Here is a 54,465-nt window from a genome sequence, read left to right as displayed (position 1 = left end):
AAGGTCGAGCTGGTCTCGATCACGACGCCCGAGACCAGCAAGGACGAGCTGGAGCGGATGCTGTCCTGCGCCGAGCAGGTGTTGCAGAAACTCGACCTGCATTATCGCGTGATGACGCTCTGCGCAGGAGATATGGGTTTCTCGTCGCAGAAAACCTATGACATCGAGGTCTGGATGCCCGGGCAGGGCGACGGCGGCATGTTCCGCGAGATCTCGAGCTGCTCGGTGTGCGGCGACTTCCAGGCACGCCGCATGGATGCGCGCTCGCGCGGGCCGGATGGCAAGCCGCGCTTCGTGCACACGCTGAACGGCTCCGGCACTGCGGTCGGCCGCGCGTTGATCGCCGTGATGGAGACCTATCAGCAGGAGGACGGCTCGATCGCGGTCCCCAGCGTGCTCCAGCCCTATATGGGCGGGCTGAAGGTGATTGCGCGCGACTAAAACGTTTTCCCGCGAAGTGGGCACCGGTTCGCGTCCGAAAACGCGGCATGACGAGAATCGCGTTGCGAAGATCGGACGGCCGGCTATCCTGCCGGCCCCTCAACGCGACCCCATCCTTCATGCCCTTGCACCGCGACATCTTCTGGATCGGCAGACAATGGGCTGTGACAGGTGCCGGGATCCAGGCCATCGATCAGCGTCTCCGCGGCGTCCTGGACATCGAGATCGCGCGGCTTTGGGACGACGATCTCGTGCAGAGCCGACGGGCCAAGCCCGGAGTCAATGCTGCGGATTTTGACAAGGCGCTGACGGTGGCACGCGAACGGTTTCCGCAGGCGCCGACACCTGACCCGTTCGTCGCGCAGCTGGAGGCGCTCGGGGTGATCGAGGCTCCCGTCGTGAATCCGGTCGTGCCGGCGATGCAACTGCGTGCGGAGGGCCGGCTCGCGCGATTCCTGCCGCAATGGCGCATTCGCCGCTAGCGGGACCAGGCCGGGAACCTGCTGCCGGGCCCTGATCTGCCGGTTTGCCTGATGGGCCACGGCCGGATATGACAGATCAAACGGTTTTCGGAATCGACCTATCGCATGCGCATTCTCTGCACCAATGACGACGGCATCCATGCTCCCGGCCTCAAGGTCGTGGAGGAGATCGCGCGCGCCTTGTCGGACGACGTCTGGGTGGTGGCGCCCGAGCTCGACCAGTCCGGCGTGTCGCATTCGCTGTCGCTGAACGATCCCTTGCGCCTGCGCGAGGTCGGCCCGCGGCACTTTGCCGTGCGCGGCACGCCGACGGACTGCGTCATCATGGGGGCCCGCCATATCCTGGGTGCCAAGCTGCCTGATATCGTGCTGTCCGGCGTCAACAAGGGCCGCAACGTCGCCGAGGACGTGGTCTATTCCGGCACCATTGCCGGCGCGTTGGAGGGCACCATCCTGGGGCTGCCGTCATTCGCACTGTCGCAGGAATTCAGTGTCGAGACCCGTGAACGGCCGCCGTGGGACACCGCGCGCAAATTCGGGCCCGACATCCTGCGCAAGGTGATCGCTGCCGGCGTTCCCAAAGACACCGTCATCAACGTCAACTTCCCGTCCTGTGCGCCCGAGGATGTGCTGGGCGTCCGCGTCACGCGCCAGGGCAAGCGCAATCTCGGCTTCCTCAAGATCGACGAGCGCAGGGATGGCCGCGGCAATCCCTATTTCTGGATCGGCTTCGAGCGCACCGCGATGATGGATACGCCCGCCGACGGCACCGATCTCGCGGCGCTGCGCGAGCGCTACGTTTCCGTCACGCCGCTCAGGCTCGATCGCACCAACGAGGCGTTTTCGGAAGAGCTGAGCCTCACGCTGAAATAGGGCTCGATCCTTTGCCGTTCCGATGGAATCGGAACGGGGCTCTAGATTCTTGTTCTTGACGCGTTTTCTAAGACGCGAACCGGTGTCCACTTCGCTCGAAAACGCTCTAGCCGCCGCGAAGCGCGGCTTCGATGGTTCTGCCGAGCGCATCGAGCTGAAACGGCTTTTGCAGCGACGGCCGATCGCGGTATTGTTCGGGCAGGCCGGAAGAGCCGTAACCGGTGGCGAAGATGAACGGGCAGCCCTTCGCCATGATGACGTCGGCCACCGGCGAGATGACCTTGCCGTTGACGTTGACGTCCAGGATGGCGAGGTCGAACTCGGTGGATTGCGCAAGCCGCATGGCCTCGGTGATGTCGCCCGCTTCGGCGGCAACCTTGTAGCCGAGCTCCTCCAGCATGTCCGCGACCATCATTCTGATCATGACCTCGTCCTCGACGAGGAAAACAGAGCGGCCCGAAAGCCCTGTCGCAGTCATAGGTGAGTCCTTGCCCATTCTCATGAACGTTCGCAGATAACGATAGGGGACGCAATGCGCGTTTCGGCGAACGCAAACCCGCAAACGGCTTAGCGCTTTGAAAGCCCGGTTGTGGTCAAATGCTGCGCCGAAAGGCTATCATGAGTTCCTGAGCCGGAACAAGATTCTCGTCTCGGGTTCTTGCGGTGCAGTACGCAATGCGCCAGACGAGATGAGCAACAGCAGCTATGACGTCCCATCAGCACCCACCGGAAAAGATGATGTTTCAGCTGACGCTGAGGCGTCGGGGCATTAGCGATCAGGCCGTGCTGAGGACCATGGAGGAGGTGCCGCGCGAGCTTTTCGTCGAGGACGCCGATCGCGACGGCGCCTATCGTGACAGCGCGCTGCCGATCGCCTGCGGGCAGACCATCAGCCAGCCCTTCGTCGTCGCCTACATGACCGAGCAGCTCCAGCTCAAAAAGCAGCACCGGGTGCTCGAAATCGGCACCGGGTCTGGCTACCAGGCTGCCGTGCTGTCGCGGCTCGCTGGCCAGGTGCTGACCGTCGAGCGCTATCGCAAGCTCGCCGACACGGCACGCGCCCGACTCGAAAAGCTCGATTGTCACAATGTCGAGGTGATGCTCGGCGACGGTCTCAATCTGCCTCCCAATATCGGTCCGTTCGACCGCATCATCGTCACCGCCGCGCTGGAGCAGATTCCGGACAACCTGATCGAGCGGCTGGAGGTCGGGGGCATCCTGATCGCCCCGGTTGGCCCGCATCAGGGCGTGCAGACGCTGACCCGCCTGACCCGCAGCGAGACCGGAATCGAGCGGAGGGAACTCGTCGAGGTCCGCTTCGTACCGGCACTGCCCGGGGTGGCGCGGGAACTGTAGAACCCCGGATCGGCTGTGCCGCCAACACCTTATTGGGAGGGTTAAGCCGTTATTTACTCGGCAGGTGTTTACTTAAAACACCAGTTCTGTTGCGTACGAGTGAGTAACCATGTCCGCTGTCGCCGAGTTGCTTTACTCGCGCCGCGTGCCGCAGGTCGCGGCGCTGGCGCTGATCTCCTTCAGCTTTGCAGGGTGCAGCGCCGACATGTCGTCGCGTCTGTCCCAGACGAATTTCTCCAATCCCTTCGCCTCGGAATCCACGGGATCGGTGCAGCAGGCGCCGCCGCCGCAGCGTGAGCTGCCGCAATATACGCGGCCGCAGACGCAGCCCGGCTATTATCAGTCGCAGCCCCTGCCGGCGCCGGCAGTGTCCGCGCCGCAATCCTATCCCGTCGCGTCGGGTGGGGGAGTGTCCGGTGGCGGACGCGGCGTCGGCTCCTATGCGCCTCCGGCGCAGCCGCATCTCGAGACCACGGCCACCGTGCCGCCGCGCTCGGTTGCGGCCGCCCAGCCGGCCGGCGGGACCAAGATCATCGTCGGTACCAGCGATACGCTGGACGTGCTGGCCAAGCGCTATCGCGTCACGCCGCAGGCGATCCTTGCCGCCAACGGCTACAAGGGGCCGCGCGCGCTCTCGCCCGGCCAGCAGCTGATCATCCCGCATCCGGCGACGGCCGCTGCGCCGGTGCCCGCGCCGGCGATGGCGCCCGTTGCGGCAGCGCCCGCGGCCAAGCCGGTCGCGGCCATGGCTGCGCCGCCGAGCACCCATTTCGTCAATCGTGGCGACACGCTCGCCAGCATTGCCCGGAAGAACCACGTCTCGGCGGCTGAACTCGCCCGTGCCAATGGCCTCGATCCGTCTGCAAAACTCAAGCTCGGCACCAGGCTGACCGTGCCCGGTGCCAAGATTGCCGCCGTCGCGGCGCCTGCAGCACCGGCCACAGCTGCGCCCGTTGCGGGAACGCTCCAGCCCGTCGCGGCTGCTCCCGCGCCTGCCACCAAGATGGCGGCGGCCGCGCCGGTGCAGAGCGCGCGCCTGGCCCAGGCGACGGCCAATGTCGAAGAGAAACCCGCCGAGACGCCGGCGAAGGCCGCGGAGGCCACCGGCGCGCTGCCGACCTTCCGCTGGCCGGTCCGCGGCAAGGTGGTCACGAGCTACGGCGCCAAGACCAATGGCAAGGCCAATGACGGCATCAATCTCGCGGTGCCCGAAGGGACGCCGGTCAAGGCAGCTGAAGACGGCGTCGTCGCCTATTCCGGCAACGAGCTGAAAGGTTACGGCAATCTGGTCCTGGTTCGGCACTCCAACGGCTACGTCACCGCATATGCCCATGCGAGTGAGCTGTTGGTGAAGCGCGGCGACACCATCAAGCGCGGCCAGGTCATTGCCAAGTCGGGTCAATCCGGGGAGGTGGCGTCGCCGCAGCTCCACTTCGAGATCCGCAAGGGATCGAGCCCGGTTGATCCGCTTCAATTCCTGAACGGGGCGTGAGGCTTCGCCAGGCTCTCACTATACGAACGGTGTCATCGCCCGCCCTGTGCGCAATTGCGCACTGGAGCGGGCGATCCAGTATTCCAGAGACAGTTGTGCTCTTGCCGGGAAGCGCGGCATCCCCGCTTTCGCGGGGAATGACCGTGGCTTGTGTGGTGGCAGTTTCGACTACTTCGCCGTCAGCTTCACGCCGAGCCGTCCCGCCAGTTCCTGCACGAACTGCCAGGCGACGCGGCCCGAGCGCGAGCCGCGCGTGGTCGACCATTCCAGCGCCTCGCGCTCCAGCGTCTCGTCGTCGATCCTGACGCCGAAATGGCCGCAATAGCCGCGCACCATGGCGAGATATTCGTCCTGGCTGCAGCGGTGAAAGCCGAGCCAGAGGCCGAAGCGATCCGACAGCGACACCTTCTCCTCGACCGCCTCGCCCGGATTGATCGCGGTCGAGCGCTCGTTCTCGATCATCTCGCGCGCCAGCAGGTGGCGGCGGTTCGAGGTGGCGTAGAGAATGACGTTCTCGGGCCGGCCTTCGATGCCGCCTTCGAGCACGGCCTTGAGCGACTTGTAGGAGGCATCGTTGCCGTCGAAGGAGAGGTCGTCGCAGAACACGATGAAGCGGAAGGACGAGGCCCGCAGTTGATCCATCAGCGCGGGCAGGCTCTCGATGTCCTCGCGGTGGATCTCGATCAGCTTCAGCCTGTCGGCCGGTTTGCGCTCCGCGTTGATGCTGGCATGCGCTGCCTTCACCAGCGACGACTTGCCCATGCCGCGCGCACCCCAGAGCAGGGCGTTATTGGCCGGCAGGCCATTGGCGAAGCGCTCGGTGTTCTCCATCAGGATGTCGCGCATCCGGTCGACGCCCTTCAGCAGGAACAGCTCGACGCGGCTGACCCGCGGCACGGCCGCAAGGCGGCCGTCGGGATGCCAGACATAGGCATCCGCCCGTTCGAACGACTCGCGCTCGGCGGCCGGCATGCCCTGGGCGGAGAGGTGCGCCGCGATCGTCTCCAGCGCGCGGACGATGCGCTCCTGCGAGAGGTCTGGGGCTGCCTTGGCGATGGCTTTGGAGGTTGCCGTGGGGCGTTTTGCCGCGACGCGGGCGCGCTTCTTGGCAGGGGTGCGGGGGCCTTTGCCGGCCGGGCTTTTGCTTGGTTTTTTGGGCATGTCCGAAGTTCCTGAGAACGCAGCCTTATCGGGCCTCACGGCGCGCCGCAAGGTGGCCCAAAAGGGCGGTCTGGCAGCGTTGCAATTGGGGCAATGGCCGCTATAGTCCGCGCGAATTTGACCGAACCGGTCGCCCTCGAGGGCCTGACCGGCTTTCCCCCGTTCTCACGAGGATCGTCCGAATGCTGATTACCCCTGCGTATGCCCAGGCCGCGGGCGCCGGCGACACCAACAGCATGTTGATGTCGCTGCTGCCGTTCGCCCTGATCTTCGTGATCATGTACTTCCTGATTCTGCGTCCCCAGCAGAAGAAGGTCCGCGACCACGCCGAGCTCGTGAAGAACATCCGCCGCGGCGACACCGTCGTGACCTCGGGAGGCCTCGTCGGCAAGGTCACCAAGGTCGTCGACGACGACCAGATCGAGTTCGAGATTTCCGACGGCGTGCGCGTGCGGCAGATGCGCCAGATGATCTCCGGCGTGCGAGCCAAGGGCGAGCCGGCGAAAGAAAGCTCGAAGGATAGCGCCAAGGACGACACCGCGGCGAAGTGAGCGCTCGCGCGAGTCTCTCAAGTCTCCTGATCTGACAGGTCCAGTCGATGTTGTATTTCACGCGGTGGAAGGCGCTGGGGATTATCCTGACGGCGCTGATCGTGTGCCTCTGCGCGATCCCCAACTTCTTCCCCGAGGCGGAGGTCAAGACCTGGCCCGCCTGGGCGCAGCGCAGGCTCGTGCTCGGCCTCGACCTCCAGGGCGGCTCCTACCTGCTGCTCGAGGTCGATTCCAACTACGTGAAGAAGGAGCGGCTCGACCAGGTCCGCGACGACGTTCGCCGGACGCTGCGCGATGCCAAGATCGGCTTCACCGGCGGCGTCACCGTGCGCAACGACGCGGTCGAGGTTCGGATCACCAAGGAATCCGATGCGCAGGCTGCACTCGCCAAGCTGCGGGAGCTGTCCCAGCCGTTGGGCGGCCTCATGGGATCCAGCGGTCAGCGCGACCTCGAGGTGGCTGATGCCGGCGGCGGTGTGATCCGCCTGAGCATCCCGCAGGCCGCGATGCTCGACCGCATGCGCAAGACCATCGAGCAGTCGATCCAGATCGTCGAACGCCGCGTCAACGAGCTCGGCACCGTCGAGCCCGTGATCCAGCGCCAGGGCAATGACCGCATCCTGGTGCAGGTCCCGGGTCTTCAGGACCCGACGCGCCTGAAGGAACTGCTGGGCAAGACCGCGAAGATGGAATTCCGCATGGTCGACACCTCCGTGCCGCCGGACCAGGCGCAGCAGGGGCGGTTGCCGGCGGAATCCGAGCTGCTGATGAGCGCATCGCCGCCGCCCACGCCCTACGTGGTCAAGAAGCAGGTGCTCGTCGCCGGCGGCGACCTGACCGACGCCCAGGCGAGTTTCGACCAGCGCACGGGCGAGCCGGTCGTCAGCTTCAAGTTCAACACCTCGGGCGCGCGCAAGTTCTCGCAGGCCACGACGGAGAACGTCGGACTGCCCTTCGCGATCGTGCTCGACAACAAGGTGATCTCGGCGCCCGTGATCCGCGAGCCGATCACCGGCGGCCAGGGTCAGATCTCCGGCAATTTCACGGTGCAATCGGCCAACGATCTCGCGATTCTCCTGCGCGCCGGCGCGCTGCCGGCGCCGCTCACGGTGGTCGAGGAACGCACCGTCGGTCCGGGCCTCGGCCAGGATTCGATCGAGAAGGGCGAGCTTGCGGCCTATGTCGGCTCGATCCTCGTCATCGTCTTCATGCTGCTGACCTACCGTCTGTTCGGCGTGTTCGCCAACATCGCGGTGGCGATCAACGTCGCGATGATCTTCGGCCTGCTGTCGCTGCTCAATGCCACGCTGACCTTGCCCGGCATCGCCGGCATCGTGCTCACCGTCGGCATCGCGGTGGACTCCAACGTGCTGATCTACGAGCGTATCCGCGAGGAGCTGCGCGGCGGCCGCAACGCGATCTCGGCCATCGACGCCGGCTTCAAGCGGGCGCTCGCGACCATCCTCGATTCCAACATCACCACCTTCATTGCCGCCGCGGTGCTGTTCTACATCGGCACCGGTCCGGTGCGCGGCTTTGCCGTGACGCTCGGCATCGGCATCATCACCACGGTGTTCACCGCCTTCACCATGACCCGGCTGATCGTCGCTTGGTGGGTGCGGTGGAAGCGGCCGCAGAGCGTGCCGATCTAGGAGCCTGATCGTGACTCACACCGTTCTCATCGGGCTCGGCGTCCTCATTGCCATCCTCACCGTGGTCTCGGTGTTCGGCTGGCTGCCGTCGCTGCGCATCGTCCCTGACGATACGCATTTCGACTTCACGCGCTTCCGCCGCATCAGCTTCCCGATCTCGGCGCTGCTGTCGATCGTCGCGATCACGCTGTTCTTCACCCATGGCTTGAATTTCGGCATCGATTTCAAGGGAGGCACGCTGCTCGAAGTGCGGGCCAAGTCCGGCGCCGCCGACATCGCGGCGATGCGCACGACGCTGGATGGCTTGCGTCTTGGCGAAGTCCAGCTGCAGCAGTTTGGCGGACCCGAGAACGTCCTGATCCGCGTCGCGGAGCAGCCGGGCGGCGACGCTGCCCAGCAGGAGGCCGTGCAGAAGGTTCGCGCCGCGCTTGGCGATTCCGTCGAATATCGCCGCGTCGAGGTGGTCGGCCCGCGCGTCTCAGGCGAACTGCTGGCCTATGGCATGCTCGGTCTGATGCTCGCGATCCTAGGCATCTTGGTCTATCTCTGGTTCCGCTTCGAATGGCAGTTCGCGCTCGGCGCCATGATCGCGAACGTGCATGACATCGTGCTGACCATCGGCTTCATGTCGATCAGCCAGGTCGATTTCGACCTGACCAGCATCGCCGCACTGCTGACGATCCTGGGCTATTCGCTCAACGACACCGTCGTCATCTACGATCGTATCCGTGAAATGCTGCGGCGTTACAAGAAGATGCCGATGCCGCAGCTTCTCAACGAGTCCATCAACTCGACGCTCTCGCGCTCGATCATCACTCACTTCACGGTGACGCTGGCGCTGCTCGCGCTGCTGTTGTTCGGCGGGCACGCGATCCACAGCTTTACCGCAGTGATGATGTTCGGCGTGGTGCTGGTCGGTACCTACACCTCGATCTTCATTGCGGCCCCGATCCTGATCTACCTCGGCGTCGGCGAGCATCGCGAAGATGCGGTGGAAGCGACTACGCCGGCGAAGAAAAACAAGGCATGATCCGAACCTCGTGCCCTCGCAGGAGTTTGCGGGGGCAGTAAGCCCATTCGGACGAAGCTCATGGCCGGCGATCCCAATGCTCCGCATTTCCCGCGCTCGGCGCCGATCGATGCCTATGGCAAGGGCGGCTTCGCCTTTGCCGGCATGTCGCATCGGGGCTCGCTGCTCTGCCTGCCGGACGCGGTCTGGGCCTGGGACGTGACGGACCCCGCGAAGATCGACCGCTATTCGCTGGATCGGGTCTTCACGGCGGCCAACAGCATCGACACGCTCCTGGTCGGCACCGGAACCGGGTTGTGGCTGCCGCCGCCGGAGCTGCGTCAGGCGCTCAAGGCGGTGAGGGTGGTGCTGGACACGATGCAGACCGGACCCGCCGTACGCACCTACAACATCATGATCGGCGAACGGCGGCGGGTTGCCGCTGCGCTGATCGCCGTGCCATGAGCAGCCCTGCGCCGCCGCCCGATTCCGTTGCCTTCTGCGCCGATCTGGTGCGCAGCCATGACTTTCCGCGTTACGCCGCGACCCTGTTCGCGCCGGTCGCCGAGCGCCGTGCGTTGCTGGCCCTGTATGCCTTCAACGTCGAGATCGTCCGCGTCCGCGACCAGGTGAGCCAGCCCTTGCCCGGCGAGATCCGCCTGCAATGGTGGACCGACATGCTGTCGGGCCATGTCCATGGCAGCGCCGAGGGCAATCCGGTGGCAGCCGAGCTGCTCCGCGCGATCCGTGATTTCAACCTGCCGGTCGAGCCGCTGTCGCTGCTTGCCGACGAGCACCAGTTCGATCTCTACAACGACCCGATGCCGACCATGGCCGCGCTGGAAGGCTATCTGGCCGCGACCTCATCGGCGCTGTTCGGTCTGGCGGCGCAGGTTTTGGGACCGCCGTCCGAGGCGGTCGAGCATCTCGCCCGCCATGCCGGGCTGGCGCAGGGCATCGTGCAGGTCATCGCCAACTTGCCACGCGATGCCGCGCATCGGCAGTTGTTCCTGCCGCAGCAGCTGATGGAGAGGCACAATTGCAGCATCGAGGATGTCTTCGCCGGCACGGATACACCCAATCTCCATGCGGTGCTGGAGCAGCTTGCGGGTGAAGCCCGGCAGCATCTGACGACGGCTTCGTCGCTGCTGGCGCAGGTGGCACCGTCCATGCGGCCGGCGTTTCTGCCGCTGAGCCAGGCGCAGGCCGATCTCGAGCGCCTGTCGCGTCCGGAACGCAACCCGTTTACGCTGCAGCCGTCGTCGCGGCTGCGCACGCTCTGGACATTGTGGCGCGCCTCGCGATCGCGTGAATTTACCAAATAGCGGCTGGCTTATCGCCTGAGCCGGCCAAATGCTCTATGCTGTCCTATGGCTGACTTGTCCCGAAGCACGTCCGATCTCAGCGGCTTTCCGGTCGCACCAAGCGACATTCTTGCCGCCGCCGAGACCATCCGCGGCGCCGTCGTCGAGACGCCCTGCAGCCATAGCCGAACACTGAGCAGTATCTGCGGCTGCGACATCTGGCTGAAATTCGAGAACCTCCAGTTCACCTCCTCGTTCAAGGAGCGCGGCGCGCTCAACCGGCTCACCGCGCTGACGCCGGAAGAGCGCGTGCGGGGCGTGATCGCAATGTCCGCGGGCAACCACGCGCAAGGCGTCGCCTACCACGCCAAGCGGCTCGGCATTCCCGCCACCATCGTGATGCCGATCGGCACGCCCATGGTGAAGATCGAGAACACCAGGCATCACGGCGCCGAGGTGGTGGTCACGGGCGCGACGCTGGAAGAGGCGGCCGCCTTCGCGCGCAGCCACGGTGAAGCGCGCGGCATGATCTTCGTCCACCCATATGACGATCCGCTTGTCATCGCGGGGCAGGGCACGATCGGGCTGGAAATGCTGAAGGCGGTACCGGATCTCGACACGCTGGTCGTTCCGATCGGCGGCGGCGGGTTGATCAGCGGTATCGCCATTGCCGCGAAATCGATCAAGCCGTCGCTGCGGATATTGGGCGTCGAGGCCTGGCTGTATCCATCGATGTACAACGCGATCCATGACGGCAATCTGCCGGCGCGCGGCGATACGCTGGCCGAAGGCATCGCGGTGAAATCGCCGGGGAAGATCACCACTGAAATCGTCCGTCGTCTCGTCGACGACATCGCGCTGGTCAACGAAGCCGAGCTCGAGCGTGCGGTCGCAACCCTGATCTCGATCGAGAAGACGGTGGTCGAGGGTGCCGGCGCCGCCTGCCTCGCCGCGCTGATGTCCGATCCGTCCCGCTTTGCCGGCCAAAAGGTCGGCCTGGTGCTGAGCGGAGGCAATATCGACACGCGGCTGATTGCCTCCGTCCTCACCCGAGAGCTGGCGCGCGAGGGGCGGCTGACGCAATTGTCGCTCGATATTCCTGATCGCCCCGGGCAGCTTGCCGCCGTGGCCGCGCTGCTGGCCGAAGCCGGCGCCAACATCATCGAGGTCTCGCATCAGCGGACGTTCTCGGATCTTCCGGCCAAGGCGACGCTGCTGCAGCTGGTCATCGAGACCCGCGACAGCGCGCATCTCGACGAGGTGATGGCGAGACTGAGCGCATCCGGACTGAGCGCGCGCTGCACCTGAGCGGTGCGCGGGCATGCCGCTACCGCGACGCCAGAGCCGCGAGGTGACCGATCAGCCGATCGATCTCGGCTTCGGTGTTGTAATAGTGCGGCGATGCCCGCACGAGCGGCGGCAGCGAGCGGAGCTCGGCATCGATGCGGGTACTTGCTGGATCCGACGCGCCGATCGTGATGCCGGCGGCAGCGGCGCTGCCCACGATGGCGTCCGCCTCATACCCGTCCATCGTGAAACTGACGATGGCGCCCGGCGCGCGGCCGAGGTCGCGAATGGCGAGGCCGCGGACGGACGCAAGGCCGCCCCGAAGGCGGTCCGCCAGCAGACGGCAGCGCTGCCCGATGGAACCCATGCCGATATCGAGTGCGTAATCGACGGCAGCGCCGAGCCCGAGCCGGGCCGCATAATTGTTCTCCCAGGTCTCGAAACGGCGTGCATCGTCCCGCAGCCGATATTCATCCCGCGAAACCCAGGGCGCGGCGAAATGGTCGATCATCGGTGGTTCGAGCTGTTGCAGTAGAGCCCGGCGGACGTAGAGAAAGCCCGTGCCGCGCGGGCCGCGCAGGAACTTTCGCCCCGTGGCCGACAGCATGTCGCAGCCGATGGCATCGACGTCGACGGCCATCTGGCCGACCGCCTGACAGGCGTCGAGCAGATAGGGAATACCATGTGCCCGCGCGATCTTGCCGATCGCCGCGGCGGGATTGACCAGCCCGCCATTGGTCGGAACCCAGGTGATGGCGATCAGCTTTGTGCGCTCATCGATCATGCGTTCGAGCGCGTGCACGTCGAGTTCGCCGCTGGCATCGCTCGGCACGACATCGATCGTCGCGCCGGTTCGCTTCGCGACCTGAAGAAAGGCGACATAATTGGCGGCGTATTCGGCCTCGGCCGTCAGGATGCGGTCGCCCTTGCGGAAGGGAAGCGCGTAGAACGCCATCTGCCAGGCAACCGTCGCGTTCTCCACCAGGGCGATCTCGTCGGGTGCGGCATTGAGCAGGCGCGCCACCGAGTCATACACCGCGTCGAGCCGATCGGACTCACGGTCGGCGGCGGCATAGCCTCCGATCTCGCTTTCCAGATCGATGTGTCCCTTGATCGCCGCGACGACCGGCGCCGGCATCAGAGCCGCACCCGCATTGTGCAGGTATGCGAGCCGGGAGGCGGCAGGCGTGTCGGCGCGTATCCGGTCGATGTCGATCACCTCCGCCTCCGCTTCTCGCGATCTTCGTGCATGAATTAGACGCGTCGAGGACTGCGAGCAAGACGGCGCAGTCTGGCTCAGATGCAGAGGCTGAGCAGCTTGATGGTACAGGTGCTGGATTTGGGCTTGGTTGCGGGCGCCGCCTCGCGCTTCACGACAACCAGCGGCTCCTTGTCCTTCTTGCCCTTACCCTTGCCCTTCGGCTCGTAATCGCCGGCGATCACCATGGCCCAATAGGTGCGCTTGCCGTTGGCATTCTTGGCGCTGGCGATGCCGACGCGGGAGGCGTTGTGCAGCAGGAGGTTCTTGCGGTGCCCGGACGAGTCGATCCACTGTCCCAGCGTCTTCTCGAAATTGTCGTAGCCGTAGGCGATGTTCTCGGCGGCGCGGCCTGCGCCCGCCGGCGCGACGCGGCGGTTGAAGGGGCCGAGCGCGTCGTGACTGAGGTCGTCCTTCGCCGCCATCGCGCGGGCCTGATCCATGGCGATGCGGTCGAGGGTGGCATCGCGAACGACGCGGGCCTCACCATGCTTGAGACGGAAGCTGGAGATCAGCTCGGCCGACGAGTCAGCCATCGCGGGCGCGCCTGCCAGCAGCAGAAGGCCGGCGATCATCCCGCCAATCACACGATGCATCATCGTCCCCCGAGTGCCCATGATCTTTGCCAGCCCTGCGCTATCCAAGCATTTCTCTATCGCCAATGTGGACGCTTCAAGGCACGCCGCAACGCTAGCTCGCCGGCAGCTTCGCCTCGAAATTGAAGCGGTCGCGCAGGTTCTTGCGCTGCTCCAGGATGTCCTTGAGGAAGGCACGGTCCTGCTCGTTCTTCATCATCGGCTCGATCAGGTCGAGCTGGTTCATGGCGACCAGTTGCAGGACCTCGGTGCGCGGCGCGCCGCTCGCGTTGCGCGGCAAGGCGTGCACGATCTGGATGTGCTCGGGCGGCTTCGGTCCCTTGGCGGCGGCAAGCTCGCTGCGGAGCTGGCCTTCGAGCGCGGCCTGATCGGCTTCGACGAAGGCATAGAGCCCGACGCCGGAGCGGCGGTCGGCAAAGGCGACGATGGCGGTGTCGCGCACGGCAGGATTCCGGCGGATCAGCTCGGCGAGCACCGGCGCGTCGTTGACGAGCCGGCGGCCGCCGCCCTCGCGGTCGGTGAAGTTGAAGAGGCCGCGGGTGATGGCGCGATAGACCTTCTTGCCGGTGGCGAGCCACAGGCGCGCGGCGAACGACTTCTTCGCCAGGATCTTCCGCTCCCGCGGCGTCAGCGCCTCCGGCGCGTAGGAGCGCTTGTGCTTCAGCAGATGCCGCAGGTCTTCATAGGCGAGGATGCGATAGAGCCGGCCGCGACGGTTGAAGCACGCGGCAAGCTGAAAATCGGTCACGTAGGCGCGGCCGTCGCGGCCGACCAGCCAGTTCTGCTCCTTGGCGAGATCGTTGTGGCAGATACCGGCGCGGCGCAGCCGGCGCAGCGCGGCCTTGGCCGAGCGGAAATAGGCGAGATCGCCATGCGGTTTTGCCAGATGCAGCGCGACGCCGTCGACGAAGCCGCGCACCAGCGCGCGGCGTCCGGCCCACAGCAGCTCGGGACCGACGTTGAGGCCTTTGGCGCGCACCAGCGCATGCTTCTCGCGGGCGAACAGATGGCGTGCCAGCAGAAACGACCACCAAGGCACCTCGTCGAGCCGGCGCAGCACCGCATCGGTCTCGCCGCTCTCGGCGCGGAAGCGGCCGCGCTCGACGGTCGAAAACACGTCGCGCTTGAGCAGCACGCCTTCGATCCAGCGCGCCGACAGCTCTGCGGCGTCGTCTTTGGGGAGGCTCATCGAAGACTCATGCGGCGGCGGCAATGCGAAGGTGATCGGCGATCCAGCGATCGAGATCGGCGAGCGCCCGTGCGCTCAGCGCCTGCTTCTTGGCCACCGTCTTCTCGTTGCCGCGCAATCGCGTGCCATCGGGCTTCTTCGTCGGCACCGTCGCGAGCGGCGGGAACAGGCCGAAATTGACGTTCATCGGCTGGAACGACCGTGTGCCCGGCTCGATGGTCTCGATATGGCCGCCGGTGATGTGGCCGAGCAGCGATCCGAGCGCAGTCGTGCCCGGCGGACTGACAAGCGTCTCGCCGCGTGCCTCCGCTGCCGCATAGAGACCGGCAATCAAGCCGACGCTGGCGGATTCCACATAGCCCTCGCAGCCCGTCATCTGGCCGGCAAAGCGCAACCGCTTCTGTGCCCGCAACCGCAACTGGGTGTCGAGCAGCTTCGGCGAATTCAGGAAGGTGTTGCGATGCAGGCCGCCGAGTCGGGCGAACTCGGCCTTCTCCAGACCGGGAATGGTGCGGAAGATGCGCTGCTGCTCGCCGTACTTCAATTTCGTCTGGAAGCCGACGATGTTGTAGAGCGTGCCGAGCTTGTTGTCCTGACGGAGCTGCACGATCGCATAAGCCTTCGTGGCGGGATCGTGCGGATTGGTGAGGCCGACGGGCTTCATCGGACCATGGCGCAGCGTCTCGGGGCCGCGCTCCGCCATCACTTCGATCGGCAGGCAGCCGTCGAAATAGGGCGTATTGGTCTCCCATTCCTTGAATTCGGTCTTCTCGCCGGTCATCAGCGCAGCGACGAAGCTGTCATACTGCTCCTTTGTCATCGGGCAGTTGATGTAGTCGGCGCCATTGCCGCCGGGGCCGACCTTGTCGTAGCGCGACTGGAACCAGGCCACCGACATGTCGACGGACTCGCGGTGCACGATCGGCGCGATGGCGTCGAAGAAGGCGAGCGCGTTCTCGTCGGTCAGCTCGCGGATGGCGTCGGCCAGCGGCGCTGAGGTGAGGGGGCCGGTGGCAACGATGACGTTGCTCCAGTCGGCAGGCGGCAGGCCCGTGACCTCGCCACGGGCGATCTCGATCAGCGGATGATCTTTCAGCGCCTTGGTGACGGCCGCCGAGAAGCCGTCGCGGTCGACCGCGAGTGCGCCGCCGGCGGGCACCTGGTTGGCATCGGCCGCGCGCATGATCAGCGAGTCGAGCCGGCGCATCTCCGCGTGCAGGAGGCCGACGGCGTTGTTGGCGGCGTCGTCCGAGCGGAACGAATTGGAGCAGACGAGCTCAGCAAGCCCATCAGTGCGGTGCGCCTCGGTCATGCGGGTCGGTCGCATCTCGTGCAGCACCACCGGCACGCCGGATTTCGCCACTTGCCAGGCAGCTTCAGAACCGGCGAGGCCGGCGCCGATCACGTGGACGATGTTGGATTGGGGTCCTGTCATGGGGCGGACAGGTAGCGCTTTTCGGCGGAGAGTGGAATCGCCGAGATCGAGTTTTCTGCCACCAGATACGACAACGCCCGCACAAGGCGGGCGCTATCGGGTCGTCCGGTCGGGGCTGAAATGATCAGCCCTGATACTGACCGGCGGCAACGCGCGGGATGTCCGAGCGATCGAGGCCGATATCGGCCAGTTCGCGATCGCTGAGCTGGGACAACTCGGCAACATTGCGCTGATAGTCCCGGAAGGCCTGGATCATGCGGATGAGCGAGAGCAGCATTGGTAGTCTCCTGTAGTTCGATTCAGCTCTTGCCCGAGCCTCATCGTTGAAGTGAATATAGATGGGAGTAGTGCAGTGCGAAAGTTCCTATGTTGCGATGCAGCTAAGCGCAGAGTGCATAGCGTCTGTAACGGACGATTAACCTGAGGGCGCTCCCGCCCAAGCAACGGGCACAGTCTCGTGCAAGGCGTAACAAATGTCCGTGAATTCACGGACTTATCGTGTCAGAGTGAGCTGTAATGCGTCAGGGAAATATGTTGCGTTTCCTCGGCCCGCCAGGACCCGAACTAGCTACTGAACCCAAGTCACACATGCGCGATTCGCATGAGTCGGGAATAAAAGATATGAATATAAATTCATTCATATCTGCTACGGATCGCTCTGATGTCTGTCGCTTTTTCGACCGCTGAACGCCCCTGCACGCTGAGTGCACGCTTTGCGTGCAGCATTCGTTACGGGGCTGTCATGAAAGACAGCATTTCTGCATGCCGCTCTGCGCCATGTGCAGCATCACGCAATTCTCGCGGAGAATTTATTGCGACAAGTTGACGCGCACAGATGAAAGTCGTGCCGCAGAATCCGGCAATGTCGCTGGTCTGTGCAAGGACAAGAAGGAAGGTAACGTCATGTCGAAGTTACTCGGGGTTATCGCAATCGCTGCCGTTGTGTTCGCCGTCGCGCCGGCTGAGGCCGCCAAGCACGCCGCAGGCGGCTGCAGCGGGGCCAATCTGGAGAAGACGGAGACCGCGATCGAGAACATGGCCGACGGCGACAGCAAGTTTGTCGCGCAGAAAGAAATCGCGTCGGCACAGGACGCGCTGCTCAACGGCAAGATGGGCGTGTGCGGCGCGCATCTGAACAAGGCGATGCAGGCCACCATGGCCAAATAGAACCAAATAAAAACTGAGAAGTCAGCGCATCAAAGAGAGGGCCGATCGCCGCGCGATCGGCCCTTGCTCGCTTGTCCGGGGGCTTAAGGGGCGCGCGCCAGCTGGGTGGCGAAATAGGCAATGGTCTTGGAATAGACCTCGCTCTTGTTCCATTGCTGAAGCACCGCAAAATTCGGACTGCCCGGCTGCCAATCCTTGCCTCGTTGCCAGCCATAGCCGGCGAGATAGTTGGCGGTGGAGGCGAGCACGTCGGGCGCGTTATGCAGGAGATCGCGCTTGCCATTGCCGTCGAAATCGACGGCATATTTCATCCAGGATGACGGCATGAACTGGGTCTGGCCGAGCTCACCGGCCCAGGCGCCCTTCATATCGGCTGGGGCGAGATCGCCGCGCTGGACGATGCGCAGCGCATCCAACAGCTCGGCGCGAAACTGCTCGGAGCGACGGCAGTCATAGGCAAGCGTTGCCAGCGAACGGATCGTCGCGAACTTGCCGGTGTTGACGCCGAAATCGGTCTCCAAACCCCAGATCGCAACCAAGATCTCGCCGGGCACTCCATAGGCCTGCTCGATGCGCGATAGCACCGAGCCATATTGCTTCATCATGTTGGAGCCGCGCTGCATGCGTGGCGGCACCATGCGGCCGGAAAATTCCTCGAAGGACTGGGTGAAGACCTTTTGCGAGCGGTCGCGGTTGAGCACGCTCTGATCGAGCGTCACGCCGGCAAGCCCGGCGGCGATGGCCTGCTGCGAGATGCCTTTCGCCGCAGCGTCGGTTTTGAAATCCGCAAGCCAGGCGTCGAAATTGCCCGAGCCGCAGGCAACAGCAGCGAGCGCTGGCTGGGCTGACAGGATTGAAGCGGAGAGGGCGAAGGCTGCGAGAGCAAGACGAGAAATCGTCGGGGTCATTCGAGTAAATGAATTCCGTGAAGCGATCTGACCGGTGGGCGCAATCTCGGTTGGAACCGCGGCCAAAGCAAGGCGCACAGCAGCGTGCGATCCTGCCCGAGCCAGGGCAAGGCAGGATCGCATGTCACGATATCGTCAGGCGTCGGTCCGATTACGCCAGGGGAAGAGGTTGGCCGGGAAGTCGGCGGCCGGCTTGCGCGGCCGATGCGGCGGGGGCGGCACCGGGCGCGCCCCGGGCTCCGAGACGATCACCTTGCGGTAGAGGTGCCACGTGGCATGGCCAAGCAGCGGGATCACCACGGCAAGGCCGAGGAAGGCCGGTATTGTGCCGAGCGCGAGCAGCACCGCCACAATGAAGCCCCACGCCGCCATCGGCACGGGGTTTCTTGCGACGACCCGCAGCGACGTCACCATCGACTCGAATGCGCCGGCATGACGGTCGAGCATCAAGGGGAACGACACGACGCTGATACAGAGCGCGGCGAGCGCGAACAGGAAGCCGGTGCCGCAGCCAACCGCGATCAGCCACCAGCCTTGCTGAGTCGTCAGCACACGCGTCACGAAGTCCGAGAGTCCGGTCACGCCCTCGTAGCCGAACGCTGCGATGTAGATCGCCTGCGCGGTCGCGACCCAAGTGACGAGCAGGGCGAGCAGCAATGTGCCGAGGCCCAGCATCGCACCGAACGAAGGCGAGCGCAGCACCTCCATGGCATCCCAGGCGCTGGCCGGTTCATAGCGCTCGCGCCGGCTGGAGAGCTCGTAAAGTCCGAGCGCCGCGAAGGGCCCGATCAGCGCGAAACCGGCAGCCAGTGGAAACAGCAGGGGTAGCACCGAATAGCCCATCACCACGCGGGCGAGGACGAGGCCGAGCACCGGGTAGATCACGCACAGGATGATGGCGTGGCTCGGAACGGCCTTGAAGTCTTCCCAGCCGCGCCTGAGCGCGTCCCGCAGATCGGACAGTCGGATGGTTCTGATCACCGGTCCAGCCGCATCCGCGGGCTGGGCCATCGTGGGGACATTGCCCTGGTAGAGTGTGGCCATGGTCGCTAGCTCCCTTGCCAGGCAGCCAAGACCGGCGCCGGCAAACGGCGCAAGCGGCCGCCATTCTCTGAAATCTCGCGATCCCGACCACACGCGAATTCCGGCTGGCATCGCGAGCTGAATGCCAACCATACTCCCAAGTCCAAGCCCTGTCCCTCATGCTCGGGTGAAATTCGATGCCGCGGCGCAACCACAACGACGTCATTCTGTCGTCATTTCGCCGCAGATAAGCTGATGCTGCTGTTAGCCCGCGGAAGTTGCGGGCGCGGCGCGGCAACTTCGTCTATAAGTGCCACTCAAGGCCCTTCCAACGGATTCCTTTTCGGGGAGCAGACATGAGCATTTTCGGGAAAATCATGAGCGCGATCTTCGGCAGCCAGCCGGCCTCCGCCGCGCCTGCCGGTGGCACAGCTTCGCCCGGCGCGCCCGCAAGCGCGCCAGGCGCTTCGGCGCCGGCCGCCGCGCCCATGGCTGCCGTCGACGTGGCGGCGATCGTCGACAAGGCGGCGGCCGCACACAAGGGCGAGAAGCTGGAATGGCGCACCTCGATCGTCGACCTCATGAAGGCGCTCGACATCGATTCCAGCCTCGCTGCGCGCAAGGATCTCGCCAAGGAACTCGGCTACGGCGGCGACATGAACGACTCGGCCAGCATGAACGTCTGGCTGCACAAGCAGGTGATGTCCAAGCTCGCAGCAAACGGCGGCAAGCTGCCGCCGGAGATCAAGCACTGACCCGCCCCGGGTCGTGCCGGAGGGGCCCGCGATCTCGCGGGCCCCTTTGCTTTCAGGCGACCAGATCCGCATCCTCCGGATGCCTGCCGAGATAGTCGACGACGAAGCTGCAGCCGGCGATCACCTTCCTGCCGTCGCGCCGGATCAGGTCCAGTGCGCCCTTGACCAGTTCGGAGCCGATGCCGCGGCCGCGCAGCGCGCGTGGCGTCTCGGTGTGGGTGATGATGACGGCGGACGGCGTCAGCCGGTAATTGGCGAAGGCGATGTCGCTGCCGACATCGAGCTCGAAGCGGCTCCTGTCCTTGTTGTCGCGTACCGATGCCGCCATGAGGGATCCTTCTGAAATGCAGATTGCCTCCTGATCTAGGAGGCTGACTCCGCCCTTGCCAAGGTGAGACCAAGGCAGGTTGGTGCAGAGGAGATATCCGCAAATGCGCGCCGCTGTGACCGCAGTGCAGTATGGACATCGCGCTCTGCGAGCATGGCCCGGCGACCGCAAATATTCCTCGATACAGCTCTTGCAAGCCGAAGTTCGGTTCCCACGTCCTGGAAAGGACATACGCCCGAATGCGGCCGGCAGGGTCGCCAGATATTCGGAGTGTCGTGATCGCCAGCCGCAGACGTATGCCTCTTTTGCAGGAGGGTACGATGTCGGACTCTGGTTTCTTGAAGACTCATCGAACATGGGAAGATTGGTGCGGGATGCTGCTTGGCGCGGCGATCGTCGCTTCGCCGTGGTTCCCCGTCCAGGATCAGGCGGTCACCGGACACCAGACGGCCATCCTGAATACCGTCGCGATCGGTCTGATCGTGTTTGGCATCAGCCAGCTCGAATACGTGGCCTTGCAGCGGTGGCAAGAGGTGACCACGATCCTGGTCGGGCTGTGGCTCATCGCCTCGCCTTACGTGATCGGTTATTCCGCCGACGGCTTCCTCCGCGTCTACCACACGGCGCTCGGTGCGGTGGTGGTGCTGCTCGGCATACTCCAGCTGTGGCAGGACTGGGGTCAGACTGACCAGGACATGCTCAAGCATGGGCAATAGGCCGTAGATGCCGGCAGGCCCGCCGGCCTTGGGCGGCGGGCCTGTGCACTCATCTTGTTACGAGATCTGCATAGTCCGGGTGCTTGTCGATCCACGCCTTCACGAACGGGCATTGTGGGATCAGCTTCAATCCGGCGGCGCGGACGTGGTCGAGTGCGCCTTGTACCAGCTTCGAGCCAATGCCCTTGCCACCAAGTTCCTTCGGCACGTCCGTATGCTCGAATGTGATCACGTTGCCATCGAGCTTGTAGTGCTCGGTCGCAAGATGGCCTTCCACCGCAAGCTCGTAGCGGTGTTGCGCCTTGTTGTTGATGACGTCGCTCATGTCGTGGCCCCTCCAGCTGCCAGCCTCGCGCACGAGGCCGTAACGCGCGGTCGGGTCGGCAGGTTTCCGATGTTGCGGTCGTTCGGTTCAATCGGTCGCTTTGGCCAGCCTGGAATCCTCGGGCTGCGGCGGCTGGCGAAGGCAACCCTGGCAGATGACCAGGGAGCGGTTGACCCTGGCGTCCTGCTCGGCCTCGATGCCGTCCTGCGCCTGCCACCATTCCTTCGAATAGGGCTGAACGCCGGCTTGCGACCTGTTGCGCTCGGCGTGGGCAGCGGTGCGCGTCGGTTGTGAAGCAGCGCGCGGCCGGTTGGGGTCCTCGCCGGCGCCATCCCAGGCATAACGCGCAGGCTTGAAGGCGGGATCGGAAGCCAGATGCGCCTGTGGCGCAACGGCACATCCGGCGAGCGCCAGCGTGAGCAGGATGACGGCGGGCGCTTTGATCATGGAATGCACTCTGTACGCGGAGACGGATGAAGGGTGCGCCGATCATGTTTAAAATTCACTGAACAATTGCGATTGTGGCTGCGACCAACGCCAATGCGATATCTGGTCCTCCTGCTCACCTTGCTCGTGACAAGCGCGCGCGCCGACGACGCAAAGCCGTTCAAGCCGGCCGACTATCCACCGGGCGTGCAGACGGCGCTGCACTACGCCAATGAGGAATGCGACGCCCAGGAGGGCGGCGAGGTGACCTTCGCGCCAAACACCGTACGCAAGATCGATCTCACCGGCGATGGCCGCGAGGACTACATCGTCGATTTCCAGGACACCAGATGCGGCGATCGCGAGACGACCTATTGCGGAACCGGCGGCTGCGTCATGAAGATCCTGGTGAAGCTGCCGGACGGCAGCGTGCGCGAGGTGTTCGGCGGCCATGTCCTCCGCTACAAGATCATGGCGCCGCCGTCGAAGCGCGGCGCCGCCCGCACCATCCGCTTCGATCTGCATGGCAGCTTCTGCGGCGGCTTCGGTCCGCAGACCTGCATCAAGCAGAAGGCCATCACGGCGACGCCGTTTGCGTTCAAGCAGCCGTAGAGCTGGTCCGCAGCCGCCGGCCTTGCAGGGGCGCTGGCGATGGCGATAAATGGGCGGCAATGAGCGGGCAGCTTGTGCGCCGCCCGTCGTCGAAGAGGAAGCCCGATGCAGCCCCTGCGCATGTCCCGCCGCGTCATGAATCTTGCCTACATGCTGACCCAGAATGCGCGGCGGCATGGATCGCGCCCCGGCTTCGTCTGGGGTGACAAGTCCTGGACCTGGCGCGAGATCGATGCACAGGTCTCGGCGTTGGCTGCGGCGCTCGCCGCACGCGGCATCGCCAGGGGTGATCGCATTCTCGTCCATTCCAAGAATGGCGATGAGATGTTCGTCTCGATGTTCGCCGCGTTCCGGCTCGGCGCGGTCTGGGTGCCCACCAATTTCCGCCTGATGCCGGACGAGGTCAGCTATCTCGCGCAGGCCTCCGGCGCCAAGGCGTTTCTGTGCCATGTCGATTTCCCCGAGCACGCTGCGGCCGTGCGCGGCGGCGCGCTGGAGTTCACCTGGAGCATCGACGGCAAGGCACCATTCGCGGATATGTCGGTTGCCGAGGCCATGGCCTCGCGGGCAGGAACGGCAGTCGAGAACGTCGCTGTCGAACACGACGATCCCTGCTGGTTTTTCTTCACCTCCGGCACCACCGGCCGTTCCAAGGCGGCCGTGCTCACCCACGGCCAGATGGGGTTCGTCGTCACCAATCATCTTGCCGATCTGACGCCAGGCGTGACGGAGCAGGATGCCTCGCTGGTGGTGGCGCCGCTGTCGCACGGCGCCGGCGTGCATCAGCTGATGCAGACCGCACGCGGCGCATGCACGGTGCTGCTGCCGACCGAAAAATTCGACATCAACGAGGCGTTCCGCCTGATCGAGGCGCATCGCGTCAGCAATCTCTTCACGGTGCCGACGATCCTCAAGATGATGGTCGAGCATCCCGCCGCCGACAAATACGATCATTCCTCGCTGCGTCAGGTGATCTATGCCGGCGCGCCAATGTATCGCGAGGACCAGAAGGCCGCGCTGAAGAAGCTCGGCAAGGTCATCGTGCAGTATTTCGGCCTTGGCGAGGTCACCGGTAACATCACCGTGCTGCCGGCCGCGCTGCACGATCCCGAGGACGGCCCGCACGCGAAGATCGGCACCTGCGGCTTCGAGCGCACCGGCATGCAGGTCTCGATCCAGGACGACGAGGGACGGGAGCTCGAAGCCAACCAGAGCGGCGAGATCTGCGTGATCGGGCCTGCCGTGTTCGCCGGCTATTACGACAATCCCGAAGCGAATGCGAAGGCATTTCGCAATGGTTGGTTCCGCACCGGCGATCTCGGCCACATGGACGAGGAGGGATTCGTCTACATCACGGGACGTGCCTCCGACATGTACATCTCCGGCGGCTCCAACATCTATCCGCGCGAGATCGAGGAGAAGATCCTGACGCATCCTGCGATCGGCGAGGTCGCCGTGCTCGGCGTGCCCGATGCGACCTGGGGCGAGGTCGGAATAGCTGTCTGCGTTGCGCGCGAAGGCGCGAAGCCAGTGAGCGAAGCGGAGATGGCGGCGTACCTCTCGCCGAAAGTGCCGCGCTACAAGATGCCGAAGCGGTTCTTCTTCTGGGAGGCGCTGCCGAAGTCCGGCTACGGCAAGGTGCCGAAGCGGATGGTGCGCGACGAGCTCGAGGCGCGCGGGCTGCTCGATCTCGACAAGACCAAGGCAGGCTGAGCAGGCGTCATGCGCAGCATCAAGCAGCCGGGCCCGCCCGCCGCCGAACGCATTCAATGGGTGGAGGCGAGGGGACGTGCCCTTTCCTTCACGCTTCAGGCAGGCCTGCCGCTGCTGGAAGCTGCACGTCGCGGCTTTGCGGCAGAGGGATTTACCTGCGGCGTGCTCAATTTCGGCCGCGGTGCGCTCGAACCGTTCGCCTATGTCATGCCGGCGCTGTCGAAGACCGGCGAGAACGCGGCATTCTACAGCGAGACATATCGGCCCGAAGGCGTGACGCGCACGAAGCTTGGCAGCATGACGCTGGGCGTGCGGGACGGCGCGGCGTTCTTTCATTGCCATGGGCTCTGGACCGAGGCCGACGGCAAGGCAGGCGGCGGCCACATGCTGCCGGACGAGACCGTTGTGGCCGAGCCCTTCGAGGTCGAGGCGTTCGGCATCGATGGCGCGATGTTCACCGCCGAACCCGATCCGGAGACCAATTTCAAGCTGTTCGGGCCCGTCGCGGTCGCGAGCACCGGCGCCCGCACGACGAGCCGAAGCTTCGCATTGCGGCTGCGGCCCAATCAGGATTTCGCCGGCGGCCTCGAGGACTTCTGCCGTGCACATGGCATTGCGCGTGCGAAAATCCACGGCGGCGTCGGCTCGACCATCGGCGCGCGTTTCACCCATGGCGGCGTCACCGAGCCGTTCGCGACCGAGCTGGCGATCACGGCCGGTGCGATCGCGCCGGGCGCTTCCGGTGAACTGCAGGCCGCGCTCGATGTTGCGCTGATCGATTACACCGGCGGCATCGCCGAGGGCCGCCTGATCCGCGGCGACAATCCCGTGCTGATGACCATGGAGCTGGTGCTGGAGGCGCTGGCGTAGCTGGTCAGGCCTGCGCGGGCGGGGTACGGCCTTTACAGCTCTCTTGTTCCTGTTATGTTCTGGTGATGGTCTCAGGGGCGGGCAATGGCACGAAAAGGCAATCGGACGATCAACCTGCCTGCGCCGTATCTGAAGCGGGTCTGGCTCGATCCCTCGCAAGTTCATGATCGCGAGGTCTATCCGTTTTGCCTCCCCATCTTTCCCGATGATTTCGAACTCAACTTCGACGCGGCCATCACCATCATCGTAGGAGAGAACGGGACCGGGAAATCGACGATCCTCGAGGGCATCGCGGCGCTCGCCGGCTATGACGATGCCGGTGGCGGCAAGGGCTACAGGCCGGTCGATCATTCCGAAGCGCGCGAGAAGATGGGCGGCCAACTCTCGAAGGCGCTGCGCGCAAGCTGGCTGCCGAAGATCACCAATGGCTGGTTCTTCCGTGCCGAGAGTTTTTTCTCCGTCGCGCGATATCTGGACAAGGCCGCACGGGACGCCGGCCAGGCCGGTCCCGATTTCCTCTCGCACTCCCACGGTGAAGGCTTCCTGCGCTTCTTCGAAGAACGCTGCCAACGCCAGGGCATTTTCATCTTCGACGAGCCGGAATCGGCGCTGTCGCCGGCGCGCCAGATCGAATTCCTGAAGCTGCTGCGCCGCATGGAAGAGTCCCGCATCTGCCAGGTGATCATGGCGACGCATTCGCCGATGCTGATGGCCTATCCCGACGCGCGGCTGCTGCGGCTCGGGAAATACGGCCTGGAGCCGACGACGGTCGAACAGACCGATCATTACCGGGTGATGCGGGAATTTTGTGCCGATCCACGCGGGTTTGTGGAGGCGACGCTGGCGGAGTAGGAGTGCGAAGTGGCACCATTTTCCGCGCTCGTGTCCCGGACAAGCCGCAACGCGTAGCGGTGTGGCGCAGAGCCGGGACCCAGGAGCCCGCGCGTCGTGCTGCTGCATGGGCCCCGGCTCTGCAGCGCATCGCCAAAGGGGCGCTGCGCTGCGTCCGGGGCACGAAACCGGTATCATCTGCGTACTCAAATCTGAATGTCACGCGCGGTTTCCCGTTCTCGCGGCACATCGTGTCCGAGCTTTATGTTGATCGCCGCCCTCAAGAGTGCCGAGGGCGCAGGGAAGGCCGGGCGCCGGCTGGCACCCGCGGTCCGCTGTGCGCGAATTGCGCTGGAAGTGTTGCACAGCGGCATACAGGTGAAGCCAAACGTCCGGCCTTCCCTGCGCAGTGGTTTTACGGCTTATGTCGTGATCTCCTCGGGGAGCGATGCACTATTGCCCCCGTCGCCTTGCGGATGAGCGACGGTGCGAACCCGGTCGGGCCGCAACGTCACCACAAGCCTTGGCGCACAGACCCCGGGCGCCGGGACCACACGATTTTGCCGTACGCTGGCTGCGCCCGTCGTGTGCGCGCTTCGTCTGCTCACGGAGTAACCCGCCCTGCAAACCGCCTGCGCGCGACGCTGCCTGCGTCCACCACATTCCCATCCCGCGTTCGTGACGATCGCGATCCGCCCCTCGGCCCGGGCTGGGGTGGCCAAAACATGCGACAATTCCGAATTCGAGTAAAGCGAATTATTTCCGCCGCAGGAGTTGACCGTGGTCTGGCGTGTTTTGCCGTCAGGCACCACGACGGATGGTGTGATAGTGGGGAGCACGCCGCCACAGCCGCGCCACGAACCGGTCTCCCCACCGTCCAAAAATGCGCTACGATGCTTCCAGCGCGCTTCAAGTCGCGCAGGATCAAGTGAGGAAACGACATGAGGATGACGATGGGACCGGCGATCGCCGGGGTCGCGGCGCTGGCGGTGGCGGGGATGGCACTGACGACGGCGTTCGAGCCGGTCTGGGCGCACGGGCCGACGCGGCAGAAGGTGAGGGAATCCATCGAGATCAACGCTGCCCCGGCCAAGGTGTGGGCGGTGATCGGCAATTTTCAGGACATGAGCTGGCTCCAGCCCGTCACCAAGACCACGGGCGAGAAAGGCAACGAGATCGGCGCGACTCGGACGCTGACGCTGACTGGCGGCGCAACGGTCGAGGAGGAGCTCTACAAATACGAGCCCGACATGCTCAGCTATTCGTACCGGATCACCAACGTCGACGTGAAGGTGCTGCCGGTGACCAACTATTCCTCGACCCTGACGGTGTCGCCGGCGCCGGACGGCAAGGCGAAGCTGGAATGGGCCGGCGCGTTCTATCGCGGCTATCCCAACAACGATCCGCCGCCGGAGCTGAGCGACGAGGCCGCCAGGACCGCCGTGAGCGGGCTGTACAAGGCCGGGCTCGAGGCGCTCAAGAAGAAGATCGAGAGCGGAAGCTGATAGTGCGGGCGCTGGTCCTGGCGGCACTCGCCGCCAGCCTTTGCCTCGTCGGTCCTGGCGGCGCGTTCGCCGAGGAGGCGTTCGTCACCAACCAGCTCAGCGAAGACTTGATGGTCGTGGACCTCGCGACGTCGCGCAGCGTTGCGACCATTCCGATCGGCGGCAAGCCGGCCGGTGTCGCCGTCAGCGCCGACGGGCGCTTTGCCTATGTGACGAGTCCCGATGCCAAGGCGGTCACGGTGGTGGACGCGGCCGCGCGGCAAGTCGCGGGGCGGATCGAGGTCGGCGGCGGGCCGCTCGGCATTGCCGTCGCGCCCGATGGCCGCACCGTCTATGTCGCCGACTGGTATGCCGCTGCGGTGCGGGTGATCGATACGGCTTCGCGCAGCGTCACGGCCAGCATCGCGGTCGGCGACTCGCCATCGGGCCTCGCCGTGACGCCGGATGGCAGGCTGCTGCTCTCGGCCGACCGCGACGACGACAGCGTCTCGGTGGTGGACACCGCGACGCGCCAGCGCAGGGCCATGATCAAGGTCGGCACCCGCCCGTTCGGCGTTACCATCGATGCCGACGGAAAGCGCGCCTACACCGCCAATGTCGGCTCCGACGATGTCTCCGTGATCGACATCGCCGCCGGCCGCGAGATCGGTCGCGTGCCGGTGGGGATGCGGCCCTATGCGGTGGCGCTGACGCCGGGCCGCGGCTTCGTCACCGACCAATATGGCGGCACCGTCAGCGTGTTCGACCTCGCGAGCCTGAATCCGATCAAGCGCATCACGGTCGGCGACTATCCCGAAGGCATTGCCGCAACCGCCGACGGTAAGCGCATCATCGTCGCCTGCTGGGAGAGCAACACGCTCAGCATCATCGATGTTGCCGAGTTGAAGGTGATCGGCGAGGTCAAGGTTGGCGACGGCCCGCGCGCGTTCGGGATGTTCTTGCGCAGGACGGAGTAGTTCGCCAAGACCCGCGGCCGCTTCGCAAGCGACGACGCTGCATGAAGCTGCTGCCGATCGCTCATTCATAGTACCCGTCAGCGCTGATCAGTTGGCGGGGGTTCCAGCCTGATCGGTAGCCGCCGCTTCCGGGACTGCGCTGGCCGGCGCACCCCGGTCGGTCCAATCCGGCGGCAGCCCAATCCTCTCTCCGGCCATTCCAATCAGTCCCGGCGCTCGCCCGAATGTTTCACAGATCGCCTCCTTGGGCGCGCCGCCGAGAGAGGCCTGCAGACGGCTGATGGATGGCGGCGCCGAGACCTTCCCGAACGGACTCTCGCCGGTCACAAGCATCTTCCCGAAATCGTCTCCGAACGCGCCGGCGAGATCATAGGCATCCCCGTCGCTCGATGCACGCGGAGCGCTGGTGAAGGAATTCGCGCCGCGCGCCCAGATCATGGCAGCTTTTTGGTTGCCGCTGCGGTCACGGGCTTCGGCCTCTACCGACAGGCTCCCAAGTCCGATCGGAAGCCGCGGTACAGGGATGGGCACACCGGGAGCAACGATGGACGGTACAACGCTCGCGACCTTGGAGACGCCGGCTGCCGTCGCATCGGTCGGCGCAATGTGGGTAACGACCGCCCGAACATTCAAGTCGGCGGCTTCCGTCGGCGCTACGATCCGGAAACGCTCGCTCAGCGCAAGGCACATCGCTCTGTTCATCGCATTCTTGATCAGGCTGCGCTGCCGGTCGGAGAACGGTTGGCTTGCGGCGGTTGCCGCGAACGCAGCTGGCTCAATACGCGCAGTCTTCGCGGCGAGAACATCAGCCTTGCTGATCCGAACCTGCGACTTGGTCAGAACACCATCGGACGGCGTCAGATCGTCGTAAGAGGCCAGGGACCCGGACCGCTCCAGCGGAGCGGTCGCGCAACCTGCAGCCATCAAGCTCAAGGTCGCTGCGACACACCATCTCATGGCGTGGGAGCAAGACCGATCTCCGCCCTCTGGACCATGCGCCGGGAACGCGCGGCCGGAACGGGAGAGGGCGCGGCGCCGGGCGCCGATGCCAGGATTGGCTGCCAGGTCGCATTCCAACGCGCCAGCGTCGTCTCGTTGCCGTCGAAGGCCAGGTCGAGGAAAGCCAGAGTGAGCTCGGCCGTCGCAGCCTTCACTTTCGGATTGAGAGCCGGACCACCCGTGAACGAACGATCGGTAAAGATGCTGTGCGAGCCGCCCTCGAACACGGCAAGCAGCTTGCGCGGTTCGGCAATGGCGTTGAAGACAGCCAATCGATCGGCCGCGGGCGAGTGGTATCCGGGGATTTCGATGACGTCGTTTGTCGCCGTCACGTGCAGGTTCGGAACGGCGATCTTGCCCAGGACCGAGGCAAGATCGGACTCGCCGTAGAACGGCGGTGCAGAGATGACGATGGCCGCCGAAAAGCGCGGGTCGCGGGCCTCGACCCACCGCCCTTCACGCATCACGCGGGCGCCAACCGCAAGCAGGGCCGTGTTCGCGCCATATGAATGTCCGGCTGCTACGATGCGCCGGCGGTCGACCTGGGCGCCGTAGGGGCTCGACAGCATAAGGTTCAGGGCGAAGTGCAGATCCCTGGCCCGCGCCAGCGCCTCGCTCTCATGAGCCGCTCGCTGCAAACGGTCCACGACGGTGAGAGGATTGCCTTGCCAGAGCGACGAATCGCTGCCCGCATGCTGAACATGCAGACTCGCAATGCCACGGGCCGCCCAATATCGCCCGAGATAGCTGTAGCCCCGGCGGGAGCCACCCAGGCCATGGGAGAACACGATGAGCGGTACGCGCGATCCTGGCGTGACACTCGTCGGCCAATGCAGGCGCGCCGGAACGGCTCGCGAACGTGCGGGATCGACCCAGTCGAAGTCGACGAAGGCGGGCGGGGCGGACTGCGCTTGCGCTGGAGGCGCCGGAACGGCGGCCGTGACCGCGACGGCGAGCAGCATGGCACCGAGGCGCCGTCGTGTCATGTTGGGGGGCGCGATTGCGTTGCCCCCGCCACGTGCGGGCGCGGATGAAACATGCCACGAGGGAGTGTCGCCGCCAACCCTGTTCGCCATGAACACACCTTGAACACAATTCGCACTGGGTGTAATTTTGTATTGCACTTAGTGCAATTTTGCAAGCGGATTCATTTCGTGCCAGAACATGCCATGAAAAGCTCGTCTCGAAAGGAGGAAGGCCTGCGCGAACGGAAGCGGCGCGAAACGCTGCATCGCATCACCGAGCAAGGCCTGAAACTGTTTCTGACCCACGGCTACGAGGCCACCACGCTCGACGCGATCGCGGAGGCCGCCGGGATCTCGCGGCGGACGTTCTTCTATTACTTCAAGTCCAAGGAAGAGATTCTGCTGGCGTGGCAGGACGGCGGTTTCAGCGAGACCCTGCGAGCCGCCGTGCTGGAGCAATCGACCAAACAGTCACCCCTCGCTGCCGTGAAGAACGCCTTGTTGGAGCTGACGGCCCGCTTTCCCGCCGATTACAAGCAGATCAAGGTGATCGAGCGCCTGATGTGCGCGAACGAGTCGCTTCGCCTACGACAGCAGGCGAAATATGTAGAGAAGGAACAAGCGGTCTTCGACGCGCTCTGCCAGATGTGGCCGCAGCCCAGACGGCAACCTGCGCTCCGCATGGTCGCCATGATGTCGGTCGGCGCATTCCGTCTTGCCATCGAAAACTGGAACCGCGACCAGGGGAAGCGATCTCTCGCCATTTGCCTGAGAGAGGCGTTTGCGTGCCTGGACCAGGAAATTGGAAGGGGCGTGCTTGCACAAGACTGACTCGTGCGGGACGGACGGCCGATCCTGCGACGTGCGTCAGCGTGTGTATCCGGGCTACCGCGCCGGGCACAACGCCCGTACGATCTCGTCCAAATGCTCGAACGTGTGATCCGGCGCATGCGCCCGCAGCGCTGCGGGTGCCGCATAGCCCCAGCATACGGCGCCGCAGGCGATGCCCACGGCGCGAGCGGCCTCGATGTCGCGAACCTCGTCGCCGATCGCAATCACTCGCTCAGGGCTTACGCCCGCACGCCGGATGACCCGGCGGAATTTCGCAGGCTTGCCGAACAGCGATGCCGCGCAGTCGAAATGCGCAAACAGCGACGCGGCTTCGCCGAGCTTCTCGCGCGCATTGGCTTCGCTGTCGGATGTCACCAGCGCGAGCTGCACGCCGTTTCCGGCCAGCGTCCGCAGCATCGCCTCGACACCGTCGAACAGCGCGATCTCCGCGGCGGCCTCAGCCTTCAGCCGACGCGCATGCCGCGCGATCGCCGGCAGCTTCCACAAGGGCACTTCGAGCCGGGCGAGGATCTCGCGGCTCGACGCATGCCGCAGCTCTTCGATGTCCTCATCCTTCACCCGGCGAAAATTGAAGTGATCTGCGACGTCGTTGATGGTGCGCAGGAACCACGGAAAGCTGTCGGCGAGGGTGCCGTCGAGGTCGAAGATGGCGAGGGAGTAGGGCATGGAGGAAGGGAGTGCTGGACAGGGGCGAGCATCAGACTCGCTGGCGACGCGCTGACAGATGCTATCGGAGATGCTATATTTGAGGTCCAGAGGTGACAGATGTCGGAGTTACTGGCAAGGATTACGGTCGATCCGCAGCGCATGCACGGGCGCCCCTGCATTCGCGATCTGCGCATCACGGTCGCCGACGTCCTGGGACTGCTGTCCGCCGGACAGTCGCGCGAGAGCATTCTCGAAGATTACCCATATCTGGAAGCGGCCGACATCGACGCGGTGCTCGTCTATGCCGCCCGTCAGGTCGATCACCCGATCATAGCGGCCAAGTAGCTTGCTTTACCTGATTGACGCTCAGCTTCCTCCAGCACTCGCAGAAGCTATGCGTGGCGCTGGGTACGACGCGGCTCATGTGGCCGAGTTCGGGATGGCAAACGCGACCGACGCGGCAATCTGGAGCGCAGCCATTTCTCGATCGGCCGTTCTCGTTACCAAGGACCGCGATTTCTCTCTCCTTCGAGCCGCAAAGAAACAGGGGCCGATCGTGCTGTGGGTCCGGGTTGGCAATATCGACAATCGTGCCCTGGTCCGTCAGATCTTGAGCGCCATGCCGCAAATTGGCGAAGCCGTTGCGCGAGGGGAGGCCGTCATCGAATTTGTCGGTGGTTAGCGTGGCAAGCGAGCTCGAACCACCCTTCCAATTTCGTCGGGAGAATCTATCGACCAACGCCGTTGTCCGCGTCTGCCTTCCGGCAGACATCTCTAACGAGATGATCCTTATTGGCTTGCTTGCAAAGCAGCTCAGTTTTCCCGACTATTTCGGCGAGAATTGGGATGCGCTTGAGGAGTGTCTGCGCGATCTGTCTTGGTTACCTGCGGGGCCAATCGTTCTGGAGCACGTAGACGTGCCACTCGTTCGAGACGTCGCGAATGCGAGGATCTATATAGCGATGCTCGCTGACGCGACCCGCGAAACGTCGAGGTCGGATCGTCCACTCCGCGTGGTATTCCCACCTGATTTTCGCGACCAGATATCGTGGCTTCTTCGACTGTAGCAACGAGGCGCCTCTACTCCGCCGCCTCGCTCGTGCTCCTCCGCTTCGGCTTCCGTGCCTTCTTCAGCACCGGCTCCAAGAACTTCCCCGTGTAGCTCCGCGGCGCCTTCGCGATGTCCTCAGGCGGTCCCCAGGCGACGATCTCGCCGCCGCCGTCGCCGCCTTCGGGGCCGAGGTCGATGACCCAGTCGGCGGTCTTGATGACTTCGAGATTGTGCTCGATGACGACGACCGTGTTGCCCTGCGCGACCAGCTCGTGCAGCACCTCCAGCAGCTTCTTGACGTCGTGGAAGTGCAGGCCGGTGGTGGGCTCGTCGAGAATGTAGAGCGTGCGGCCGGTGGCGCGCTTGGACAGCTCCTTGGCGAGCTTGACGCGCTGGGCTTCGCCGCCCGAGAGCGTGGTGGCCTGCTGGCCGACATGGATGTAGTCGAGGCCGACGCGGTGCAGGGTCTGGAAGGTCTCGCGCACGCGCGGCACGGCCTTGAAGAACTCGGCGGCTTCCTCGACGGTCATGTCGAGCACGTCGGCGATGCTCTTGCCCTTGAACAGGACTTCGAGCGTCTCGCGGTTGTAGCGCTTGCCCTTGCAGACGTCGCAGGTGACGTAGACGTCGGGCAGGAAGTGCATCTCGATCTTGATGACGCCGTCCCCCTGGCAGGCCTCGCAGCGGCCGCCCTTGACGTTGAACGAGAAGCGGCCGGGCTCGTAGCCGCGCGCCTTGGACTCGGGCAGGCCGGCGAACCATTCGCGGATTGGGGTGAAGGCGCCGGTATAGGTCGCCGGATTCGAGCGCGGGGTGCGGCCGATCGGCGACTGGTCGATGTCGATGATCTTGTCGATGTGCTCGAGGCCCTCGATGCGGTCGTGGGGCGCGGCGCCCTCGCTGGCGTTGTTCAGTTTGCGGGCGATGGCGCGGTAGAGCGTGTCGATCAGCAGCGTCGACTTGCCGCCGCCGGAGACGCCGGTGACGCAGGTAAACAGGCCGAGCGGAATCTCCGCGGTGACGTTCTTGAGGTTATTGCCGCGCGCGTTGACCACCTTGATGGTGCGGCGATGGTTGGGCGGGCGCCGCTCCGGCACCTCGACCTCGAGCTCGCCGGTCAGATACTTGCCGGTCAGCGATTTCGGGTTGCGCATGATCTCGGCGGGCGTGCCTTCGGCGACGATGTGGCCGCCATGCATGCCGGCGCCGGGGCCGATGTCGAGGACGTAGTCGGCGAGGCGGATGGCGTCCTCGTCATGCTCGACCACGACCACGGTGTTGCCGAGGTCGCGCAGCCGCTTCAGCGTGTCGAGCAGGCGGGCGTTGTCGCGTTGGTGCAGGCCGATCGAGGGCTCGTCCAGCACGTAGAGCACGCCCGTCAGGCCCGAGCCGATCTGCGAGGCCAGGCGGATGCGCTGGCTCTCGCCGCCGGACAGCGTGCCGGAGGAGCGGGACAGCGTGAGATAGTTGAGGCCGACATCGAGCAGGAAGGTCAGGCGCTCGCGGATCTCTTTCAGGATGCGGCCGGCGATCTCGTTCTGCTGCGCGTTGAGCGCGCCGGGCACGGTCTCGAACCACTCGCCAGCCTTCCTGACCGACAGCTCCGAGATCTCGCCGATATGCTTGCCGCCGACCTTGACGCAGAGCGCCTCGGGCTTGAGGCGAAAACCCTTGCAGCCCTCGCAGGGGACGTCGTGGAAATATTTCGCCAGCTCCTCGCGCGCCCACTCGCTCTCGGTCTCGCGATAGCGGCGGTTGATGTTGGTGATGACGCCCTCGAACGGCTTCTTGGTGTCGTAGGAGCGGACACCATCCTCGTAGGAGAACTTGATCTCATCGTCGCCGGAGCCGTAGAGGATCGCGTCTCGCGTCTTCTTCGGCAGATCCTTCCACTTGGTATCGAGCGTGAACTTGTAGTGCTTGCCGAGCGCGGTCAGCGTCTGCACGTAATAGGGCGATGAGGATTTGGCCCAGGGCGCGATCGCGCCCTTGCGCAGCGTCAGGTCCTTTTCGGGGATGACGAGGTCCTCGTCGACATGCTGCTCGACGCCGAGGCCGCCGCAGGCCGGGCAGGCACCATAGGGATTGTTGAACGAGAACAAGCGCGGCTCGATCTCGGGGATGGTGAAGCCGGAAACCGGGCAGGCGAACTTTTCCGAGAACAGGATGCGTTCGGGGCCGCTCTTGTCGTGGATCTTCGCGGTCTTCTTTTTCTCTTTCTCTTCGGCAGGCGCGGACGTCGGCGCGTCGGCGAACTCGACCACGGCGAGGCCCTCGGCGAGCTTCAGCGCGGTCTCGAAGCTTTCGGCGAGGCGCTGGCCGATGTCGGCGCGCACCACGATGCGGTCGACGACGACGTCGATGTCGTGCGGGAATTTCTTGTCCAGCGTCGGCGCTTCCGCGAGCTCATGGAAGGTGCCGTCGATCTTGACGCGCTGGAAGCCCTTCTTGAGCCATTCGGCAAGCTCCTTCCTGTACTCGCCCTTGCGGCCGCGCACGACCGGCGCGAGCAGATAGAGGCGGGTGCCTTCGGGCAGCGCCAGCACGCGGTCGACCATCTGCGAGACGGTCTGGCTCTCGATCGGCAGGCCCGTGGCCGGCGAATAGGGCACGCCGACGCGGGCCCAGAGCAGGCGCATGTAGTCGTAGATCTCGGTCACCGTGCCCACCGTGGAGCGCGGGTTCTTCGACGTCGTCTTCTGCTCGATCGAGATCGCCGGCGACAGGCCGTCGATCTGGTCGACGTCGGGCTTCTGCATCATCTCGAGGAACTGGCGGGCATAGGCCGACAACGATTCGACGTAGCGGCGCTGGCCCTCGGCGTAGATGGTGTCGAAGGCGAGCGAGGATTTGCCGGAACCGGAGAGGCCGGTGAACACCACCAGCTTGTCGCGGGGGATCTCGACGTCGATGTTCTTGAGGTTGTGCTCGCGCGCGCCACGGATCGTAATTGCGCGCAGGCTGGAGCCCGCGTTCTGTTGTTGGCGCTTCGCCTTGATCACTTCGTCCATCCCGCTGGTCCTTAAGGAATCCAAAGACGCGCGATCGCGCCAATGTTGAAGGCGCGCTTCGCCCGGAACCGGGAACGGCGCCGATGGGTATGGCAGCGAACGTAGGAAGAACGGCGGCGGATTTCCAGTGCGACTTGCGAATCGTCAACGGATTGTTGGCGCGCTGGCGGCATCTGGCAGCAGGAGCGGACACTTCGAGCGAAGTGTCCGGCAAAACAAAAAGGCCGGCGCTGGCGCCGGCCTTTCGTGACGATATGACGTCGGTCGCGATCCGTACTTAAGATCAGTACTTGGCGACGACCGGGGCGCCGAAGTGATAGTTCACGCCGACCTGCACGGTGTGCATCTCAAGCGTGTTGGTGGCGAGGGCGCCGGAGAAGTAGTCCTCGCCGCCGAGGCTGCGATAGAGGTACTCGCCCTTGACCGACCACTGCGGTGCGAAGAACGCCTCGACGCCAGCGCCGACCGTCCAGCCAGAGTGGAACTTGCTCTCCGACGCGCTGAGGCCGAGTGCGGAGACGGTGATCTTGTTGTCGACCCAGGCGTAGCCGCCGGTGCCGTACAACAGGACGTTGTTGACAGCCCAGCCGATACGGCCGCGCACGGTGCCCATCGCGTCAATCTTGGAGTTCAGCGTAGCAGTCGCAACACCGAAGCCGGGAACGACGGTTGCGCCCGTGATCGAGTCGCTGACATCAGCCCAGGCGCCATCCGCCTCAATGCCGAACACGACGTTGCCGGTCTGCCAATTGTAGCCGGCGGTGCCGCCGACGAAGCCGCCCTTCATCTTGATGTCGGAAGCGTCCTGCCAGGCGCCGCCGCCGACGATACCGAGGTAGAAGCCGGTCCAGTTGTAGACTGAGGCAACGGCCACAGGAGCCTTGGTGTAGGGGCGGGCTGCGAGATCAGCAGCCGAAGCGGGGGCCGCAAGAGCGAACAAACAGGCCGAAGCCAACAAAACTTTCTTCATCTTTAACTAAATCCCAGTCCCAGTTTCTGTTATTGCCTTCCGTGACCGGAAGGGCAGCGGACTCAACGGCCCAACTGAGGTTGTGCTTACACCACCAAAGCCGCAAGTTGTGTCTCCGAAAAGCCACAACGACGCAAAAGGTAATGGTTACTGACTCGTTTTCCCGGCAACCAATACGCGCCCAAAGAAGAAAGGCCGGCGCAAGGCCGGCCTTTGTTCTCCAACAATATCAGCGAGATATCAGTACCTTGCGATCATCGGGCCGCCCCAGCGATAGTTCAACCGGATGAGACCGATATCGACGTCCTGGCCGATGCGATTGGAGGCAGTGAAAACACCGAGCGGAGCCGTGACAAAATTGCCGGATCCGGTGAAGTCGATCGTGCGGTGGCCCAGGAAGATGTGATCGTACTCGAAGCCGACCGACCAGTTCGGCGCAAATCCGAACTCGACGCCCACGCCCACTGTACCGCCCCAACGGGTCTCGTTGGCCCGGTCGAACTCGAGGCCGGTCGCCACATCGTAGGTCCGATAGCGATCGCCGACGACGGCGGCGCCGCCCTTCACGTAGAGCAACACGTTGTTCCAGGCATAGCCGATCTGCCCGGTGATCAAACCGAAAGAGTCGATCGTGGACTGGTTGCGAAGGCCGGACACCGCGCTGATGTTGTCGCCGGAAAAATCGGCCCAGTTGCCCTGGCCCTCGAAGCCGAACACCCAGTTCGTCGACTGCCAGCGGTAGCCGACCTGGCCACCGACGGTGCCGCCCGTCGCATTGTGACAGCCCTCGCCGACCAGAACGCCGGTCGCCGGGGTCACGAAGTCCCAGCACTTGCGGCTTGTGCCGCCGCCGCCGTTGATACCGATGTAGAAGCCGCTCCAGTCGTAGATGGCGGCAACCGGCGCTGGAGCCTTGGTGTAGGGACGGGCGGCAAGATCGGCCGCGCTTGCGGGGGCCGCCAGCCCCAACGCCATTGCACTGATTGCACCAAAAAGAATCTTATTCATTGCAGTCTCCCCAGTTTCGCCCGCTTCTCGAAGTCCCCGAAGCGGGCTGATCAGGCGCGACGCCCATATGAACTAATTCCAAGGCAACGATAGCCCAAGGAAAGGGCAAAATCCGTCTCCGAAATGCCACACTCGCCTACTGATTGAAGTGGCTCCAACTTGATGAATGTTAAGCGGTTTTTGCCCTCCGCGGGAACCCGGAAAAGTTCCATCCGGGGTCCGCGCCATCGGCGTGTGACCAGTATCTGTTCAGTGCTTTTGGCGCGAAGAACAAATCTGGAACATAGCCGGGCGGGATGCTATATGTGGGGATAACCTTGGGGGTGGCGGGCTGATCGGTGTCCGCAAGCGTATAGGGTCGCGTCAACGGGGCGCAGAGGAACGCGGGCAGCGGGATTCGCCCTTTTGAAATTCAGTGGCATTCGGAGTGGAGACAGGCGATGGCGGGAAGCGTCAACAAGGTCATTCTGGTTGGAAATCTCGGCAAGGATCCTGAAATCCGCCGCACCCAGGACGGGCGGCCGATCGCGAATTTGAGCATCGCGACCTCCGAGACATGGCGTGACAAGGCGACCGGCGAGCGCAAGGAGAAGACCGAGTGGCATCGCGTGGTGATCTTCAATGAAGGGCTCTGCAAGGTCGCCGAGCAATACCTGAAGAAGGGCGCCAAGGTTTACATCGAGGGCGCGCTGCAGACCCGCAAATGGACCGACCAGAGCGGCGTCGAGAAGTATTCGACCGAGGTCGTGCTCCAGGGCTTCAACTCGACGCTGACGATGCTCGATGGCCGCGGTGGCGGCGGAGGAGGCGGCAGCTTCGGCGACGAGCCGGGCGGCGATTTCGGCTCCTCCGGTCCCGTCAGCAGCGCACCGCGCCGTCCCGTCGCCGCCGGCGGCGGCCGCAACAGCGACATGGACGACGATATCCCGTTCTGAGGACGAGGATCGAGAGACGCCGAGCGGACGGAGCTTGGCGTTTCGTATCAGTAATTCCGCCTAATCGATGGAGCGGGCTCGGGTTTTCCGGGCCCGCTTCATGTTCGGCTTGAACTCAAATCGTCCGACATCGGGGAGATGGACCGTCGCGGCCCCCCGGCTGCTGCGAACGGGGCTCGCGGGGCCTCCCTGGCTGCGCGGATTCTGGGGCATGGCGGCGGTTCCGCGGAGCCATTTCCGGGGCTGTCCGAGATATCCTGCTCTAAGCCGTAAGCCATTGGAAAAATAAGCGGAAAAAGCGCTTCTCGGCCCTCCGCGAGGGTGGTTATCCGCCCCCCGATGCGCTATATGATTCCCAGACAAAATCTCACCGGATTCCCCCTTGGCTGACGACGACAACAAGCCCGGCGACCAGCCGGCGCAACCCTCGGACATTCGCCCCGTCTCCATCTTCGAGGAGATGAAGAAGTCGTACCTCGACTACGCCATGAGCGTGATCGTGGCACGTGCGCTGCCCGATGCGCGCGACGGACTGAAGCCGGTACACCGCCGCATCCTGTTCTCGATGAACGAGCAGGGGCACACGCCCGACAAGAAGTACGTCAAGTCCGCCCGCGTGGTCGGCGACGTCATCGGTAAGTATCACCCGCACGGCGACCAGTCGATCTACGACGCCATGGTCCGCATGGCGCAGGACTTCTCGATGCGCGTGCCGCTGATCGACGGTCAGGGCAATTTCGGTTCGGTCGACGGCGATCCCCCGGCCGCCTATCGTTACACCGAAGCGCGCCTGACGAAGGCGGCGCTGGCTCTGCTGGCCGACATCGACAAGGACACCGTCGACTTCCAGCCGAACTACGACAACAACGAGACCGAGCCATCGGTCTTGCCGGCCAAGTTCCCGAACCTTCTCGTCAACGGCGCGGGCGGCATCGCGGTCGGCATGGCGACCAACATCCCGCCGCACAATCTCGGCGAGGTCATCGACGCCTGCGTCGCTCTGATCGACAACCCTGCGCTCACTATTGACGAGCTCATCAACATCGTGCCGGGACCTGACTTCCCGACCGGCGGCGTCATTCTCGGACGTGCGGGCATCCGCGCCGCCTATCACCTCGGCCGCGGCTCGATCGTCATGCGCGGCAAGGTCGCGATCGAGACCATCCGCAAGGAGCGCGAGGCGCTCATCATCACCGAGATTCCGTACCAGGTGAACAAGGCGACGATGGTCGAGCGCATCGCCGAGCTGGTGAAGGAAAAGAAGATCGAGGGCATCGGCGACCTGCGCGATGAATCCGACCGCGAAGGTTACCGCGTCGTCATCGAGTTGAAGCGCGACGCCGTGCCGGATGTGGTGCTGAACCAGCTGTATAGATTCACGCCGCTGCAGACGAGCTTCGGCGTCAACATGGTGGCGCTCGACAGCGGCCGTCCGCGGATCATGCATCTGAAGGAGCTGCTGGCGATCTTTGTCGACTTCCGTGAGCGGGTTGTCACGCGGCGCACCAAGTACCTGCTCGCCAAGGCGCGCGATCGGGCGCATATCCTGGTCGGTCTCGCGATCGCAGTCGCCAATATCGACGAGATGATCCGCGTTATCCGGAGTTCGCCCGACCCGACTACCGCCCGCGACACCCTGATGTCGCGCGACTGGCCGGCCCGGGACGTCGAGGACATGCTGACGCTGATCGACGATCCGCGTCATCGCATGAGTGCGGATGGCACGATCCGGCTGTCGATGGAACAAGCGAGAGCTATTCTCGATCTGCGCCTTCAGCGCCTTACCGCACTCGGCCGTGACGAAATCCGCGACGAGCTCGACAAGCTCGCCAGCGAGATCGCCGATTATCTCGACATCCTGCGCTCGCGCGAGCGCGTGCTGGGCATCATCAAGACTGAGCTCGCCGAGGTGAAGGCGGAGTTCGCCACGCCACGCCGCACCGTGATCATGGAGCAGGAAGGCGAGGTCGAGGACGAGGACCTGATCCAGCGCGAGGACATGGTCGTCACCGTCTCCCACGCCGGCTACGTCAAGCGCGTGCCGCTGTCGGCCTACCGCGCGCAGCGCCGCGGCGGCAAGGGCCGCTCCGGCATGCAGACCCGCGACGAGGATTTCGTCAGCCGCCTGTTCGTCGCCTCCACGCACACGCCGGTGCTGTTCTTCTCCTCGCGCGGCCAAGTCTACAAGGAAAAGGTCTGGCGGCTGCCTATGGCTGCGCCGAACGCGCGCGGCAAGGCGATGATCAACATCCTGCCGCTGGAGCAGGGCGAGCGCATCACCACCATCATGCCGTTGCCGGAGGATGAATCGACCTGGGGCAATCTCGACGTGATGTTCGCCACCACCGGCGGCAACGTCCGCCGCAACAAGCTGTCCGACTTCGTCGACGTCCGCCGCTCCGGCATCATCGCGATGAAGCTCGACGACAACGAGGCGATCGTCGACGTGCAGATCTGCACCGAGCGCGACGACGTGCTCCTGACGGCTGCGGGCGGCCAGTGCATCCGCTTCCCCGTCACCGACGTGCGCGTGTTCACCGGACGGACCTCGATGGGCGTGCGTGGCATCGCGCTTGCCGAGGGTGACAAGGTGATCTCGCTGGCGATCCTGCGCCATGTCGAGACCATGTCCGACGAGCGCTCGGCGTACCTGAAGATGCGCCGAGCGGTGGCCGGCGAAGCCGCGGCGGAAGAGGTTCCGGCCGATGCCGAGGCCGAGGAGACCTCCGGCAGCTTCCAGCTGTCGCAGGAGCGTTATGCCGAGATGTCGGCGCAGGAGCAGGTCGTGCTGACCGTCTCCGTCAACGGCTACGGCAAGCGGACCTCGTCCTACGAGTACCGCACCACGGGCCGCGGCGGCAAAGGCATCGTCGCCATGAGCGTCAACAACCGCAACGGCAATCTGGTGGCTTCCTTCCCGGTGGAGGATGCCGACCAGATCATGCTGGTCACCGACAAGGGCCAGCTGATCCGCTGCCCGGTCGAAGGCATCCGCATCGCCGGCCGCTCGACCCAAGGCGTGATCGTGTTCGACACCGCCGAGGACGAGCATGTGGTGTCGGTCGAGCACATCACGGAAGAGGCGGAGAGCAACGGCGCGAACGGAGAGTAACGTTCAGCCCGGTAGCCCGGACTGCGCGGCGCTGGATCCGGGCTGCGAACCGCTCGGCTGACACGAAATCGTCAGGCCCCGACTACGGGGTCCGATCGGCAGTCACGAGGCGCGCCTCGCGGACATTGGTCTTCGTACCGGCGCTGCGCAGGCAGGAGGCCTCGAAGTTCGGCCAGGCCTGCTGCGAGCAGTCCTTTCCGACGCTGCGGATGTCGAGCCGGTCGCTCTTGGCCAGCGGCTGCGGCACGCTGGCTTCGACGGTGGGGGCAAAGCCCGGCAGGAGGGTGAGGGCTGCGGCAACACATGCAGAGAGTGCGATCGCTGAAAGGGTCTTGATCATTGACGGTCCCCTGTGATGCGGCCGCTCACGCCCGGTGTGCGGCCCGTCATTCGTTGACCGGATTAGTAACCATGGCCAGTTTCCGGACGTCTTCGCCGATGCGGGAAATGGTTTCGTTCTCGCTCCGTTTTGTTTCGTGGCTGCCCGGGGACGAAACAAACCAGCATGCCGACACGTCCGGCGAGGCGTTTCCGGGCGACGTGCCAGGAAGCGGGCAAGAAGCGGGCAGGGAACCTGCCCGGCTTGCCGGGCCGGGCCGGGCGCGGTAGGAGGGAGCCATGCCGCGCATTGCCTTCTATCCCGGTTCCTTCGATCCCATCACCAACGGCCACCTGGACGTGGTCCGGCACAGCGCTTCGCTGTGCGACAGGCTCGTGGTCGCGATCGGGGTGCACCCGGGCAAGAAGCCGCTGTTCTCGACCGAGGAGCGGTTGAAGATGCTCCGTGACGTCTGCGGGCCGGTGGCAGCCCAGGCTGGCTGCGTGCTCGAGGCTGTGACCTTCGACGATCTGTCGGTCACCTCGGCGCGCAAGCACGGCGCGACGATCATGATCCGGGGCCTGCGCGACGGCACCGACCTCGATTACGAGATGCAGCTCGCCGGCATGAACGAGGCGATGGCGCCCGAGGTGCATACGGTCTTCCTCCCGGCCTCTCCCATGGTCCGCCCGATCACCGCCACTTTGGTGCGCCAGATCGCCGGCATGGGCGGGGATGTCTCGGCCTTCGTCCCGCCGCAGGTCGCGGCACAGCTCAAGGCCAAATTCGCCGGATAGCGGCCCGCTTCCTTTCTCATCCTGACCGGAGTTGTCATGATCCGAATTCTCGCAGTTCTTGCCGCGCTTCTGTTCGCGGTGCCGGCGGTGGCGCAGCAATTGCCGGCGAACCTCGACAAGGCCAACGCCATCGTCATCGACAGCACCAAGGGTCGCATCGTCATCAAGCTCAGGACCGACATCGCGCCGCAGCATGCCGAGCGCATCAAGCAGCTCGCGCGGGAGGGCTTCTACAACAACGTGCCGTTTCATCGCGTGATGGACGGCTTCATGGCGCAGACGGGCGACGGCCAGAATTTCAACGGCACCGGCGGCTCGAAATACCCGAACCTGAAGCAGGAATTCTCCAAGGTGCATTTCGCCCGCGGCATCGTCGGCATGGCCCGCCGCGGCGACAGCGTCGACAGCGCCAACTCCCAGTTCTTCATCATGTTCGCCGATGGCGGCAGCCTCGATGGCCAGTACACGGTGATCGGCGAGGTCGTGCAGGGCATGGACGTCGTCGACAAGCTGAAGAAGGCGCCCCCGGGCTCGCCAGGCGGCGCGGTGACCGATCCCGACAAGATGGTGAAGGTTCAGGTCGCCTCCGACGTCAAATAGGAGCGGTCATGGCGCGCCGCGGTGGCAAGCTCCTGCTGGCGGCCGCGATGCTGCTGCTCGGCGTCTCAAATGCGGCCGCCGAGGACGCGCAGGTCAACACGATCCAGGACATCTTCCGGCACCTGCGCACCTGCTGGAGGCCGCCGTCGCTGGCCAAGGCGCGCCCACTCGACATCACTGTCGTGGTGAGCTTTAACCGGGCCGGAAACATTCTGGGCCATCCGAGGATTACCTATGAATCCGCGGAGGCCTCCGACAGTGACCGGCTGCAATACCGGATCGCGGTGATGGAGGCGTTGCAACGCTGCACGCCGATGCCATTTACCGATGCAATGGGCGGCGCCGCCGCAGGACGTCCATTCGCGATCCAGTTCCGCAGCCGGAAGACTTCACCCCCAACACAAGAGAGACGAGCATGAGCGCCACCGAAAACACCCTGATCCTCGAGACCACGCAGGGCCCCGTCACCATCGAGATGCGGCCCGACCTTGCGCCGAACCACGTCGCGCGCATCAAGGAGCTCGTGCGCGAGGGCTTCTACGACGGCATCGTGTTCCACCGCGTGATCGAGGGCTTCATGGCGCAGACGGGCTGTCCGCACGGCACCGGCACCGGCGGCTCCGGCAAGAAGCTGAAGGCCGAGTTCAACAAGGAGCCGCATGTGCGCGGCACCACCTCGATGGCCCGCGCCGCCAACCCCGATTCCGGCGACAGCCAGTTCTTCATCTGCTTCGACGACGCCCGCTTCCTCGACAACCAGTACACGGTCTGGGGCAAGGTCACCGACGGCATGGAGAACGTCGACAAGATCAAGCGCGGCGAGCCCGTGATGAATCCGGACAAGATCGTCAAGGCGCGGATGGCGGCCGACAAGGAATAGTCACTCATTCCGGGGCGCACCTTGGCATGAACCATGGTGCGCAATTGGGCTCCCGAGAATCTCGCGCCACAATCTCGGGATTCCGGATCGCCGCGCTCGAGGCGCGGCGTCCGGAATGACGGCGCCAGTGACACATGCGCACCGAGCTTTTCGACTTTGACCTGCCGCCCGAGCGCATCGCCTTGCGTCCGGCGAGCCCGCGCGACTCCGCGAAAATGCTGGTGGTGGAGAACGGCGCGTTGCGGGACCAGACCGTCGCCGACCTGCCGCAATGGCTGGAGCCGGGCGACCAGCTCGTCGTCAACGACACCAAGGTGATCGCGGCGCAATTGAAGGGCCGCCGCATCGGCCGCGAGACCGAGCCGAAGATCGAGGCGACCCTGATCAAGCGGCTCGACGCCTCGCGCTGGCAGGCACTGGTGAAGCCCGCCAAGAAGCTCGTCGCCGGCGACCGCATCCGCTTCGGCAACGAGGGCAAGGTGTGCCTGCTCGGCCATCTCGATGCCGAGGTCGAGGCCAAGGGCGGCGAGGGCGAGGTGACGCTGTCGTTCTCGTTCCATGGTCCAGCGCTCGACCAGGCGATCGCCGATCTCGGCAGCCCGCCGCTGCCGCCCTACATCGCCTCCAAGCGCACGCCTGACGACCAGGATCTCGCCGACTACCAGACCATGTTCGCGGCCAACGAAGGCGCGGTGGCGGCGCCGACCGCGGGTCTACATTTCACGCCGGCACTGGAGCAGGCGCTGCACGCGCGCGGCGTCGGCATCAACCGTGTAACGCTGCATGTGGGGGCAGGGACGTTCCTGCCGGTCAAGGTGGACGACACCGAAGGCCACAAGATGCACGCCGAGTGGGGCACGATCTCGGCCGAGACCGCGGAGCGCCTCAACACGGCGCGAAAGAACGGCGGCCGCATCGTTGCGGTCGGCACGACGTCATTGCGCCTCTTGGAAAGCGCGGCGGGCGAGGACGGTACGATCCAGCCGTTCGCGGCCGAGACCGCGATCTTCATCACGCCCGGCTATCGCTTCCGCGCCGTCGATGTCCTGATGACCAATTTTCATCTGCCGAAGTCGACGCTGTTCATGCTGGTCTCGGCCTTCTCCGGGCTCGAGACGATGAAGCAGGCCTATGCGCATGCCATCGCGAGCGGCTACCGGTTCTATTCGTATGGCGATGCGTGTTTGCTGTTTCGGGCGGTGCCGTAGCCAGGGTGAACGAAGCGAATCCGGGTTTCTCCTTCGCGGCTTCCCGCATGTCGCTGCGCTCATGCGGGCTACAGCACTGCCGGACGGTGGGCAAAAGCGCCAAGCGCCGCCCCCACCATCCATCTGCGTAGTTGAGGTCGATAGACCTCTACGCCATCACGCGCTGCGGCAGCAGCTCCGCGATCTGCACCGCGTTCAGCGCTGCGCCCTTGAGCAGCTGATCGGCCGCCACGAACATCGAGATCGAATGCCCGCTGGCGTCGCTGAGGTCCTTGCGGATGCGGCCGACCAGGACGTCGTCCTGGCCCGAGGCGTCGATCGGCATCGGGAAGTAGTTCCTGGCGCGGTCGTCGACGACCTTCACACCCGGCGCCTGCGCCATGATGGCGCGGACCTGATCCTCGGTGATCGGCCTCTCGCATTCGAAGGTGATGGCCTCGCAATGGGCGCGCAGCACCGGCACGCGGACGCAGGTGACGCCGACCGCGATGGTGTCGTCCTCGAAGATCTTGCGGGTCTCCTTGATGACCTTGGTCTCTTCGTCGTTGTAGCCGGTGTCGGGATCGACGGCGGTGTTGTGGTTGAAGAGATTGAAGGCGTAGGGGTGCGGCATCACCCTGGGCGTATAGACCTGCCCGTTGAGGTTGGCGCGGGTGGATTCGACGAGTTCCTCCATGGCGGCGGCACCTGCGCCGGAGGCTGCCTGGTAGGTCGAGATGATGACGCGCTTGATGCGGTTCTGCCGGTGGATCGGCCACAGCGGCACCAGCGCGGTGATCGCCGCGCAGTTGGGGTTGGCGATGATGCCCTTGTGGTCGCGGATGCGGCTGGCGTTGATCTCGGGTATCACCAGCGGCACGTTCGGGTCCATGCGGAAGGCAGAGGAGTTGTCGACCACCACCGCGCCGGCCTTGACCGCGATCGGCGCGAACTTCCTGGAGATGCCGCCGCCGGCCGAGAACAGGGCGATGTCGACACCTTCGAAAGACCGCTCGGTCAGCTCCTCGATGACGACGTCCTTGCCGCGGAACGACACCGTCTTGCCGGCCGAGCGGGCACTGGCGAGCGCCTTGAGCCTGCCGACGCGAAAGCCGCGCTTGTCCATGGTGGCGATGAATTCGGCGCCCACCGCACCGGTGACGCCGACAATCGCGACGACGGGATCGTTACTCACTTTGTCCTCCATTGCTTTTGAAATCCAGACAACAAAAAAGCCCCGGACCATCGAGGGCGGGGCTTCGGTAGAGCTGATGCGTTTTCGTCGACGACTACGCGCGCACGCCTCCCCGGGCCCCTGAGGCCGTGGTGGTTTTGGTCGTGCGTTTGGTGGTCGTGAACATGGCGGCGACTTATGGGGGAGAGTCTTGCGGCCGTCAATGGCTTTTCGCCCCGGTTGGTACCGGGGAAATCCGTCGCTATCGGGCCCGGGCGCCCGGCGGCTCCAGGATGACCTCCTTGAGGTCGTCGCCGCTGATCACCACGATCGCAAAATTGAGCCGGCCGCGTTCGCGCACGAGGCCGCCGCTGATGGCCTTGCCCGAGGCTGCGCGCTCGGCGACGCGCACGGCATCGGCAAGGCGGTGCCTGATCGCACCGAGCGCTGCGAGGTTGCTGCGGTCCTCGTTGTCGAGCTCGGTGAGGGGCAGGGCGGCCTCGCCACCGACGAGCTCGCCGGTCGCGGCATTGATGGTGTGGCGCCAAATCCGGTCGTTGTGCAGGGTCTTCACCCGGTAGACCGGGACGCCTGAAGCGCCGTCGAAACTCACGTCGGCGGTGGTGGCACCGGCATGGCGCGCTTCCGCGATCGCCATGGCCTGGCTGATCGTGATCGACGAGCTGCGGAAGCGTTCGATCTCGCGGGTGACTGCCTGGCGGTCTGCTTCGGCATCACCATCTGTGTCGTTGTGGAGCGCGGTCGGCGTGTCCGCGGTCACGATCGCCTGCGACGGCGCGGCGAGGAGCAGCGCGGGCAAGGTGATCGCAAGCAGCTGCAAGGTCCGTCGTCTGGCTGTCGTCATGCTCGAAACCTTCGGCCTGCGAGTGTGCCGGATGAACGTAAAGAATTCGCGGCCGGCCCTGGGCAAGGCCGGCCGCGGAACGCCGCGGCGGGCTGTACCTGCCGTGACGATCGAAGCGGTCCGGACCTCTTTGGGGCTGGTGAAAAAGCGGCCCGTACCAACTTAGAACTAAACCATACCGTATCGTTTTGTTTTGGTCAATGCTGTTGCGTCGGCCCCTGTGGGGAAAGAGCGTCAGTTCACGGAATCGTCAGCGGGAGGAGCGGCGGCGCGCCGGGCCCTTTGCGGCGTCCCGGACCCGGTCGGCAGGACCCAGGGCACCGGCAAGGAACAGTTTGATCGCGATGCGCATGCGCTTCTCGGCCGATTTCGGCTCGAGCGCCGTTCCGAACGTCGCCATGCGGTGGGTGTGTCCGACGACGACGTCGAGGAACACCTCGGCTGCGATGGTGGTGTCTTCGACATCGAGCGCCCCTTGCGCCACCAGATGGTCGAAGAAGCGCGCGGTGGTGGCGACGGCCTTGAGCCAGCCTTCCTCCTTGCCGAGCTTCGCGACGTCGGGGAAGTTGATGGCCTGTGACGTCATCATGCGGCTGAAGGCGACGGCGTCGGGACCGCAGGTGAATGAGAGCATCTCGCGCCCGATCTCGACCAGCCGCTGCTCGACCGAGATGTCGGCGGCGCTGCTCAGCTGGGTCTCTGCCGCGGCCGACAGCGGCGCGAGCCAGCGCGCGATCTCCCGCCTCAGCACGGCCGCGAACAGCCCGCGCTTGTCGCCATAGCGCGAATAGACCGTGGGCTTGCTCACCCGGGCCGCTTCCGCGACCGCATCGAGCGAGGTCGCCTCGAAGCCGCGATCCAGGAAAAGGCGGGTGGCGACCTCGATCAGCCGCTGGTCGCGCTCGATCGCGGCGGTTTTCGTCGGCCGGCCGCCGCGGGATTTCGGCATCTCGCGCCGTGGTGCTGCCGGTTTTGTCCTGGTCGCAGTCAATCCCATGCCCAATGATTCCTGCGCGTTTCTGACAGTCGTCTTTGCTCTATAACGCGCAGCAGCCGGGGCGTCATCGCGAATCTGGCCGAAATGGCCGCATCGTCAACGGTCTCGACACGGCCTCGTTCCGTCACGCGGACTCACGGAAGCGTCGAGGTCCAGGCCTGGCCGGATGCGGCCTTCTCGTATCCGTACTGATACAGCGCCCGCATATAGGTGGTATCGAACCCTTCGGACGGCGGGGCGGGGTAGTCGCGCGCGATGTAGGAGAGATGGAAACCCAGTCGGTTGCGCTTGGCGAAATCGTAAGTCGACAAGATGATCGAGCGCGTCTGCGATTGGGTGATTGCCGACAGGCTGCGTGAGGCAACGTCGATGGTGCCGTTGGAGACGAGCTCGAAGTTGCGCTCGATCTTCTTGTTGACGAGGATGTAGATGTCGATCTTCGCACTGCCGGGCATGCGGCCGCTCTGGAACAGCAGGGCTTCCGGCAATGTCAGCACCGGGGCCGTCACGCCGCCGTCGACATGCATCTCCTGAAACTTGCGGCCCTGACCTTCGGCGTCGATCATGATCGGCGGAAACACCAGGGGAATGCTGGCCGAGGCCGCCATCACGTCGCGAAACAGCTTCAGGGCCTCGGGCGTTCCGACCGCGGCGATCTTGCCCATGTCCCAGATCGCAGTGCGCTGGGTGTCGAGGTCGGTCGTCACCACCAGCAGCTTCCGACCCTTCGCATGCTCGCGCGCGACCTGCGCCATGATCTCCGGACCGACATAGCGCGCGACCAGCTCGCGCAGCCGCGTGTTGCCGAACAGGCCGGATCCGAACAGCACGCGCATGATGCTGGGATCGTTCAGGAGGCTCTCCGCGATGCCGCTGGTGTAGACCTCCTTCAGCGTGTCGTCATATTGCGGGCCGAGGAACGCAAACGGCGCGATCAGGCCGCCGGTGCTGACGCCCGAGACGACGGTGAAGGTGGGGCGGGTTCTGGCCGCGGTCCAGCCGTTGAGCACGCCGACGCCATAGGCGCCGTCAGCACCGCCGCCGGACAGCGCCAGATAGGATCTCGTCGCGGTGCTGTTGTCCTTCTCGAAGCTGAATTTCGTGACGGGATCGTCGGCGTAGCGCCGGAGGCCGTCGATATCGAGCACGCGCGACGTGCTGGCTTCGGCGGCCGTATAGGGCGTGCGGGGCAGGGAGGTGCAGGCGCCGAGTGCCAGGCTGCACGCCAGGACCAGCGATCCGGTCAGGCGGACAATTGTCTGCCTGATCCGGTCACACGAGGAGACGGATGCGTCGGTCGAATATGAGGGGGTGGGCATTGTCGGTGGCTGGCGATCACGCATGTACGACCGCCGGCAAATTTGCCCGCGGCATCCCGTCCAGTCCCCATGACAAAACTACACGGTATCGTTTTGTTTGGCAAGAGCGGAGGGCGCTGGTCCCTGGCGCGAATTGATGTCCCGGTCTGGAGCACAAATCGGCGGGAGCGCGGTCTGGCGGGTTGATCGGCCTGCCCCGACACGCAATAAGCACCGCCATGAATCCGGACAATGATCTCCCCAATCACTTTGAAGTGCTCGCCGCCGATGGGGCCGCGCGCACAGGGCGGCTGACCACGCCGCATGGCGTGGTGCGGACGCCGGCCTTCATGCCGGTCGGCACCGCCGGTGCCATGAAGGGGATGCATTGGCGCGAGGTGCGCGATGCCGGCGCCGACATCGTGCTGGGCAACACCTACCACCTGATGCTGCGTCCGAGCGCGGAGCGGATCGCCGCGCTCGGCGGATTGCAGCGGTTCACCGGCTGGAACGGACCGATGCTGACGGATTCCGGCGGCTTCCAGGTGATGTCGCTGGCGGATTTGCGCAAGGTCAGCGAGAACGCCGTCACCTTCCGCTCGCATATCGACGGTGCCAAGGTCGAGCTGTCGCCGGAGCGCTCGATCGAGGTGCAGCGTTTGCTCGGCTCCGACATCGCCATGCAGATGGACGAATGCGTGCGGCTTCCGGCCGAGCGTGCCGACATCGAGCGCGCGATGCAATTGTCGCTGCGCTGGGCCGAGAGAAGCAAGCGCGCCTTCGAGAACGCCCCCGACGGCTACATGCTGTTCGGTATCGTGCAGGGCGGCGACATCCCCCAACTGCGGCATGCGAGCGCCGAAGGTCTCGTTGCGATCGGCTTCCATGGCTATGCGATCGGCGGCCTTGCGGTTGGCGAACCGCAGGCAGTGATGCTGGCGATGATCGACGAGACCGCACCATTGCTGCCGAGAGAGCGCCCACGCTACCTGATGGGCGTCGGCACGCCCGACGACATCCTCGAAGCCGTGAAGCGCGGCATCGACATGTTCGATTGCGTGATGCCGACGCGCAATGGCCGGCACGGCGTTGCCTTCACGCGCTTCGGCCAGGTGAATCTGCGCAATGCGCGCCACGCCGACGATCCGCGCCCGCTCGACGACGAGAGCTCATGGCCTGCGGGGCGCAACTACGCGCGTGCCTATCTGCACCATCTGGTCAAGGCGGGCGAGACGCTGGGCGCGATGCTGCTGTCCGAGATCAATATCGCTTACTACCAGTTCCTGATGCAGGGCATCAGAGGTGCGATCGCGCAGGGAAAATTCGAGGAGTTCTATCAGCGCACGCGCGAGGACTGGGCGAGGGGCGATATCGCCCCGCGCTAGATCAGTTGCAAGTGAAGCGTTGCTTCAGGGCGTGCTTGGTCACGAAGCCATAGCCGCAATTGTCGCAGGTCCAGAGATAGCTGATCATGTGGTCCGAGACGTAGGCAGATGCTTCGGCGGCGACCATGGAGTCGGCGCAGACGGGACAGGTCGGCAGCTCGCTGCAACGAGGATCGCGGCTCGACGCGACGGTCGGCAACACTTCAGCAATTGCTGACATCGTGGTGACCTCCCTGCTTGAGATATGAGCCTAACATAAGCAGAAGCGGTTGACGAGGTCGCAACACAAATGCGTAGGTTTTCTGATTTTACCGCTCACGTGATTTTGCGATGCAGCGTATTTAACATGTGCCGCATTGTCGCTTGCGTGTCGCCGCAGGCTGTCTGTAACTGCACAATGGTCGCGACGGAAGTGCAGATCGTTGCCACAGGGAGTTCATCATGGACGCATCTTCCGCTACGGGTGCAGCGCACCAAGCCGGCCGCGGCCGGATCTATGACTCGATCGTCGACGCCTTCGGCAACACGCCCATCGTGCGCTTGCGCCGGCTGCCCGGCATGCACGGCGTAAACGCGACCATTTTGGCAAAACTTGAATATTTCAATCCTGCAGCAAGTGTGAAGGACCGCATCGGCGCGGCCATGATCATCGCGATGGAGAAGGCGGGCATCGTCAAGCCCGACACCGTGCTGATCGAGCCGACCTCCGGCAATACCGGTATTGCGCTCGCGTACGTAGCGGCTTCGCGCGGTTACCGGCTCAAGCTGGTGATGCCGGAGTCGATGTCGATCGAGCGGCGCAAGATGCTGGCTTTCCTCGGCGCCGAACTGGTGCTGACGCCGGCAGCGCAAGGCATGAAGGGTGCGATCGCGGCCGCCGAGGAACTGGTGAAGACGACGCCGAACTCGGTGATGCCGCAGCAATTCAAGAACCTCGCCAATCCCGAGGTGCACCGCCGCACTACCGCGGAGGAAATCTGGAACGACACCGGCGGCAACATCGATTTCTTCGTGGCCGGCGTCGGCACCGGCGGAACGATCACCGGCGTCGGCCAGGTGCTCAAGCCACGCAAGGCCTCGCTGCGTGTTGTGGCGGTCGAGCCGGAGGAGAGCCCGGTGCTGTCGGGAGGACAGCATACCCCGCACAAGATCCAGGGGATCGGCGCCGGCTTCATCCCTGACATCCTCGACCGCGCCGTGATCGACGAGATCGTGAAGATCAACTCGACGACGGCGATCGAGACCTCGCGCGCGCTGGCACGGCATGAAGGCATTCCGGGCGGCATCTCCTCGGGTGCGGCGATCGCGGCCGCGCTGCAGATCGGCAAGCGTCCGGAAGCGGCGGGAAAAACCATCCTGGCGATCGTGCCGTCTTTCTCCGAGCGCTATCTCTCGACGGCTTTGTTTGAAGGAATCTAGGACATGGCGGAGCAACCACCGAGGCGGCCGCGTACACTAGGCGATGCCAGGACGGAAGCAGAGGCAGCGTTCAAGAAGGTGACGGCCAAGGTCGCCGCGGCGCCGCCTAAACAAACTGCTGTTCCCGGCATCAAGGAGCAGGTCACGCTGCGCATCGATCAGGACGTGCTGGAGTTCTTCCAGGAGGGCGGCCCCGGCTGGCAGGACCGGATCAACGAGGCTCTGCGCAAGGCGGCCGGGAAGTAGGCACCAGCTCGTCACCACTGCGAGGACGACCAAAGAAAAAGCCCGGCGTGAGCCGGGCTTTTTGCTTGAAAGTTGGAGTCAGGCCTCGCCTCAGCGGCGGAACATGCCGCCCATCATGCCGCCGACGACACCGCCGACGAAGGCCGCACCGGCTGCATCGCCGGGATTGCTGCGCTGAGGAGCCGGCGCCGGTGCACTGCTCGGAGGGGGGGCGCTGGCGCGCCGCGCCGCCTTCTGGCTGTTGTCGCTCGCGGTCGCCGGGGCAGCCACGATCTCCGAGAGCAGAGCCTTGTGCTGAAGCTTGTTGAGGTAGCCAGATGAGGGATAGCCGCGCGCCGTCTGCCAGCGCTTGAGCACCGATCGCGTCTCGTCGTCGAACGCGCCGCTCTGCTTGGTGTCGAAGCCCAGCGCCGTCAGGCGACGCTGCACGTCGCGACGCTTGTTCTTGTCGAGGCCGATCTGGTCCTCGGTGACTTGAGTGGCCTCGTCGGTGAAGGTTGCGGGATCGACGCCGGCGTTGAGGGTACGGGTCGCGGTCGAGGGGCCGCTCTTGATCGCGGCGAGGCGTGCCAGCGCCAGCGCCTTGAACTGACCGTTCGGGTAGGCGGTGAGATAGGCGTTGAGCTCTTCCGGCTTGTTGGACTCCTTCACCGAGCGCCAATATTCGAGCTCGACGCCGTCCGAGCCGCCGGTCGCAGCGGGCACGATACCGGCCGCGGTCGGCGCCGCATTGGCGACCTGGGTCGTCGGAGCCTGGTTGAGATAGACGGAGCCGGTCAGGTTGGTGTGGCCCCAGGGCAGCTGGCCCTTGCGGGTCTCTTCATTGACCTGGGCGCGCACCGACGTCATGGCCTGCTGGATCTCGACGCCGGGCCTGGTGATGTTGTCGATCAGCGCACGCGTGAACGGGCTGTTGTTGCCCTCCTGTCCATCGAGCGCGGTCTGGCCGGGACCGGTGGCGAACGCGATGAGGGTGCCTTCACCGGATTTCATCTCGGCGAGACCGCTTTGCACGTTGACGCTGCGGGTCGCGGAGTTCGACTTGATCTTGGCGGCGAACGGATTGTCGCGGCAGGCATCGAGGAAGACGAGCTTGACCTTGGCATCGCCCATGGTCTGCTCGAGCGTCAGGTCGATGTTGATGGCAGCCCCTAACTTGACGTCCATCTCCGACTTGATGTCGGCGTCGACGGGCAGCAAATAGTTGGTGCCGCTCACGGCGATGCCGTGGCCGGCATAATAGAACAGCGCGATGTCGGAGCCCTGCGCCTTGCGGCCGAAATCGAGCAGCTTCTCCGTCATCTGGTCGCGGCTGAGATTGGAGCCTTCGATCACCTCGAAGCCGACGTTGCGCAGCGTGGCCGCCATCGCCTTGGCGTCGATCGGCGGGTTCGGCAATTGCGCGACGTTCTTGTAGGAGCCGTTGCCGACGACGAAGGCGACGCGGCGGTCAGCCTTGGCGGCACTGATCGACAGTGCCATGCACACCAGCGAGGTGAGGAGGGTGAGATAGCGCATTCTGAAAT

59 protein-coding genes (1 of these 59 only partly in view) are annotated in these 54,465 nt (G+C 64.8%); 34 read left to right on the top strand and 25 right to left on the bottom strand.

The features are described 5' to 3' along the window. The 3 genes from serS to surE all read left to right on the top strand — a co-directional run. Positions 1-441, top strand: partial view of a serine--tRNA ligase gene (gene serS, locus FJV43_RS36790; protein WP_239623749.1) — the final stretch only. The gene continues 891 nt to the left of window position 1, outside the view; 441 of the gene's 1,332 nt are visible here — the last part of the coding sequence; the start codon falls outside the window, past its left edge; it ends in the stop codon at positions 439-441. Between the two features lie 119 nt (positions 442-560). After that, entirely contained in the window at positions 561-923 is a 363-nt protein-coding gene (locus tag FJV43_RS36785) for a hypothetical protein (protein ID WP_239629782.1), read from the top strand. 105 nt (positions 924-1,028) lie between these two features. Continuing rightward, positions 1,029-1,796, top strand: coding sequence for a 5'/3'-nucleotidase SurE (surE, locus tag FJV43_RS36780; RefSeq protein WP_239623748.1), 768 nt, complete (start codon positions 1,029-1,031; stop codon positions 1,794-1,796). Between the two features lie 106 nt (positions 1,797-1,902). Here surE and FJV43_RS36775 read toward each other — a convergent pair whose 3' ends face one another. Beyond that, the gene (locus FJV43_RS36775; RefSeq protein WP_239623747.1) at positions 1,903-2,274 is read right to left on the bottom strand and encodes a response regulator; all 372 of its coding nucleotides are present in this window, start codon (positions 2,272-2,274) and stop codon (positions 1,903-1,905) included. Positions 2,275-2,501: 227 nt separating this feature from the next. Between FJV43_RS36775 and FJV43_RS36770 the strand changes: the two genes are divergently transcribed. After that, positions 2,502-3,152 (top strand): protein-L-isoaspartate(D-aspartate) O-methyltransferase, encoded by a 651-nt coding sequence (locus FJV43_RS36770; protein ID WP_194393812.1) that lies wholly within the window; start codon positions 2,502-2,504, stop codon positions 3,150-3,152. Between the two features lie 109 nt (positions 3,153-3,261). Beyond that, a complete protein-coding gene (locus FJV43_RS36765; RefSeq protein WP_239623746.1) occupies positions 3,262-4,644 on the top strand; it encodes a LysM peptidoglycan-binding domain-containing M23 family metallopeptidase in 1,383 nt (460 codons plus the stop codon). A 168-nt stretch (positions 4,645-4,812) separates the two neighbouring features. Here the strand turns inward: FJV43_RS36765 and FJV43_RS36760 are convergent, their stop codons facing one another. Continuing rightward, complete coding sequence (locus FJV43_RS36760) at positions 4,813-5,805, bottom strand: ATP-binding protein (RefSeq protein WP_239623745.1); 993 nt, start codon at positions 5,803-5,805, stop codon at positions 4,813-4,815. A 182-nt stretch (positions 5,806-5,987) separates the two neighbouring features. On the opposite strand from FJV43_RS36760, the gene yajC reads away from it, so the two are divergent. The 6 genes from yajC to FJV43_RS36730 are packed head-to-tail and all read left to right on the top strand — an operon-like array spanning position 5,988 to position 11,629. Continuing rightward, positions 5,988-6,356: a preprotein translocase subunit YajC gene (gene yajC, locus FJV43_RS36755; RefSeq protein WP_028179502.1), complete on the top strand. Its 369-nt coding sequence runs from the start codon at positions 5,988-5,990 to the stop codon at positions 6,354-6,356. Positions 6,357-6,403: 47 nt separating this feature from the next. Beyond that, complete coding sequence (secD, locus tag FJV43_RS36750) at positions 6,404-8,008, top strand: protein translocase subunit SecD (RefSeq protein WP_239623744.1); 1,605 nt, start codon at positions 6,404-6,406, stop codon at positions 8,006-8,008. Positions 8,009-8,018: 10 nt separating this feature from the next. Further along, positions 8,019-9,038 (top strand): protein translocase subunit SecF, encoded by a 1,020-nt coding sequence (gene secF, locus FJV43_RS36745; RefSeq protein WP_239623743.1) that lies wholly within the window; start codon positions 8,019-8,021, stop codon positions 9,036-9,038. Positions 9,039-9,098: 60 nt separating this feature from the next. Beyond that, positions 9,099-9,482 (top strand): Mth938-like domain-containing protein, encoded by a 384-nt coding sequence (locus FJV43_RS36740; protein WP_239623742.1) that lies wholly within the window; start codon positions 9,099-9,101, stop codon positions 9,480-9,482. Further along, a complete protein-coding gene (locus FJV43_RS36735) occupies positions 9,479-10,342 on the top strand; it encodes a phytoene/squalene synthase family protein (protein ID WP_239623741.1) in 864 nt (287 codons plus the stop codon). The genes FJV43_RS36740 and FJV43_RS36735 overlap by 4 nt, the downstream gene beginning before the upstream one ends. A gap of 45 nt (positions 10,343-10,387) precedes the next feature. Further along, positions 10,388-11,629, top strand: a complete 1,242-nt coding sequence (locus tag FJV43_RS36730) for a threonine ammonia-lyase (protein WP_028179507.1) — start codon at positions 10,388-10,390, stop codon at positions 11,627-11,629. 19 nt (positions 11,630-11,648) lie between these two features. On the opposite strand, the gene FJV43_RS36725 is transcribed toward FJV43_RS36730, so the two are convergent. The 5 genes from FJV43_RS36725 to FJV43_RS36705 all read right to left on the bottom strand — a co-directional run bounded on the left by FJV43_RS36725 (position 11,649) and on the right by FJV43_RS36705 (position 16,363). Further along, the gene (locus tag FJV43_RS36725; RefSeq protein WP_239623740.1) at positions 11,649-12,827 is read right to left on the bottom strand and encodes an aminotransferase class V-fold PLP-dependent enzyme; all 1,179 of its coding nucleotides are present in this window, start codon (positions 12,825-12,827) and stop codon (positions 11,649-11,651) included. 77 nt (positions 12,828-12,904) lie between these two features. Then, a complete protein-coding gene (locus FJV43_RS36720; protein ID WP_239623739.1) occupies positions 12,905-13,462 on the bottom strand; it encodes a CAP domain-containing protein in 558 nt (185 codons plus the stop codon). Between the two features lie 94 nt (positions 13,463-13,556). Continuing rightward, positions 13,557-14,651 (bottom strand): serine/threonine protein kinase, encoded by a 1,095-nt coding sequence (locus tag FJV43_RS36715; protein ID WP_239623738.1) that lies wholly within the window; start codon positions 14,649-14,651, stop codon positions 13,557-13,559. A gap of 7 nt (positions 14,652-14,658) precedes the next feature. After that, positions 14,659-16,086, bottom strand: coding sequence for a methylenetetrahydrofolate--tRNA-(uracil(54)-C(5))-methyltransferase (FADH(2)-oxidizing) TrmFO (gene trmFO / locus FJV43_RS36710; protein ID WP_239623737.1), 1,428 nt, complete (start codon positions 16,084-16,086; stop codon positions 14,659-14,661). Positions 16,087-16,210: 124 nt separating this feature from the next. Next, complete coding sequence (locus FJV43_RS36705) at positions 16,211-16,363, bottom strand: DUF1127 domain-containing protein (protein ID WP_007590701.1); 153 nt, start codon at positions 16,361-16,363, stop codon at positions 16,211-16,213. 485 nt (positions 16,364-16,848) lie between these two features. Between FJV43_RS36705 and FJV43_RS36700 the strand changes: the two genes are divergently transcribed. After that, a complete protein-coding gene (locus tag FJV43_RS36700; protein ID WP_239623736.1) occupies positions 16,849-17,253 on the top strand; it encodes a hypothetical protein in 405 nt (134 codons plus the stop codon). An 83-nt stretch (positions 17,254-17,336) separates the two neighbouring features. On the opposite strand, the gene FJV43_RS36695 is transcribed toward FJV43_RS36700, so the two are convergent. Beyond that, a complete protein-coding gene (locus FJV43_RS36695) occupies positions 17,337-18,161 on the bottom strand; it encodes a lytic murein transglycosylase (RefSeq protein WP_239623735.1) in 825 nt (274 codons plus the stop codon). A gap of 135 nt (positions 18,162-18,296) precedes the next feature. Next, positions 18,297-19,205 carry a DUF2189 domain-containing protein gene (locus FJV43_RS36690; protein ID WP_165935726.1) on the bottom strand — a complete coding sequence of 303 codons (909 nt, stop codon included), beginning with the start codon at positions 19,203-19,205 and terminating at the stop codon, positions 18,297-18,299. A 335-nt stretch (positions 19,206-19,540) separates the two neighbouring features. Here FJV43_RS36690 and FJV43_RS36685 point away from each other — a divergent pair, with 335 nt between their 5' ends. After that, positions 19,541-19,939, top strand: a complete 399-nt coding sequence (locus tag FJV43_RS36685) for a DUF3597 domain-containing protein (protein WP_239623734.1) — start codon at positions 19,541-19,543, stop codon at positions 19,937-19,939. 52 nt (positions 19,940-19,991) lie between these two features. On the opposite strand, the gene FJV43_RS36680 is transcribed toward FJV43_RS36685, so the two are convergent. Continuing rightward, positions 19,992-20,267, bottom strand: coding sequence for a GNAT family N-acetyltransferase (locus FJV43_RS36680; RefSeq protein WP_239623733.1), 276 nt, complete (start codon positions 20,265-20,267; stop codon positions 19,992-19,994). Between the two features lie 320 nt (positions 20,268-20,587). On the opposite strand from FJV43_RS36680, the gene FJV43_RS36675 reads away from it, so the two are divergent. Further along, entirely contained in the window at positions 20,588-20,983 is a 396-nt protein-coding gene (locus FJV43_RS36675; RefSeq protein ID WP_239623732.1) for an SPW repeat protein, read from the top strand. 49 nt (positions 20,984-21,032) lie between these two features. Here FJV43_RS36675 and FJV43_RS36670 read toward each other — a convergent pair whose 3' ends face one another. Beyond that, on the bottom strand, positions 21,033-21,308 hold the full coding sequence (locus tag FJV43_RS36670; RefSeq protein WP_239623731.1) for a GNAT family N-acetyltransferase: 276 nt from the start codon (positions 21,306-21,308) through the stop codon (positions 21,033-21,035). Positions 21,309-21,395: 87 nt separating this feature from the next. Beyond that, positions 21,396-21,755, bottom strand: a complete 360-nt coding sequence (locus FJV43_RS36665) for a hypothetical protein (RefSeq protein WP_239623730.1) — start codon at positions 21,753-21,755, stop codon at positions 21,396-21,398. Between the two features lie 93 nt (positions 21,756-21,848). On the opposite strand from FJV43_RS36665, the gene FJV43_RS36660 reads away from it, so the two are divergent. The 6 genes from FJV43_RS36660 to FJV43_RS36635 all read left to right on the top strand — a co-directional run bounded on the left by FJV43_RS36660 (position 21,849) and on the right by FJV43_RS36635 (position 28,221). Next, positions 21,849-22,346, top strand: coding sequence for a hypothetical protein (locus FJV43_RS36660; RefSeq protein ID WP_239623729.1), 498 nt, complete (start codon positions 21,849-21,851; stop codon positions 22,344-22,346). A gap of 105 nt (positions 22,347-22,451) precedes the next feature. Further along, positions 22,452-24,059: an acyl-CoA synthetase gene (locus FJV43_RS36655; RefSeq protein ID WP_239623728.1), complete on the top strand. Its 1,608-nt coding sequence runs from the start codon at positions 22,452-22,454 to the stop codon at positions 24,057-24,059. Positions 24,060-24,068: 9 nt separating this feature from the next. Further along, positions 24,069-24,929 (top strand): DUF296 domain-containing protein, encoded by an 861-nt coding sequence (locus tag FJV43_RS36650; protein WP_239623727.1) that lies wholly within the window; start codon positions 24,069-24,071, stop codon positions 24,927-24,929. Positions 24,930-25,013: 84 nt separating this feature from the next. Continuing rightward, positions 25,014-25,781: an AAA family ATPase gene (locus tag FJV43_RS36645; RefSeq protein ID WP_239623726.1), complete on the top strand. Its 768-nt coding sequence runs from the start codon at positions 25,014-25,016 to the stop codon at positions 25,779-25,781. A gap of 920 nt (positions 25,782-26,701) precedes the next feature. Beyond that, on the top strand, positions 26,702-27,265 hold the full coding sequence (locus FJV43_RS36640; protein ID WP_239623725.1) for an SRPBCC family protein: 564 nt from the start codon (positions 26,702-26,704) through the stop codon (positions 27,263-27,265). Between the two features lie 2 nt (positions 27,266-27,267). After that, on the top strand, positions 27,268-28,221 hold the full coding sequence (locus FJV43_RS36635) for a cytochrome D1 domain-containing protein (RefSeq protein WP_239623724.1): 954 nt from the start codon (positions 27,268-27,270) through the stop codon (positions 28,219-28,221). A gap of 87 nt (positions 28,222-28,308) precedes the next feature. Here the strand turns inward: FJV43_RS36635 and FJV43_RS36630 are convergent, their stop codons facing one another. Both FJV43_RS36630 and FJV43_RS36625 read right to left on the bottom strand, forming a co-directional pair. After that, positions 28,309-29,145 carry a DUF3313 domain-containing protein gene (locus FJV43_RS36630; RefSeq protein WP_239629780.1) on the bottom strand — a complete coding sequence of 279 codons (837 nt, stop codon included), beginning with the start codon at positions 29,143-29,145 and terminating at the stop codon, positions 28,309-28,311. Between the two features lie 29 nt (positions 29,146-29,174). Then, positions 29,175-30,182, bottom strand: a complete 1,008-nt coding sequence (locus FJV43_RS36625; protein ID WP_239623723.1) for an acetylhydrolase — start codon at positions 30,180-30,182, stop codon at positions 29,175-29,177. Positions 30,183-30,374: 192 nt separating this feature from the next. Between FJV43_RS36625 and FJV43_RS36620 the strand changes: the two genes are divergently transcribed. Then, entirely contained in the window at positions 30,375-31,016 is a 642-nt protein-coding gene (locus tag FJV43_RS36620) for a TetR/AcrR family transcriptional regulator (RefSeq protein ID WP_239623722.1), read from the top strand. Positions 31,017-31,070: 54 nt separating this feature from the next. On the opposite strand, the gene FJV43_RS36615 is transcribed toward FJV43_RS36620, so the two are convergent. Beyond that, positions 31,071-31,703: an HAD-IA family hydrolase gene (locus FJV43_RS36615; protein ID WP_239623721.1), complete on the bottom strand. Its 633-nt coding sequence runs from the start codon at positions 31,701-31,703 to the stop codon at positions 31,071-31,073. Positions 31,704-31,802: 99 nt separating this feature from the next. On the opposite strand from FJV43_RS36615, the gene FJV43_RS36610 reads away from it, so the two are divergent. Next, positions 31,803-32,030: a DUF433 domain-containing protein gene (locus tag FJV43_RS36610; protein ID WP_239623720.1), complete on the top strand. Its 228-nt coding sequence runs from the start codon at positions 31,803-31,805 to the stop codon at positions 32,028-32,030. 49 nt (positions 32,031-32,079) lie between these two features. Beyond that, the gene (locus FJV43_RS36605; protein ID WP_239629778.1) at positions 32,080-32,367 is read left to right on the top strand and encodes a DUF5615 family PIN-like protein; all 288 of its coding nucleotides are present in this window, start codon (positions 32,080-32,082) and stop codon (positions 32,365-32,367) included. A gap of 398 nt (positions 32,368-32,765) precedes the next feature. On the opposite strand, the gene uvrA is transcribed toward FJV43_RS36605, so the two are convergent. After that, positions 32,766-35,747, bottom strand: a complete 2,982-nt coding sequence (gene uvrA, locus FJV43_RS36600; RefSeq protein WP_239623719.1) for an excinuclease ABC subunit UvrA — start codon at positions 35,745-35,747, stop codon at positions 32,766-32,768. 83 nt (positions 35,748-35,830) lie between these two features. Here uvrA and FJV43_RS36595 point away from each other — a divergent pair, with 83 nt between their 5' ends. Next, positions 35,831-36,028, top strand: coding sequence for a hypothetical protein (locus FJV43_RS36595; RefSeq protein WP_239623718.1), 198 nt, complete (start codon positions 35,831-35,833; stop codon positions 36,026-36,028). Between the two features lie 2 nt (positions 36,029-36,030). Here the strand turns inward: FJV43_RS36595 and FJV43_RS36590 are convergent, their stop codons facing one another. Both FJV43_RS36590 and FJV43_RS36585 read right to left on the bottom strand, forming a co-directional pair. Next, on the bottom strand, positions 36,031-36,717 hold the full coding sequence (locus FJV43_RS36590) for an outer membrane protein (RefSeq protein WP_239623717.1): 687 nt from the start codon (positions 36,715-36,717) through the stop codon (positions 36,031-36,033). A 240-nt stretch (positions 36,718-36,957) separates the two neighbouring features. Beyond that, a complete protein-coding gene (locus FJV43_RS36585) occupies positions 36,958-37,725 on the bottom strand; it encodes an outer membrane beta-barrel protein (RefSeq protein ID WP_239623716.1) in 768 nt (255 codons plus the stop codon). A gap of 440 nt (positions 37,726-38,165) precedes the next feature. Between FJV43_RS36585 and FJV43_RS36580 the strand changes: the two genes are divergently transcribed. After that, positions 38,166-38,660 carry a single-stranded DNA-binding protein gene (locus FJV43_RS36580; RefSeq protein WP_061881761.1) on the top strand — a complete coding sequence of 165 codons (495 nt, stop codon included), beginning with the start codon at positions 38,166-38,168 and terminating at the stop codon, positions 38,658-38,660. 382 nt (positions 38,661-39,042) lie between these two features. Next, the gene (gene gyrA, locus FJV43_RS36575; RefSeq protein ID WP_239623715.1) at positions 39,043-41,772 is read left to right on the top strand and encodes a DNA gyrase subunit A; all 2,730 of its coding nucleotides are present in this window, start codon (positions 39,043-39,045) and stop codon (positions 41,770-41,772) included. 82 nt (positions 41,773-41,854) lie between these two features. Here gyrA and FJV43_RS36570 read toward each other — a convergent pair whose 3' ends face one another. Continuing rightward, positions 41,855-42,112, bottom strand: coding sequence for a hypothetical protein (locus FJV43_RS36570; RefSeq protein WP_239623714.1), 258 nt, complete (start codon positions 42,110-42,112; stop codon positions 41,855-41,857). A gap of 278 nt (positions 42,113-42,390) precedes the next feature. Between FJV43_RS36570 and coaD the strand changes: the two genes are divergently transcribed. From coaD to queA, 5 genes are all read left to right on the top strand, one after another. After that, entirely contained in the window at positions 42,391-42,888 is a 498-nt protein-coding gene (gene coaD, locus FJV43_RS36565; RefSeq protein ID WP_194393844.1) for a pantetheine-phosphate adenylyltransferase, read from the top strand. Positions 42,889-42,924: 36 nt separating this feature from the next. After that, the gene (locus tag FJV43_RS36560; RefSeq protein WP_239623713.1) at positions 42,925-43,488 is read left to right on the top strand and encodes a peptidylprolyl isomerase; all 564 of its coding nucleotides are present in this window, start codon (positions 42,925-42,927) and stop codon (positions 43,486-43,488) included. Positions 43,489-43,496: 8 nt separating this feature from the next. After that, on the top strand, positions 43,497-43,907 hold the full coding sequence (locus tag FJV43_RS36555; RefSeq protein WP_239623712.1) for a hypothetical protein: 411 nt from the start codon (positions 43,497-43,499) through the stop codon (positions 43,905-43,907). After that, entirely contained in the window at positions 43,904-44,368 is a 465-nt protein-coding gene (locus tag FJV43_RS36550) for a peptidylprolyl isomerase (RefSeq protein ID WP_239623711.1), read from the top strand. Before FJV43_RS36555 ends, FJV43_RS36550 begins: the two co-directional genes overlap by 4 nt. A 134-nt stretch (positions 44,369-44,502) precedes the next feature. Further along, complete coding sequence (gene queA, locus FJV43_RS36545; RefSeq protein ID WP_239623710.1) at positions 44,503-45,576, top strand: tRNA preQ1(34) S-adenosylmethionine ribosyltransferase-isomerase QueA; 1,074 nt, start codon at positions 44,503-44,505, stop codon at positions 45,574-45,576. 148 nt (positions 45,577-45,724) lie between these two features. On the opposite strand, the gene FJV43_RS36540 is transcribed toward queA, so the two are convergent. The 4 genes from FJV43_RS36540 to FJV43_RS36525 form a co-directional block, all read right to left on the bottom strand. Continuing rightward, complete coding sequence (locus tag FJV43_RS36540) at positions 45,725-46,762, bottom strand: aspartate-semialdehyde dehydrogenase (RefSeq protein ID WP_239623709.1); 1,038 nt, start codon at positions 46,760-46,762, stop codon at positions 45,725-45,727. Between the two features lie 229 nt (positions 46,763-46,991). After that, on the bottom strand, positions 46,992-47,594 hold the full coding sequence (locus tag FJV43_RS36535; RefSeq protein ID WP_239623708.1) for a PepSY domain-containing protein: 603 nt from the start codon (positions 47,592-47,594) through the stop codon (positions 46,992-46,994). A gap of 250 nt (positions 47,595-47,844) precedes the next feature. Beyond that, complete coding sequence (locus FJV43_RS36530; RefSeq protein WP_239623707.1) at positions 47,845-48,591, bottom strand: TetR/AcrR family transcriptional regulator; 747 nt, start codon at positions 48,589-48,591, stop codon at positions 47,845-47,847. A 134-nt stretch (positions 48,592-48,725) separates the two neighbouring features. Continuing rightward, a complete protein-coding gene (locus tag FJV43_RS36525) occupies positions 48,726-49,910 on the bottom strand; it encodes a patatin-like phospholipase family protein (protein WP_239623706.1) in 1,185 nt (394 codons plus the stop codon). A gap of 218 nt (positions 49,911-50,128) precedes the next feature. On the opposite strand from FJV43_RS36525, the gene tgt reads away from it, so the two are divergent. Next, on the top strand, positions 50,129-51,274 hold the full coding sequence (gene tgt, locus FJV43_RS36520) for a tRNA guanosine(34) transglycosylase Tgt (RefSeq protein WP_239623705.1): 1,146 nt from the start codon (positions 50,129-50,131) through the stop codon (positions 51,272-51,274). A 1-nt stretch (position 51,275) separates the two neighbouring features. Here the strand turns inward: tgt and FJV43_RS36515 are convergent, their stop codons facing one another. Further along, positions 51,276-51,494, bottom strand: a complete 219-nt coding sequence (locus FJV43_RS36515; protein WP_239623704.1) for a hypothetical protein — start codon at positions 51,492-51,494, stop codon at positions 51,276-51,278. A 221-nt stretch (positions 51,495-51,715) separates the two neighbouring features. Here FJV43_RS36515 and cysK point away from each other — a divergent pair, with 221 nt between their 5' ends. Next, positions 51,716-52,693 carry a cysteine synthase A gene (gene cysK, locus FJV43_RS36510; protein ID WP_239623703.1) on the top strand — a complete coding sequence of 326 codons (978 nt, stop codon included), beginning with the start codon at positions 51,716-51,718 and terminating at the stop codon, positions 52,691-52,693. A gap of 3 nt (positions 52,694-52,696) precedes the next feature. Continuing rightward, positions 52,697-52,939, top strand: coding sequence for a BrnA antitoxin family protein (locus FJV43_RS36505; RefSeq protein WP_239623702.1), 243 nt, complete (start codon positions 52,697-52,699; stop codon positions 52,937-52,939). A 90-nt stretch (positions 52,940-53,029) separates the two neighbouring features. Here FJV43_RS36505 and FJV43_RS36500 read toward each other — a convergent pair whose 3' ends face one another. Continuing rightward, complete coding sequence (locus tag FJV43_RS36500; RefSeq protein ID WP_239623701.1) at positions 53,030-54,457, bottom strand: caspase family protein; 1,428 nt, start codon at positions 54,455-54,457, stop codon at positions 53,030-53,032. Positions 54,458-54,465 lie beyond the last annotated feature (8 nt).

This window comes from Bradyrhizobium sp. I71 (assembly GCF_022354745.1).
In the GTDB taxonomy this organism is placed as follows: domain Bacteria; phylum Pseudomonadota; class Alphaproteobacteria; order Rhizobiales; family Xanthobacteraceae; genus Bradyrhizobium; species Bradyrhizobium liaoningense.
This window is presented reverse-complemented; position numbering and strand designations above follow the sequence as displayed.

Bases quoted from the DNA above. Each gene is read 5' to 3' on its own strand.
- FJV43_RS36610 (WP_239623720.1), top strand. From the start codon at position 31,803: ATGTCGGAGTTACTGGCAAGGATTACGGTCGATCCGCAGCGCATGCAC.
- FJV43_RS36535 (WP_239623708.1), bottom strand. From the start codon at position 47,594: ATGACGACAGCCAGACGACGGACCTTGCAGCTGCTTGCGATCACCTTG.
- cysK (WP_239623703.1), top strand. From the start codon at position 51,716: ATGGACGCATCTTCCGCTACGGGTGCAGCGCACCAAGCCGGCCGCGGC.
- FJV43_RS36585 (WP_239623716.1), bottom strand. From the start codon at position 37,725: ATGAATAAGATTCTTTTTGGTGCAATCAGTGCAATGGCGTTGGGGCTG.
- FJV43_RS36680 (WP_239623733.1), bottom strand. From the start codon at position 20,267: ATGGCGGCATCGGTACGCGACAACAAGGACAGGAGCCGCTTCGAGCTC.
- FJV43_RS36595 (WP_239623718.1), top strand. From the start codon at position 35,831: ATGGGTATGGCAGCGAACGTAGGAAGAACGGCGGCGGATTTCCAGTGC.
- FJV43_RS36525 (WP_239623706.1), bottom strand. From the start codon at position 49,910: ATGCCCACCCCCTCATATTCGACCGACGCATCCGTCTCCTCGTGTGAC.
- FJV43_RS36770 (WP_194393812.1), top strand. From the start codon at position 2,502: ATGACGTCCCATCAGCACCCACCGGAAAAGATGATGTTTCAGCTGACG.
- FJV43_RS36760 (WP_239623745.1), bottom strand. From the start codon at position 5,805: ATGCCCAAAAAACCAAGCAAAAGCCCGGCCGGCAAAGGCCCCCGCACC.
- FJV43_RS36785 (WP_239629782.1), top strand. From the start codon at position 561: ATGCCCTTGCACCGCGACATCTTCTGGATCGGCAGACAATGGGCTGTG.
- FJV43_RS36645 (WP_239623726.1), top strand. From the start codon at position 25,014: ATGGCACGAAAAGGCAATCGGACGATCAACCTGCCTGCGCCGTATCTG.
- FJV43_RS36690 (WP_165935726.1), bottom strand. From the start codon at position 19,205: ATGGCCACACTCTACCAGGGCAATGTCCCCACGATGGCCCAGCCCGCG.
- FJV43_RS36530 (WP_239623707.1), bottom strand. From the start codon at position 48,591: ATGGGATTGACTGCGACCAGGACAAAACCGGCAGCACCACGGCGCGAG.
- FJV43_RS36700 (WP_239623736.1), top strand. From the start codon at position 16,849: ATGCCGCTCTGCGCCATGTGCAGCATCACGCAATTCTCGCGGAGAATT.
- tgt (WP_239623705.1), top strand. From the start codon at position 50,129: ATGAATCCGGACAATGATCTCCCCAATCACTTTGAAGTGCTCGCCGCC.
- FJV43_RS36630 (WP_239629780.1), bottom strand. From the start codon at position 29,145: ATGGCTGCAGGTTGCGCGACCGCTCCGCTGGAGCGGTCCGGGTCCCTG.
- FJV43_RS36505 (WP_239623702.1), top strand. From the start codon at position 52,697: ATGGCGGAGCAACCACCGAGGCGGCCGCGTACACTAGGCGATGCCAGG.
- FJV43_RS36540 (WP_239623709.1), bottom strand. From the start codon at position 46,762: ATGGAGGACAAAGTGAGTAACGATCCCGTCGTCGCGATTGTCGGCGTC.
- FJV43_RS36775 (WP_239623747.1), bottom strand. From the start codon at position 2,274: ATGACTGCGACAGGGCTTTCGGGCCGCTCTGTTTTCCTCGTCGAGGAC.
- FJV43_RS36590 (WP_239623717.1), bottom strand. From the start codon at position 36,717: ATGAAGAAAGTTTTGTTGGCTTCGGCCTGTTTGTTCGCTCTTGCGGCC.
- FJV43_RS36615 (WP_239623721.1), bottom strand. From the start codon at position 31,703: ATGCCCTACTCCCTCGCCATCTTCGACCTCGACGGCACCCTCGCCGAC.
- FJV43_RS36655 (WP_239623728.1), top strand. From the start codon at position 22,452: ATGCAGCCCCTGCGCATGTCCCGCCGCGTCATGAATCTTGCCTACATG.
- FJV43_RS36715 (WP_239623738.1), bottom strand. From the start codon at position 14,651: ATGAGCCTCCCCAAAGACGACGCCGCAGAGCTGTCGGCGCGCTGGATC.
- surE (WP_239623748.1), top strand. From the start codon at position 1,029: ATGCGCATTCTCTGCACCAATGACGACGGCATCCATGCTCCCGGCCTC.
- FJV43_RS36515 (WP_239623704.1), bottom strand. From the start codon at position 51,494: ATGTCAGCAATTGCTGAAGTGTTGCCGACCGTCGCGTCGAGCCGCGAT.
- trmFO (WP_239623737.1), bottom strand. From the start codon at position 16,086: ATGACAGGACCCCAATCCAACATCGTCCACGTGATCGGCGCCGGCCTC.
- FJV43_RS36665 (WP_239623730.1), bottom strand. From the start codon at position 21,755: ATGATCAAAGCGCCCGCCGTCATCCTGCTCACGCTGGCGCTCGCCGGA.
- FJV43_RS36695 (WP_239623735.1), bottom strand. From the start codon at position 18,161: ATGACCCCGACGATTTCTCGTCTTGCTCTCGCAGCCTTCGCCCTCTCC.
- FJV43_RS36625 (WP_239623723.1), bottom strand. From the start codon at position 30,182: ATGCTGCTCGCCGTCGCGGTCACGGCCGCCGTTCCGGCGCCTCCAGCG.
- FJV43_RS36550 (WP_239623711.1), top strand. From the start codon at position 43,904: ATGAGCGCCACCGAAAACACCCTGATCCTCGAGACCACGCAGGGCCCC.
- FJV43_RS36685 (WP_239623734.1), top strand. From the start codon at position 19,541: ATGAGCATTTTCGGGAAAATCATGAGCGCGATCTTCGGCAGCCAGCCG.
- FJV43_RS36740 (WP_239623742.1), top strand. From the start codon at position 9,099: ATGGCCGGCGATCCCAATGCTCCGCATTTCCCGCGCTCGGCGCCGATC.
- FJV43_RS36675 (WP_239623732.1), top strand. From the start codon at position 20,588: ATGTCGGACTCTGGTTTCTTGAAGACTCATCGAACATGGGAAGATTGG.
- FJV43_RS36735 (WP_239623741.1), top strand. From the start codon at position 9,479: ATGAGCAGCCCTGCGCCGCCGCCCGATTCCGTTGCCTTCTGCGCCGAT.
- FJV43_RS36580 (WP_061881761.1), top strand. From the start codon at position 38,166: ATGGCGGGAAGCGTCAACAAGGTCATTCTGGTTGGAAATCTCGGCAAG.
- FJV43_RS36730 (WP_028179507.1), top strand. From the start codon at position 10,388: ATGGCTGACTTGTCCCGAAGCACGTCCGATCTCAGCGGCTTTCCGGTC.
- FJV43_RS36555 (WP_239623712.1), top strand. From the start codon at position 43,497: ATGGCGCGCCGCGGTGGCAAGCTCCTGCTGGCGGCCGCGATGCTGCTG.
- FJV43_RS36570 (WP_239623714.1), bottom strand. From the start codon at position 42,112: ATGATCAAGACCCTTTCAGCGATCGCACTCTCTGCATGTGTTGCCGCA.
- FJV43_RS36560 (WP_239623713.1), top strand. From the start codon at position 42,925: ATGATCCGAATTCTCGCAGTTCTTGCCGCGCTTCTGTTCGCGGTGCCG.
- FJV43_RS36765 (WP_239623746.1), top strand. From the start codon at position 3,262: ATGTCCGCTGTCGCCGAGTTGCTTTACTCGCGCCGCGTGCCGCAGGTC.
- FJV43_RS36650 (WP_239623727.1), top strand. From the start codon at position 24,069: ATGCGCAGCATCAAGCAGCCGGGCCCGCCCGCCGCCGAACGCATTCAA.
- FJV43_RS36605 (WP_239629778.1), top strand. From the start codon at position 32,080: ATGCGTGGCGCTGGGTACGACGCGGCTCATGTGGCCGAGTTCGGGATG.
- FJV43_RS36720 (WP_239623739.1), bottom strand. From the start codon at position 13,462: ATGCATCGTGTGATTGGCGGGATGATCGCCGGCCTTCTGCTGCTGGCA.
- FJV43_RS36670 (WP_239623731.1), bottom strand. From the start codon at position 21,308: ATGAGCGACGTCATCAACAACAAGGCGCAACACCGCTACGAGCTTGCG.
- yajC (WP_028179502.1), top strand. From the start codon at position 5,988: ATGCTGATTACCCCTGCGTATGCCCAGGCCGCGGGCGCCGGCGACACC.
- secD (WP_239623744.1), top strand. From the start codon at position 6,404: ATGTTGTATTTCACGCGGTGGAAGGCGCTGGGGATTATCCTGACGGCG.
- FJV43_RS36640 (WP_239623725.1), top strand. From the start codon at position 26,702: ATGAGGATGACGATGGGACCGGCGATCGCCGGGGTCGCGGCGCTGGCG.
- queA (WP_239623710.1), top strand. From the start codon at position 44,503: ATGCGCACCGAGCTTTTCGACTTTGACCTGCCGCCCGAGCGCATCGCC.
- coaD (WP_194393844.1), top strand. From the start codon at position 42,391: ATGCCGCGCATTGCCTTCTATCCCGGTTCCTTCGATCCCATCACCAAC.
- FJV43_RS36500 (WP_239623701.1), bottom strand. From the start codon at position 54,457: ATGCGCTATCTCACCCTCCTCACCTCGCTGGTGTGCATGGCACTGTCG.
- FJV43_RS36705 (WP_007590701.1), bottom strand. From the start codon at position 16,363: ATGCTGCTCTCGCTCATCCGCATGATCCAGGCCTTCCGGGACTATCAG.
- uvrA (WP_239623719.1), bottom strand. From the start codon at position 35,747: ATGGACGAAGTGATCAAGGCGAAGCGCCAACAACAGAACGCGGGCTCC.
- FJV43_RS36660 (WP_239623729.1), top strand. From the start codon at position 21,849: ATGCGATATCTGGTCCTCCTGCTCACCTTGCTCGTGACAAGCGCGCGC.